The organism is Kitasatospora sp. NPDC001119 (genome assembly GCF_053598475.1).
The window spans coordinates 1-55124 of the sequence record NZ_JBSFKI010000037.1; the positions used below are offsets into that span (position 1 = coordinate 1).

A 55124-nucleotide genomic window follows, 5' to 3' on the forward strand; every position below is an offset into this window, starting at 1 on the left:
GTGCGGAGGGCGGCAGTTCCTTGGTGTCCCGGTAGCGCAGTCGGCCGGTGGCGGTGGCCTCGAAGTGCTGGCCCCACAGCTCGCGCAGGATTTTGCCCGGGACCGGTGACGGTCCCGGGCGCGCCTGTCGCCGGAGGCTCGGGAACCCCGGGCGTCGAGGGGCCTGGGGTTGGTTCCTAGGGTTTCGGCGGAGCCGGGGCACCCGCGCCCCGGCCGGCCTTGACGCCGTTCACCATCGCCTGGTGGATCGCCCGAGCGGTGGTCTCGTCCTGCGCCGGCACCGGGCTGCCGGTGACCGTGTACCAGTCCAGCGCGCCGGTGTACTGGACGGTCAGCCTCGCCTCGCCGTCCACCCAGGTGGTGTGCACGGTGAGGTCGCCGGAGATCGGGCCGATCTCGGTGGTGGTCACCCCGCCGGGGCCGCTGATGATCGATTGGGTGGTCCAGGTCGCCCACGACGTGCGCGGGTCCGCGGGCGGCTGGGCCTGGCGGTTTCCTTGGTCGTGTTCGGTCATGCGCCTATCCTCCCCCGCGGGTGGCCCGCCGCCGGAGCAGCGACACCTGCGGTCGCGGCGACCGCCCGGCGGCACCGGGCGGTCGAGTCGGTACGGCGGACGGTCAGCCGGGCTGGCCGGGCTCGTCCAGCATGGGGGCGCCCTCCGCCCGGGAGGTGTCCTGTGCGTGCAGGTTCTGCATCGAGGGGACGCCCTCCTCGGGGTCCGCGGCGCGGATGTCCTCGTCGTCCTCGGTACTCACCTTGGACCGGTCACTCATGTCGGTCATCGCGGGCTCCGTCTCCTCGGCCGGTCCTGGCGCGCCGGGCCGGAGGCGCGGCGGGACCGGTGGTGGCTCTTCGCCCCTCCAGCCTGCCTCCGCCCCGGCGCGAGGGCCAGCCGGGTGACCCGGGAAGCGCCACGCGGACCCCACCCGGGCGTCAGGAGACCCCCGGGCGTCACCAGGCGACGGGCAGCGACCGCATGCCGTAGATGAACGCGTCGGTGCGGAACGCCAGCTCGTCGCGCGGGACGGTCAGCCGCAGCCCGGGCAGCCGCCGGAACAGCGTGGCCAGCGCGATCTGGAGCTCGGCACGGGCCAGCGGCTGGCCGAGGCACTGGTGCACGCCGAAGCCGAAGGCCATGTGCCGCCGGGCGTCCCGGTCCAGGTCCAGTTCGTCGGCCGGCAGCCGGTCGGCGCCGCCGAACACCGCCTCGTCCCGGTTGGCGGTGGAGAGCATCGCGACCACGCCCTCCCCGGCCCGGACGGTCGTACCGCCCAGCTCCACGTCCTCCAACGCCACCCGGAGCACCCCGGTGTGGATGATGGTGAGGAGGCGCAGCAGCTCCTCCACCGCGCCGGGCACCGCGGCCGGGTCGGCCAGCCTGGCGATCTGCTCGGGCCGGTCCAGCAGCAGGGCGGTGGAGAGCGAGATCATGTTCGCGGTCGTCTCGTGCCCGGCGACCAGCAGCAGGAAGCCGGTGCTGGCGACCTCGCGCGGGGTGAGGTCGTCCCGGACGGCGAGCCGGCTGAGGATGTCGTCCCGCGGCTCCTCCCGCTTGCGGGCCGTCAGCGCCTCCAGGTACTCCAGCATCTCGTCCCGGGCCGCCAGGAGCTCCTCGAACGGCCTGGTGTTGCTGAGCAGCGTCCGGCTGATGCCCTGGAAGAACTCGTGCTCCTCGTACGGGACGCCGAGCAGCAGGCAGATCACCAGCGAGGGGACGGGCAGCGCGAAGTCGGCGACCAGGTCGGCCTCGGCGCGGCCCGCGGTCATCCCGTCCAGCGCCTCGTCCACGATCCGCTGGATGTCCGGGCGCATCGCCTCGACCCGTTTGACCAGGAAGTCCCCGGTGACCATCCGGCGCAGCCGGGCGTGCTCGGGGTCGTCGAGGTTCAGGAAGTTCGGGTTCTCGCCGATCCGGTCCCGGCTGCCGGCTATCAGCAGCGGGAAGGTCGGGTGGCGCAGGTCCGCGCTGAACCGGCGGTCGGACAGGATGGCGCGGACCTCGGCGTAGCCGGTGGCCAGCCAGCAGGACTCGCCCCCGGGCAGCTCGGCGCGGCTCAGGTTCGCGGTGGCGGCGGCCTCGGTGTAGGCGGGCGGCGGGCCGAACGGGCAGCCGGCGGAGTGCCGGGCCGGCAGCGGGACGGCGGGCACGGTGGGTGTGCTCGTCAAGGCGGGGTCTCCTTGCGTCGCGATGGTTCTCCGGTGGGGTGGGGTTGCCGGACGTTCGCCGGTCCCGGGTGCGGTTCCGGTCCGCGGCCGGCCCGGACCGGCGTACGGTCAGCCGTCGACCGAGGCGGCCCCGGCCTCCGCCGGCCCGTCCTCGACCACGGTGATGGCGCCGCCCGGGCAGAGCTGGGCGGCCAGTCTGAGATCCTCGAACTGGTCGGGCCTGAAGGCGGCCTGACGAAGCCTCACCAGACTGTCGTCGTCGTCCTGGTCGAAGACCTCGGGAACGTTCGTGACGCACATCCCGGAGCTGCAGCAGCGGTCCCGGTCGACACTCACCCGCATGGTCGGGCACCTCTCGCCAGTGCGCCGCCGGCTGCCCGGCGGCCGCCTCTCGTTGTCATTGCCAACCTAACCGCCGCTACTCCGTCCACGGAGGGCGCGGTGGCGGGATCGCCGAGAATGGCCGATTCGGCTCCCGTCGGAGCCGCCGGTGCGGCGCGCGAGGTTTGAACGGACGTCACCCCAACAAGCCTGTACCGTAAGGTGGTTCATGGGCTCCGGGCGCTGCCCGTAGCCGCCCGCTCCCGGCTCAGAGCCCCTCGGCGGCGGCGATCTCCCGTACGGTCGCGACGGTGTCCGCCTCGGCGGCGTCCTTGTCCGGCCGGTAGCGCACCACCCGGGCGAAGCGCAGGGCGAGCCCGGCCGGATAGCGGGAGCTGCGCTGCACCCCGTCGAAGGCGATCTCGACGACCAGTTCCGGCCGGACCCGCACCGTCCAGGCGTCCCGTCCGGTCTCCCGGGCCAGCAGTTCGACCGTCTGCCGGGCGAGCGTCTCGTCGGTCAGGCCCTTGAAGGTCTTGCCGAGCATCACCCACGGGCCCAGCCCCGGCTCGCCCGCCGCCCGGGCGCCCAGGTGCAGGTTGCGGAGGAACCCGCGCCGCCGCCCGCCGCCCCACTCGGCGGCCAGCACCACCAGGTCCAGGGTGTGCCGGGGCTTCACCTTGATCCAGCCCGCGCCGCGCCGCCCGGCCGCGTACGGGGCCGACGGGTCCTTCACCAGCACGCCCTCGTGGCCGAGCGCCAGTGTGTCGCGGAAGAAGGCCAGCGCCCGGTCGCGGTCCCCGGTCTCGGTGCGGGCCACCCACAGGCCGTCCGGCACCGCCCCGGCCAGCGCCGCCCAGCGCTCCCGGCCGGGACGGTCCACCAGGTCCTCGCCGTCCCGGTGCAGCAGGTCGAAGAAGTAGGCGTCGAGCGGGACCTCGGCGCGCAGCCGGTCCGGGTCCCGCCGGGAGGCGGTGCGCGCGGCGGTCTCCTGGAACGGGCGCGGCCGGCCGTCCGGACCGAGCGCGATCGCCTCGCCGTCCAGCACCGCCGAACGCAGCGGCAGCGCCAGCGCGTCCCCGACCACCGCGTCCAGCGGCCCCTGCCGCAGGTCCCCGACCAGCACCGCCCGCAGGAACCCCTGCTCCTCCGCCGTCGCCCGCGCGAACAGCCCGTGCAGCAGCCGCCGCCGCTCCGCCTGCGCCCCGGCCCCGTGCACCCCCGCGATCCGCTCCAGCTCCCGCTCCACCTCCCGCACCCCGAGCGAGGCCTCCGCCGCGGGCCCGGGCAGACCCCGCAACGCCGCCGGCCCGATCCCGGTCCGCAACCGCTGCGACTCCCCGGACAGCAACGCCACCGCCGCCGCCCCCTCCACCGGCCCCAGCCCCCGCAGACACCCGGGCAGCCGACGCCCGGCCACCCGCCGCCGCCTGACCCGCACCGGCCAGGACGGCCGGAGATCCGTACCGCGCGCATGAGGGGGCACATATCGGTCACAAGGTGAGGCACGAGAGGCGCCGGTGCGCCGCCCCGGTGGACGACTGGAGGAACCGACGAGCGACCTGTCGAACAAGGCGCGGGAACTGGCCGGCGAGGCGAAGGAGCGCGCCGGCGAACTCACCGGTGACGAGGCGCCGCCGGTCGGCCACTCGGCCTGCTGCGGCGATCAGGAATCGGAGTAGCTGAGGTCCCCGACCGTCCAGCTGCTGACGTCCTCGATGGCGATGCGGTACATGCCGCCGGTGTGGGGCAGCCCGAAGTCGCCCTGCAGGATCCTCGCCCGGTGCAGATGCAGATGGGTGGGCGGTGCGGGCGGGGCGTCGGCGGGCGGGGCGAAGAGGGCGGCGAACGGCTTCAAGTGCTCCGAGGCCTGGAGGACCTCCGCCACCCGCTCCAACCACAGGCTCACCGGCGCGAGTCTGCCGGTGATCACCGCGCCCGGGACCACCACGGTCAGCGACATCTGATTGCTGTGCTCGGACTCGACCATCGCCGCGATGTCGACGAGCAGCCCGTCAGGGTTCGGCATGCCTGCCAGGATAGGACACGGTCTCCGCGAGCCGAAGGGCCTGGGCGGCAACCATGGCAGTCGCGAGCCTTGCGCCTGCTGTACGGCGGCGGTGAGGGCCGGGCCGTCGCCGGGATCGCGCGGGCCGCCGGTGACGGGCAGGGTCGGCCGCGAGGACGGTGGTGAAGTCCGCGGAGCCGCCCACCTCCGACAGGGCCGGCGTCAGCGCGCCGCGGATGCCGCGGAATCCGTGCGCCCGGCGACGACGGCGGGAATGCGGCGGGCTGCCGCAGATTTCGTCCTTCCTTGCGGTACGCGTCGAAAGTCGCGGGAGCGCGCCCTCTTCGCGTACTCGATTTCGGAGCGCCTCGGGATGGTGCCGGTGGGCGTGGCACTGAATTTCGCGAGTCCGCCGCGCCGAGGGCAGAGGCTCGGCGCCTGCGCTTCTCGCCCTCCCGGGAGGAGCGGCCGGTCGGAGTGCAAGGGGTGGCCGACATGCTCAACTCGGCTGCTGTGCAGTCACTTTGGCAGTCACCGTGGCATCGCGGCCGGTACCCCTCGGCAAGGGGCGCCGCAGAACCGGGGACGGAATATCCACCCGCGGCGGGTCTGGGCCTGCTAGAGTCGTTTTAGTTGCAGTAGTGGTTCCCATGAACTTTGTGTGCGCCTGCTGATGTTTCGCAGGCGCATTTCTGTTTCCCGGCTCTTCCCCGGGTGGGTGCTTATCGCGGTGACTCGAAGCGCGCGCTGTGCACGCTTCGGACAGTCCCTTGAAGGAGATTTTTTATGGCTAATGGCACTGTGAAGTGGTTCAACGCGGAAAAGGGCTTCGGCTTCATCGAGCAGGACGGTGGCGGCGCCGACGTCTTCGCCCACTACTCGAACATCAACGCCAACGGCTTCCGTGAGCTGCTCGAGGGCCAGAAGGTCGAGTTCGACGTCACGCAGGGCCAGAAGGGCCCGCAGGCCGAGAACATTCGTCCGCTGTAGTTTCCGCCACGGCACCCGCCTGGTAGCGAGGGGCCCGCACCGCGTACATGATGCCCGGTGCGGGCCCCTTCGGTATTGCTCCACCCCGCACATCCCGGCCGATTCCGGCCCCCTGGCTCCGCCACCGGCGGCCATCCCCACGCGAGACGCGCAGCGCCGCGTCCGGATCGCCGCCCCTGCCGTGACATCCCACGGTTCGTGGATCTCCGTTCCCGCCCCGGCGGTGAGCGCAGACCTGAGGTGACGTGCCGCACGGTTTCACCGTCCACGCCCCGCGCTCCACACTTTCGGCCCGTTCCCTCGCGACCTCCTGCCGGCGTCCCGCGCCGCCGAGCCGCCTCGTGACGTGCCGCCCCAGGAAGGTTTCACATGAACCGCTCCCGCCGCTCCCCGTACCAGAACGCCAACTCCCGTTCCTCGGTCTCCTCCCGATCCGCCGGCGCCGCCTACGGCTCCCGCCCGGGCAGCGGCTCCTTCTACGGCGACCGGCCCGCCGGCGGCCGTGGCGCCCGTCAAAGTCGTTCCTCACAGGGTGAGTTCGCGATGCCGGTGAGCACCACCCCGGCGCTGCCCGCCGTCGAATCGTTCGACGAGCTGGACATGCCCAAGGCGCTGCTGTCGGTGCTGACCCGCCAGGGCGTCACCACGCCGTTCCCGATCCAGGGCGCGACACTGCCGAACTCGCTGGCCGGACGTGACGTCCTCGGACGGGGACGGACGGGCTCCGGCAAGACCATCGCGTTCGGTCTCGCGCTGCTGGCCCGCATCGCCGGCCGGCGCGCGGAGCCGCGCCGGCCGCTGGCCCTGGTGCTGGTCCCCACCCGCGAGCTCGCCCAGCAGGTCACCGACGCACTCACCCCGTTCGCGCACGCGGTGCGGCTGCGGATGGCGGCCGTGGTGGGCGGGATGTCGATCGGCCGCCAGGCACAGGTGCTGAACCGTGGGGCGGAGGTCGTCGTGGCCACCCCCGGCCGACTCAAGGACCTGATCCAGCGCGGCGACTGCCAACTCGACGGGGTCGGCGTCACCGTCCTCGACGAGGCCGACCAGATGGCCGACATGGGCTTCCTGCCGCAGGTCACCGAACTCCTGGAACAGGTCGCCGAAGGCGGCCAGACCATGCTGTTCTCCGCCACCCTGGACCGCAACGTCGACCGCCTCGTCCGGAACTTCCTGAAGGACCCGGTCACCCACTCGGTGGACCCGTCCGCGGCAGCGGTCAGCACCATGGAGCACCACGTGCTGCACGTGCAGAACGTCGACAAGGACGCCACGATCGCCCACATCGCCTCCCGTGACGGCGGGGTGATCATGTTCACCGAGACCCGGGAGCGTGCCGACGCGCTGGTGGAGGACCTGCTCGCCAACGGGGTCAAGGCCGCGGCCCTGCACGGCGGCAAGTCCCAGCCCCAGCGCACCCGCACCCTGGAGCAGTTCCGCACCGGCCAGGTCACGGCGCTGATCGCGACCAACGTCGCGGCCCGGGGCATCCACGTCGACGGCCTCGACCTCGTCGTCAACCTGGACCCGCCGAGCGACCACAAGGACTACCTGCACCGCGGCGGGCGCACGGCCCGGGCCGGCGAGTCCGGGACCGTCGTCACCCTGGTCCTGCCCAACCAGCGCCGCGCGACGGCCCGCATGCTGAGCACCGCCGGTATCACCCCTGTCACCACCAGGGTCAGCGCCGGCGACGAGGACCTGGCCCGCATCACCGGCGCCCGAGTCCCCAACGGCGTGCCCGTCGTCATCGCCGACCCCGTCGTCGAACGCCCCCGCGGCAGCGCGGCCACGAGGCGCGGCCGCCGCAGCCGCCCGGCTTCCACCGGCGGCGACGCCCGCGTCACCGTGGCGAGCCGCGACACCAAGGGCTCCTCCGGCCGCCGCCGGGCACCCAGGCGTATCGCCCTCGCGGCCTAGAAGGCAGGTCCGGCCCGGACCGCCCCCGCGTTCCGGGCCCCGGCGGACCCCGGCGGCTGTCCCACCGCCGCTACCCCGACCACCGCCGGCCCCGGCGGAAACGACACCACGGAGCCCCATGGCCCTCACCCTCGAACGCCCGGCGACCACCACCACGGTCCGCGACCTCATGACCCGCCCCGAGCTACAGATCAGCGACGACGTCATGCTCGACGTGGCGATCCACATCCTGCACGGCTCCGGCGCCGATCACCTCCTGGTCCGCGACGACGACGGCCGCTGCGCCGGGCTGCTGACCCGCCCGCACCTCGCCCCGTTCGAGACCCGCACCCGGTCCACTGAGCGCACCCCGGTCCGCGACATCGCCTTCGACCGCGCCCCGTTCGCCACCGCCGACATGCTCGCCGCCACCGCGGCCTCCGCCATGTGCGCCCGAGGCCTGGCCGTGTGGCCGGTGGTCGACCCCGACGGCCACGCCATCGGCCTGCTCGGCCTCTAGACCGGCCTGTCGGCCGGGGGCGCACCGGGACGACAGGGCGGCACAGGACCCTGGAATCCTCCGCGCGCGGCTCGCGCGCCGGAGGAGACACCGGAGGGCTCCACCCACTGCGCGGTCGACTTCCGGGACTTCCTGGACGAGATCGACCGCCAGGCCGGGCCGGGCCTGGCGGTCGACGTGATCTACGACAACCTGTCCGCCCACGAGTCACCCGTGGTGCACCGCGGGCTGGTCGCGTATCCCCGTGTCCAGTTGCACTTCACACCGACGTACTCGTCCTGGATCAACCAGGTCGAGCGGTGGTACGCGGAGCTGGAACGGCGCTGCCTCGGACGCGGCGTGCTCTGCTCACTCGACGACCTGGCGACCACCGCCCACCGGTCCCGTCGGCCCGGCGGGCGGTCAGGTGCCGGCGGTGGGTTCCTGGCGGTGTTGGGAGCGGCGGAGTTGTTCGTTGAGGCGCAGGGCTTCCTCGAGTTGGTCTTCGAGGATGACGATGCGGCAGGCGGCTTCGATGGGGGTGCCCTGGTCGACGAGGTCGCGGGCGCGCATGGCGATGCGTAGTTGGTAGCGGGAGTAGCGGCGGTGGCCGCCGTCGGAGCGCAGGGGGGTGATGAGGCGGTGGTCGCCGAGGGCCCGCAGGAAGCCGGGGGTGGTGCCGGTCATCTCGGCGGCGCGGCCCATGGTGTAGGCGGGGTAGTCGTCGTCGTCGAGCTTGTCGGGTGTGTCGGGGCTGGCCGTTGTAGTCACTGCACCTCTCTGGTTCTCGGGGAGAACGCGTCGAGGGGCCCCGGGGCCGTGTCGGCTCCGGGGCCCCGAAGGGAACAACACCATCTACCGGCCTGGGCCGGCCCTTCCACTTCCGCACTGCCCCGGGGAAGGGGTGTGCGGGGATCGCGTATGCGTGACCGGAAACCACCGTCCTTGCGTTGGGGTCTGCGGTGTCCGCCCGGGTGAGTGTTCACGGGCCGGGCGATCCTGATGGCGCTTGCGCCCTCCGTTCCTCCTCTGTACTGAACTGTCACTTTCGTACTGCCGGTACCGCGCTCACTGAACTGCGTACTGCTCGATACCACTGGCGGCGGCCCCTGATGCCTGCGGGCCGCCCGGTCCGGCAGTCAGTCCCGTCGCCGTCCTGCACCTGCCGGGCTTCGGAACTCCACTGCCGGACCGAACTGCGAACTTCTGTCCAACAACCCCGGCCAGTTCGTGTCTGGCCGGTATCGCCGACTGCTGTCTACGAGAGAAACGTTAGACCCACCCAAGGGCAATGTCTACTCCGGCGCGCATAGATTTTGCGGCGCCCGTGAGTGAGGTAGCCTCCCGCTGCGCGGCGGCGGCAACCCCCCGAGCCACCGCCGCGCGCCCGAGTCACAGGGTGTGGGTGAGGCGATCGGTCAGGAGGCGGGTGAAGCGGGCCGGGTCGGGCAGGTCACCGCCTTCCGCGAGCAGGGCGCTGCCGTGGACCAGTTCGGCGATGTCGGTGAGCGCCAGGTCGTCGGCGTTCGCCTCGTGGGCCCGACGCAGGGCGGTGACGAGGGGGTGGGTGGGATTGAGTTCGAGGATCCGCTTGACCTGGGGGAGGTCCTGGCCCATGGCCCGGTACATCTTCTCCAGGGTGGGGGTCAGGTCCTGGGCGTCGCCGACCAGGCACGCCGCGGAGGTGGTCAGGCGGGTGGAGAGGCGGACCTGCTTGACGTGCTCGGCCAGGGTGGACTGGAGCCAGCCGAGGAGCGCGGCGAAGTCCTGTTCGCGCTGGGCCTTCTCGGTCTTCGCCTCGTCACCGCCGTCGCCGTCGGAGTCGTCGTCGAGGTCGACCTGTCCCTTGGCGATCGACTGGAAACGGTGGCCGTCGAAGGAGGGGACCTCGTCGGTCCAGATCTCGTCGACGGGGTCGGTGAGGATCAGGACCTCGTAGCCCTTGGCGGTGAAGGCCTCCATGTGCGGGGAGTTCTCCACCATCGCCCGGTTCTCGCCGGTCAGGTAGTAGACGGTGTCCTGGCCGTCCTTCATCCGCGCGACGTACTCGCGCAGCGTCGTCGCCTTCTCCGGGTCGTGAGTGGACGCCGTGGAGACCAGTTCCAACAGGGTGTCGGTGTTGTCGCGGTCCTCGATCAGGCCTTCCTTGAGGACCCGGCCGAACTGCTCCCACACCTTCGCGTAGGTCTCGCTGTCCTTGGTCCGCATGTCCTTGAGGGCGGCGAGGACCTTCTTGACGAGGCGCCGCCGCACGGCGGTGATCTGGCGGTCGTGCTGCAGGATCTCGCGGGAGACGTTCAGCGACAGGTCGTGGGCGTCGACGACGCCCTTGACGAAGCGCAGGTAGTTCGGCATGAGCGCGTCGCAGTCGTCCATGATGAACACGCGCTTGACGTACAGCTGCACGCCCCGCTTGGCGTCCCGGGAGAACAGGTCGAACGGGGCGTGGGCGGGGACGAACAGCAGAGCCTCGTACTCGAAGGTGCCCTCGGCGCGCATGTGGACGGTCTCGGCCGGAGGCTGCCAGTCATGGCTGATCTGCTGGTAGAACTCGTTGTACTCGGCCTCGGTCACCTCACTGCGGGGGCGGGCCCACAGGGCCTTCATCGAGTTCAGCGTCTCCGGCTCGCCCCGGCGCTCGCTCTCGTCCTGGTCCTCGGCGGCCATGCGGATGGGCCAGCGGATGAAGTCCGAGTACTGCTTGACGATCTGGCGGATCTTCCACGTGGCCAGGTAGTCGCCGAGCCCGTCCTCGCCGTCCGCCGGCTTGAGGTGCAGCGTGACCGAGGTGCCCACCGGCAGGCCTTCGGCCTCCGCGATGGTGTAGCTGCCCTCGCCGTCGGACTCCCACACGGTGCCCTGCTCGGTGCCGGCGCGGCGGGTGTGCAGGGTGACCTTGTCGGCGACCATGAACGCAGAGTAGAAGCCGACCCCGAACTGGCCGATCAGGCTCTGCGCCGCGTCCGCGTCCTTGGCCTCCTTGATCTTGGCCAGCAGGCTCGCGGTGCCGGACTTGGCGATGGTGCCGATCAGGTCGACGACGTCGTCGCGGGTCATGCCGATGCCGTTGTCCCGCACCGTCAGGGTGCGGGCCGCCTGGTCGACTTCCAGGGTGATGTGCAGGTCGGAGGTGTCGGCCGCGAGGTCGGTGTCGGTGAGGGATTCCAGGCGGAGCTTGTCGAGGGCGTCGGAGGCGTTGGAGATCAGCTCGCGCAGGAAGATGTCCTTGTTCGAGTAGATCGAGTGGATCACCAGCTGCAGCAGTTGGCGGGTCTCCGCCTGGAACTCCAGCGTCTCGGTCGGGCTGGCCACGGGAGGGGTCTCCTTCGGTGGAAAGGGTTCGGTTCGGGCTGCCGGGGCCGGACGGGCGTGCCGCGCGGCCGGCCGCGGGTGTTCGGATACGGCTGAGGGGCCGGTACGGGTGCCCGGGGCGGTCGGCCCTGGGCCGGGCGGTTCCGTAGCACGGCAGGAAGGGCTTCCAGCCGTCACGGCATTCCGGCGTGGCACCGCGGCGGCGACCAGGGCCTGCTCGACCGAGGCCACCGCGACAGGCCGGCCTGTCAGGTCCGGTACCTGCGTCTCCTCGCCGGCGGCGTCGGCGTCGACCCGCGCTCCGCCTGCCGGGGGCCTGCGGCTGCGACCGGGGCCGAGGTGCGCGGGCTGGGGCCCGGCTGGGGCGGTCACGGGCCGGTGGGAGGCGTGCGGCGCTGCCGTCCGCTGTCGGCGCGCAGCCGGCCGGTCCGGGTGGCGAGCTCGTCGAGATGGTCGGCGATCGTCGGGTGGGCTGCTTCCAGGAAGGGCCGGGTTTCGGCGAGCGGAGCGAGCAGGCGGGCGGGGTCGTTGTTGCCGAGCGCGTCCAGCAGGCGTTTCACGGCGGGGGCCGCCGAGGCGGTGAGGCCGTCGAGGGCGCCGATCTGTCCGGCGAGGCGGCGTAGGTCCGCGGCGTTGTCGCGGGCCCAGGCGGTCACCGCGCGGTCGGCGGCGCGCCGGTCGCGTACGGCCTGGACGCGTTGCTCGCCGGTGCTGCCCGCCTCGGTGCCGGCGTCGGCGTTCGGGCGCATGCGCAGGTAGCGGCGTTCGGCGGCCTGGCGGCTCTGGACGCCCATCGGTTCGGCGAGGTCGGCCCAGGTGGCGCCGGCGCCGCGGGCGGTCTCGATCAGGCCGGTCTCCCAGCCGGCGAGTTCCTCGCGAAGGTGGCGCAGCAGCATGAGCGCGGACAGGGGCCGGGCCGGGTCTATCTGTCCCGCGTCGTCCGGGGGTGCGTGGCGGGCGGTGCGGGCGGCGTCGTCCATCATGCCCAGCGCGGCGGCGGCGGCCAGGAACGAGGCCGGGCCGACCCCGGCCGTGCCGGTGTCCTGCGTATCCATGTCGTCACTCTTTCGCTGACTGGGTATTTGTCGTCGCCTGGATGACATGCTACAGCGGTTCGTGTCACGCCGCACAGGTGCGAACGGATCTCCCGGTCCGATCCTGGCCCTCGGGTCTGGAGCCCCAGGAAAGAGCCGGCTTCCGTGCGGAACCACGGGCTTTCTCCCGGGGCCCGCCGCGCGGCACCCCGGTCGGCCGTGAGGCGCGCGACATGACCGCGCGGACCGGCGAAGCCGGGGACGAGAGGTCCACGCTCCTCGCCCGGTGTCCTGGTACCCGTCTTCGTCCGGCAGGGCGAGCAGGCTGCGTTCGCGCGGCCCCCAGCCCCGCCCCGGGCGGGTCGGGCCGATCGGGGCGGTGCTGCGTCCGGGGTCCTGGCCGGGGAGGCAAGGCGCCGGAGTGGCGTAGCGGGTACGTGCTCTTGGCCGGGGCGGTGATCCGCGGCGGGGCGACGGGGCGTCATGCTGGGTGGCTCGTACCGCCCCCTGAGTGATGGAGACCGAGATGAACGACACCTCCACGGCCCGTTGGAGCGTCGGCGTGCCCGAGGCCGGTGACTACCCGGCCTGGCGTGAACTCTTCCGTGGGTACTGCGAGTTCTACCGGGTGCCGATTCCGGAGGAGAAGGCCGAGCTGGTGTGGTCCTGGCTGATGGATCCGGGGCACGAGGTGGCGGGGCTGCTGGTGCGGGACGCGGACGGACGGCCGGTCGGGCTGGCGCACTACCGGCCGTTCTCGCGGCCGTTGCACGGGGCGGTCGGGTGCTTCCTGGACGATCTGTTCGTGGCGCCGGAGGTCCGCGGCGGCGGGGCGGTGGACGCGTTGTTGGGCCGGCTGCGGGAAATCGCGGCGGAACGCGGGTGGAACACCGTCCGCTGGATCACCTCTGAAGACAATTACCGGGCCCGTGGAAAATATGACAAGGTCGCCAATCAGACCAGGTTCATCACCTACGACATGGCTCCGGAGGCACCGGCCGGCTGAGACCGCGGCCTGGCCCCCGGACATTCGTTCGGAATTTCTGTTATCGGCGCCCCGCCGGGAGGTCTCCCATGTGTCGACACCCGACCAGTCGACCCGGAACAGAAAGCGTGGCCACGTGAACAGCGACGACAGGACGACCATCCTCCCGGCGAGCGGGGGCGGCGCCGGCAGCGACAGCGGGCACGGGGCCCGCGGCCGCTCCGGTGGCCGGGCGGCGCGGCGGGCTGCCGAGCGGCACGCCGGCCGGGGCCGCCGGGCGCGGCGGGGCGGCGGGATCGTGCCGGTGACCGCGGTCGTCGTCGCCGTGGCCGGGACGGGGCTGTTCGCCGCGCTGGCCGGCGCGGGCTACGCGGCGTACGGCGGCAAGCAGACCGACCGCGACATGGCGGGCCAGTCGCTGGCCGCCGACATGCTGATCTCGGCGGAGCTGGGCACGCACGACGGCATCCAGGTACCCGGCACCGGGGGCACGAACCCGGACGTTCCGCTGCCGGCCACCCCCACCGCCGCCGACCCGGCGGCCACCCAGGGCGCCTCCGCCACGCCGACCGCTCCGGCCTCCCCGACGGCTTCGGCCGCCGCCTCCCCGACGGCCGTCCCCACTCCCACGGCCTCCGCCGTCAAGGCGACCCCGACCGCCGCCGGTGCCTCCACCGCCGGCCAGGGCACCGCCAAGCGGGGCATCCCGGGGATGCCGGGGGGCGGCAGCTTCCCGGGGAGCGGGGGCATGCCGGGGGGAGGGGGCATCCCGGCCGGCGGCGGCGCGGCCCCGTCGTACGCCCAGCAGGTCGTCGACCTGGTCAACGTCGAGCGCGGCAAGGCCGGCTGCGGGCCGGTCAGCGCCGAGCCCCGGCTGACGAGTGCGGCCCAGTCGCACAGTGACGACATGGCCGACCGCAACTACTTCGACCACGCCAGCCCCGAGGGCAAGCACGCCGACTACCGGATCGAGGCCGCCGGGTACAGCTGGAGCACCTGGGGCGAGAACATCGCCCGCGGCCAGAAGGACCCGGCCGCGGTGATGGACTCCTGGATGAACAGCCCCGGCCACCGGGCCAATATCCTGAACTGCGCGTTCAAGCAGCTCGGCGTGGGCGTGCGGACCGGCAACAACGGCCCGTGGTGGACCCAGGTGTTCGCCTCCCCGGCGTGAACCGGCCCTGAACCGACCCTGGTCCGGCCTCCGTTCGGCCCCGCTCCGACCGTGGCTCACGCCTGATCGTCCCGGCTTCCGCTCCTGCCCAGGCCCGGTCTGACCCTCAGACCGGGCCCGCCGATCCGGGCCGATTTTCCGATTCCGTGCACATTGTTGTTATCTGATCACTCCCCACGGGTCTCCGAGGAGGCAGCGGCGGACGGATACACGGCAACACGGAGTGCGGACCATGAACGCTGAGGTGCAGAACAGGACCGGGACCACCCTGGTGCTCGCGGCGCAGGCAGGTGACCGGCAGGCTCGGGAGGCGCTGGTCGCCGCCTGGCTGCCGCTCGTCTACAACGTGGCCGGCCGTGCCCTCGGCGGCCACGCCGACGTGGACGACGTCGCGCAGGAGACCATGATCCGGGCCCTGGACGGCCTGGACGGGCTCCGCGACCCGGAGTCCTTCCGGTCCTGGCTGGTCGCCATCACCATGAACCAGGTGCGCCGTCGGCACGCCGCCGGTCAGCAGCAGCCGACCGTCGGCGGCCTGGACGAGACCTGGGAGGTCGCCGACCCCCGGGCCGACTTCACCGACCTCACCATCCTGCGCCTCGGCCTGTCCGGCCAGCGCCGCGAGGTGGCCGAGGCCACCCGCTGGCTGGACCCCGACGACCGCGAGCTGCTCGCCCTCTGGTGGCTGGAGGCCGCCGGTGATCTGACCCGCGCCGAACTCGCCGAGGCCCTCGACCTGAGCCCGCAGCACACCGCCGTGCGCGTGCAGCGGATGAAGAAGCAGCTCGAAGCGGGCCGCATCGTCGTCCGCGCGCTCTGCGCCTACCCCCGCTGCCCCGGACTGACCGAGCTCACCGCGGGCTTCGACGGCACCCCGAACTCGGTCTGGCGCAAGCGCATCGCCCGTCACATCCGGGACTGCGCGGACTGCGGCGGCCTCGGCCGGGACCTGTTCCCGGCCGAAGGGCTGCTGGCGGGCCTCGCCCTGGTGCCGATCCCGCTCGGCTCGCCCGTGCTGCTCCACTTCCAGCACACGGCGGCCGCCGTCGCCTCCTCGGCCGCCACCGGAGCGGGCTCGGGCGCGGGAGCCGGGGCCTCTACCGGTACCGGCGCGCACGCGGCGGCGGGAGGGCACGGCGGCTGGGCCGGCACCGCGGCCCGCAAGGCCGTCCTGGTGAGCGGCGCGGCCGCGGCGGTCGCCGTGACCACCCTCGCCCTGGTCTGGCCGCAGGCCGGCGAGCCGCCGCAGCCGACGGCACCCGAATCCACCGCCCCGGCCGCGGCCCAGGACGTCCCGACGGCCGCCGCCGCACCCGCCGCCACCGCCCCGACACCGGTGCCGACCCCGCTGCCCGCGGAGAGCCCGACGCCCACGGCGACGGCCACACCGACCGCGACCCGCACCGCCACCGCGACACCGCAGCCCAACCCGGAGCGCCAGCTGGTGGACCTGGTCAACGCCGAACGCGCCAGGGCCGGCTGCGCCCCGCTGCGGATCGACCCCCGGCTGCACGGCTCGGCCCAGAAGCACGCGGACGACATGGCCACCCGCGGCTTCTTCGACCACGTCAACCCGGACGGCGTCCGGACCGAGGCCCGGATCACCGCCGCCGGCTACCGCTGGTCCCAGTGGGGCGAGAACCTCGACCGGGGCCCGACCACCCCGGCCGCCGTCTTCGCCCGCTGGATGGACGGCGGAATCCACCAGTCCAACATGCTCGACTGCGGGTTCAAGGACATCGGCGTCGGCTTCGCCACCAACGCGGCCGGCACCCCCTACTGGACCCAGGACCTCGGAGCACCGATGTCCTGAGCCATGGGCGGGGACTACGCCGGAGTGGCCGCCACCAGGCCGTTCGCCGACCCGGTCACATAGCCCGTGGCATCCCCGAGGACGCCGCCCGCGTCACCGACCTGCCCGGGCACCAGGTCCGGAGCGCTGCTCAGCGGCCCGGGCAGTCCCTCCTGCCCGCCCACGGCACTGGCGTGCGCGCTCGGCGCGGTGAGGGAGGCCACGACACCGACGGCGAGCGAGGCAACGGCAAGCATGCTGCGCTTCTTCATGGCCGGTCCAACGACACTGCGCCGGAAGGGTTACGGCCCACCGCGTCGGCGCACGGACCGGGGCGCACGGAAGCCACGGAAACGTTTTGGACGGCCCGCGAGCCGACCGGGACTCTGCCGGGCGGCGGGCGGGCCGTGGGAACCACCATGGCCCCACCCGCCCCTGCCGGTCAGGGGCGTGCGAGCCGCGACCGGACGCACGGCGGCGCGCCGGGCGTGCACCAGCAGTCCCAGCCGCGCCGTCAGAGCGTTCCGGAGCCCCGCGCCACCGCGGGCCCGCCCGCCTCCGCGGCCCCACCCTCCCAGAGCGACGCCCCGGGAACCGGCGCCCCGGGAGCCCCCGGAGCCGCCCCTGCCAGGCCCACCGGGCCCACCACCCAGTCCGGGTGACCGGGCATCGGCGGCGTCCGCAGCCCGTACAGCCAGTCGTCGAGGAAGCCCCGCAGGTCCTGCTCGGACACCGCCGAGGCCGTCCGCACGTAGTCCTCGGTGGTCGCGTTCCCGGACCGGTAGGTGCGCAGGAACGCCCGCTCGATCCGGTCGAAGGCCGCCGCCCCGACCTTCTCCCGGAGCGCGAACAGCACCAGCGCGCCGCCCGTGTACCGCTGGCTGTCGAAGAGGTCGGCGGCGGTGGGGGAGGCGACCGGCCCGGAGTCGTGCCGCCACTGGTCGCCCAGCCCGTAGAGGTAGCGCATCCGGTCGGTCAGCGTGGTGTGGCCCCAGGCGTCCGGCCATCCGCGCTCGTAGCGGTACACCAGTCCGTAGAAGTCGGCGTGGCCCTCGTTGAGCCAGAGGTCGGACCACCTGGCGGGGGAGACGCTGTTGCCGAACCAGGAGTGGACCAGCTCGTGCATCATGTGCGAGCCGATCGCCGGCTCCGCCTGCCGCAGGAAGTTCGGCTTGTAGAGGGTGAGCGTCTGGGTCTCCAGGCCGGTGAAGGCGAACGCGGCCGGATCGTCCGTGTTGGCCGGCAGGAGCCCGTACGTCTCGAACGGGAAGGGCCCCAGGTGCGCTTCGGCCCAGGCGAGCTGGCCGGGGGTGAGGGCGAGCGCGGGTTCCAGTTCGGCGGCGCGCGCGGTCGGTACGACGTCGCGCAGCGGCAGGCCGTGCGGGCCGGTGCGCTCGCGCACGGTGTAGTCGCCGACCGAGACCTGGACCAGCTCGGTGGCCATCGGCTCGCGGGACACGTACCGGCGGGTGGTGCGGCCGTCGCCGCGCCGTTCGGTGGCCGTCAGCTCGCCGTTGGCGACGCCGCGGAGAGCGTCCGGGGCGGTCACGGAGATGGTGAACCGGGCCTTGTCGCTGGGGTGGTCGTCGCACGGGAAGACGGTGTGCGCGCTGTTCGGCTGGCCGGCCACCGCGAAGCCGTCCGGGGTGGGGACCCAGCCGGTGTGCGGCAGCGCGGTGCGCGGGTCGGCGGTGTACTCGACGGTCAGCCGGGCGACGGCGCCCGGGCGGAACGGCCTGGCCGGGGTGACCGTCAGCTTCTCGTCGTGGGCGGCGAAGCCCGCCGGCCGCCCGTCGACCCGGACGGCGCGCACGGCCAGGCCGAGCGCGTCCAGGTCCAGCCGGGCGAGCGTGCGGTCGGGCCGGACGGTGAGCACGGCCGTGCCGTCCACCGTCCGGGGCCCGTCCCGGTAGTCGAAGGCCAGGTCGTACCCGAGCACCCGGTACCCGGTGTTCCCGAGCGAGGGGAAGACCGGATCGCCCAGCCCGTCGGCGGCGCCGGCCGTCGGCACGCTCGCGGACAGCAGCACCGCGCTGAGCGCGAGTGACGGGACGAGCCGGGCGCGGGGCCTGAGAAGCCTGAAGGGCCTGAGGAGGCCGAGGGGCCTGGACAAGGGTGATCACCGCACTTCACGAGCGGGAGCGGAGGCGGAGCCCCCGGGGCGGGGAGAGCCTGGCCCACGGATGCTAGTGGACCGTCGGGCCGGCGCGGGCGCGATAGGTGCGGTCCGCCGGCGCGGCGTGGTGCGACGGCGGAGCTCGGTCCGGCGACACACCGTGTCCCCCGGACGGCCCACGGTGATGGCGCGGCGCCCGTACGCGGTCTAACGTCAGGAGTGCATCGTCCCCTGACGGACGAGCCACGGCCGTCGGAAAACCTGGCCAGGTCCGGCGGCCGTACTTTCCTGCCCGGGCGCCGTGCGCCCGGAGGCACCCCGTAGGCTTGGCGGTCGAGACGACGCCCGCGTACCGGATGCCAGGAGCCGCCGTGACCAGCCCAGCCTCGCCCGTTCTGGTGATCGGCGAGTGCGTCGCCGACATCGTCCGAACGAGTGACGTCCCGGACCGGGTGCACCCCGGCGGCAGCCCCGCGAACGTCGCGTACGGCCTCGCCCGGCTGGGCCGACCGGCCACCCTGCTCACCGAACTGGGGCCGGACGCCAACGGCCGGCTGATCCGGCGGCACCTGGAGTCGGCGGGGGTGCGGGTCCGGGCCGCCGAGGTCGCCCGGACGCCCTCGGCGGTGGTGGAGCTGGACGGGCAGGGGCGGGCCCGCTACACCTTCGACATCCACTGGACGCTCCCGCCCACCGAACTCGCCGAGCAGCCCGCCGCGATCCACCTCGGTTCGATCGCGGCGGTGACCGAGCCCGGCGCGGGTTCGGTGCTGGCACTGGTGGAGCGCTGGCGCGGGCACGCGCGGATCAGCTACGACCCGAACGTGCGCCCGGCGCTGATGGGCGACCGGGCCGGGGCCGTCCGCCGGGTCGAGCGCTGGGTGGCGCTGAGCGACCTGGTCAAGGTCAGCGACGAGGACCTGGACTGGCTCTACCCGGGTGAGCGGCCCGAGGCGGTCGCCGAGCGCTGGCTGGCCCTCGGCCCGGCCGTGGTCGCGGTCACCCTCGGCGCCGAGGGCGCGTTCGCCCGCACCGCCGGGGGCGGACGCGCCGAGGCCGCGGCCCTTCCGGTGCCGGTCGCGGACACGGTCGGCGCCGGCGACGCCTTCATGGCCGCCTTCCTGCACGCCCACGCGGCGGGCGCCGACCTCGCGGCCTGCCTCACCCAGGCGGTGACGGCGGCGGCGCTGACCGTCGCGCGCCCGGGCGCCAACCCGCCCTCGGCGGCCGAACTCGCGGCCGCCCTGACGGACTGACCGGAGCCCTCCCGGTACGTCGGCGCGGTGTGAACCCGGTCCGTTCCCTCCGGGCCGCCGCCGCTACTCGACGGGGGCGAGGTCCTTGCCGTACCAGACCTGGGCGTACGGCCCGCTGCTGTAGGCGGGGATCTCCCGGTACCCGTTGCGCAGGTAGAGCGCGCGGGCCTCGACCAGGTCGAGGCGGGTGTCGAGGACGATCCGCTCGGCGCCCAGGGAACGGGCGGCCCGGTCGACGGCGGCCAGCAGCACGGCGCCGCCGCCGGTGCCGCGCAGGCCGGGGCGGACGAAGACCCGGGTGAGTTCGACGGTGGCGGCGTCGAGTCGCCGCAGGCCGGCGCAGGAGTGGGCGGCGCCGTCGTGGCGGCCGATCAGGAAGTGGCCGTCCGGGGCGGCGAGGTCGTCGCTGGGGGAGTCGGCCAGGCCGGACTCCAGCTCCTCGGGGGTGCCCTCCCGGTCGAAGTGCAGGCGGTAGTAGCGGTTGGCCACGTCGTAGTAGTACTCGCGCAGCAGGTCCAGGGCCTCGGGGGCGGTCACGTCGGCCGTGGTGACGGTCCAGAGGTCGGAGCGGCGGGGCGCGGTGTTCGTCATGCGCGCATGATCCAATTCGGGGGCCGTCGCCGCAATCGGTTTTCCCGGCGGCCCCGCCCGGCCCGCTCCGCCCCGGCCGTCGGACCGGCGGTCACCCGGTCGCCCCGCCACCCGGGCAAAGGAACGGCAAGGACCCGGTGCGTCGTTGCCCCGCACGGGTGACGCGGGGGTTGGCGGTGGTGCACGGCAGGGGAGCAGTGCACCCATGAACAGACCATCAGTTTGTCGTAATAATGGGGGTTTGAGGGGAAGCCAGCACCACCGGGGCGGTGTACGGACCGGCCTGCTGGCCGCCGTCTGCCTCTCCGCCGTCTTCGCCGGCTGCGCCGCTCCGGCCGCTCCCGCCGGGCCGAAGGCCGTCCCGGCCCCCGAGGCGAACGCGGCCCCCGAGGCGAACGCGGCGCCCGCCGCCCCGGACGCCGACCACACCGGCGCCCCGCCCCTGGCGGAGGAGGCGAACAGCGCCGAGGTGGTGGCCCGTCAGGAGGCGGCCGCCCAGCACTGGGGCCTGGAGCGCCCGCCGCTGAAGGCCCCGCCGCGTCCGGCGACCAAGCCCGAGCTCACCCCGGTGCAGGGCGTCAAGCTCGCCGACGGCCGCCCGTCCGTCGTCTTCCGGGTGCCGACCGACGACAAGGTGGTCTTCCTGACCGTCGACGACGGTGACGAGAAGGACCCCGAGTTCTCCCGGATGGCCGCGGACCTGGGCATCCCGCTCAGCACCTACGTCTCCGACTACCTCGCCCGCGAGAACTACGGCTACTTCCGCGACCTGCACGCCCAGGGCGTGGAGATCAACAACCACACGATCAACCACCGCAACCTGAAGGTGCTGGACTACGACACCCAGCGCGAGGAGATCTGCACCCAGCAGGACCAGCTGGAGAAGCAGATCGGCGTCCGCCCCCGGCTGTTCCGGCCGCCGTACGGCGAGTACAACGACGACACCCTGCGCGCGGCGGCCTCCTGCGGGGTGCAGGCGGTGCCGATGTGGAACGAGGAGGCCTTCCCGGACCACATGGAGTGGCGCTACGACGACCGGAAGCTGCACCCGGGCGACATCATCCTGACCCACTTCCGGGGCACCGACATCTGGAAGGCCTCGATGCCGGACCTGCTGCGCAAGGTCGTCAACGACGTCACCGCGCAGGGTTTCGCGCTGGCCCGGCTGGACGACTACCTGTAGCGGCGGCCCGGAGCGGCCACCCGAGCGCGGCCGCCGCGGGTCGGGCGGCTCAGCCGAGCGAGAGGGCGTCCAGGTACACCCAGGCGCCCTCGTGCCGCACGAAGCGGCTGTTCTCGCTGAGCACGCCCTCCTCGCCGCCCTCGGTCCAGTGCGCCCGGAAGGCGACGGTGCCCTGCGCGTGGAAGGCGCCGCCCTCGGTGGTGTCGACCACCTCCAGCCCGGTCCAGCGCAGCCCCGGGTCGAAGTCGACCTCGGCCGGCCGGGTGTCCGGGTGCCAGGTGCGCAGCAGGTACGCCTCGTCCTGCGCGGCGAAGGCGCTGAACCGGGAGCGCATCAGGGACTCGGCCGTGGTGGCCGCCGCCTGGCCCCGGTGCAGCCGGCCGCAGCAGTCGCCGTAGGCGGCGGGCAGGCCGCACGGGCAGGGGGAGGAGGGCAGCAGCCGGGGCGCGGCGGCGCGGGGCGCGGAACGACGTCGGGACATGCCGCCATTCTCCCCCACCTGTCCGGCGCCTCCCCGGCGGCCCCGCGGACGGCGGGTACGGGCCCGTCCGCGTCGTCGTGGATCCCGTCGCCGGGGAGCCCGTCCGCGGGTGCCCGTCCTCAGGAGGAGGCGGCGCCGAACCAGGTGCGCAGCGCCCGGGCCAGCCCCTCCCGGTCCGCCCGGTCGGGCCCGGTCGCCCAGGCGACGTAGCCGTCCGGGCGCAGCAGCAGGGCGCCGGCCGGCGGCTGCGGGCAGTCGGCCGTGAGGAGGTCGACCCGGTCCTTCCAGCCCGCCGCCGGGTCCGCGAGGCCGAGCCGGCCGCTGGTGAGGTCGACGAGCAACGGGCGTCCGGTGCAGGCGAGTTCGGCGATCCGGGCGGGGCCGTTCGGGGTGGTCGCCGCGAGTTCCGGCACGAACCGCCCGGCCAGCGGGTGCGGGCAGCCGACGTCGTGGTGGACGTCGCTGCCGGCCATCAGCGCGGCGATCCGGCCGAGGTTGTCCGGGTGCGCCAGCAGCTCGTCGAACAGGGCGCGCACCGCGGTGGTCCCGGGGCCGGGGGCCATCAGGGCGGTCTGGGCCTGGGAGTGCATGAACACCCGCTCGCCGACCGGGCGGCGCTCGTTCTGGTAGCTGTCCAGCAGGCCGGGCGGGGCCCAGCCGTGCAGGTCGGCGGCGAGCTTCCAGCCGAGGTTGGCGGCGTCCTGGAGGCCGAGGTTGAGGCCCGGGCCGCCGGTCGCGGCGTGCACGTGGGCGGCGTCGCCGACGAGCAGGACGCGGCCGTCGCGGTAGCGCTCGGCGAGCCGGGTGTTGTGGCCGACGGTGCGGCGCGGGGTGAACGGTCCGGCGGTACGGGCCGGGGCGAGCGGCAGGTCGGCGCCGGTCACCCGGCGGACGCTGGCGCGCAGCTCGTCCAGGGTGAGCGGGGTCCGCTGGTCCACCGGCGGGCCGCCCCACTCCATGGTGGCGATCATGACGGCGTCCGGGCCGAACGGGGAGATGACGAACACGCCGTGGTCGGTGCGGGTGTGGGTGAAGACGCGGAACGGGGTCGGGCAGCCGGGCAGCAGGACGTCGCCGTTGTCGGTGGTGCGCACCCCCTCGGGCGGCAGCACGTGTGCGATGCGGGAGACGGGGTCGGGCGAGGTGACGCCGGGGAAGCCGATCCCGGCGAGCTTGCGGACGGTGCTGCGGCCGCCGTCCGCGCCGACCAGGTAGCGGGCGCGCAACTGTCCGGCGCCGTCGGGTCCTTGGACGTCGACGGTCACCCCGGTCGGGTCCTGGCGCAGGCCGGTGACCTCGCGGTCGCGGCGCACGGTGACGCCCAGGTCGAGGAGGCGCTCCTCCAGTACCTCCTCGATCCGGTGCTGGGGTACGGGCACGGCGTGCAGCGGGTTCCGGTCGAGCCGGTGCAGTTCCAGCGGGAAGGCGCCGAACACGAAGCGCGGTACGGGCCGCGGCGCGCCCGGGACGCCGCTGAGCGGCTGGTACAGGCCGCGGTGGTCGAGCAACCGGAGCACCTGGCCGACCAGCCCGTTGGCCTTCTGCTCGCCCGAGCGCGCGGGCAGCCGGTCCAGGACCACCGGCCGGATTCCGGCCAGCGCCAGTTCACCGGCCAGGAACAGCCCGACCGGGCCGGCGCCGACGATGACGACATCGCTGTTCATCTCAAGTCCCCGTTCATGTCGAATGCCCCTCGGATGCGGTGGGGTCACCGTGACGAAGGATCGGGCAGCCCGGCCGCCAGCTGGCGCAGCGCCTCGGTGAGCAGCGGCTGGAACGGCACCACCGGGTCGGCGGCCAGGTAGTGCTCGTTGGCGGCTTGCAGCGCGGAGAGCGCGGCCGAGGCGACCAGGTTCGGGTAGAGGTCCCGGTCGGCGTCGGTCCCAGTCCGGGCGGCCACCGCCGCCGCCAGCTCCCTCCGGACCCCGGCGCTGTCGCGGAGCAGTTCGGCCTGGAGCGCCGGTTCGCGCAGCAGCAGCCGCACGGCGGCGGTCCAGCGCGGGTCGGGTTCCTCGGGCGCGCCGACGTACGGTGCGACGAGGGAGCGGGTCAGCGCCTCCCACAGCGGCTCCTCGGCGGGGCGGGCCCGCAGTGCCCCGGCGGCCTGGAGGACCCGGTCGCGGTGCCGGGAGACGATCGCCTCGGCCTTGCTGGAGAAGTAGTTGTTGTAGGTGCGCGGGGACACCCCGGCCGCGGCCGCGATGTCCTCCACCCGGACGTTCTCCAGCCCCCGCTCCACCGCGAGCCGCAGTGCGGCCCAGCCCAGTGCCTCCCGCGTCGCGGCCTTCTTCCGTTCCCGCAGGCCGGGCTGGTCCTTCGTCATGGCCACCACTGTCCCGCGAAAGGTGCGTGACGCGCAATAGTGCGTGGCACGCAAGTTTTTCCCGGCCGCGCGGGCTATGGCGAGCCGCCCGCCACCTGCGGTTTGTCGCTGGTAGTAGTTGCCTGGTCGCGGAGCGATCCCCGTCGGGAGCCCGACCCCGCAGGCTTTCCGGCGGGACGACTCGACAGGACTGGAGGAGCGGTCATGGGTGGCAGACAGCGTCCGCCGAGAGCGCGGACGCCCCGGCAGGGCAGGCCCGCCGGCGTCGGTGCCCGGGTGAACTCCCGGGCGGAGTTCGCCCGCATCGAGGGGTTCCTGGCCTGGGAGGCGGAGGTCGCGGCGGCCGAACGGGACGCCCGCGCGTTCGTCGCGCAGTTCCCGTGGCTGCCGGCGGCGGAGCGGGAGAGCCTCGAACAGGCCTACGCCGCCGACCGGTTGCGCTACGCCGAGGAGGTCGTCGACCGCGCGGTCGAGCGCTGCCGCCGGCTGGCCGCCCGGTACCGCGTCGAGTGCCGCCGGATCTGCGCCCGCTGGGCGGCGCTCTGCCTCTCCGTCACCGTGACGGCGGCGCTGTTCGCCGTGGTCCCGGCCGTCCTGCGCGGCTGAGCGGCCCGGGCCCGCCGTCGACGGGCCCCGGCACGACGAGGGCCCGCCGCACCGTTCCCGGTGCGGCGGGCCCTTTCCAGGTGCGGGAGGGGATCAGTGGTGGCCGTGGCCGCTGCCGATCTCCTCGTGCTCCTCGACGGTGGGCTTGGCGATCTGGCTGTACTCGCCGTAGAAGCCGCGGGAGAGCTTGACCCGCGCGCGGGTCCACAGCCCGGCCTTGCGGGCCACGCCGTTCTCGTCCACCTCGGGCGGCAGCTCGGAGGGCTGCGGCTGGTCGTGCGAGGTGAGGGTGTAGAGCCGGCCCTGCGGCAGCGGGGCGTGCACCTCGACGAACTCGCCGTGCTGGAGGCGGTTGATGACGCCGGTCTCCCGGCCGTGCAGCACCTTCTCCTTGTCCCGCCGCTGGAGGCCCAGGCACCAGCGCTTGGTGATCACGAACACGACGACCGGCACGGTGAAGAAGCCGATCCGCACCGCGTAGGTGATCGCGTTGATCGAGAGGTGGAAGTGGGTGGCCAGCAGGTCGTTGCCGCCGCCGGCCAGCAGGATCAGGTAGAGGCTGATCCAGGCCGCGCCGAAGGCGGTGCGGACCGGGGCGTTGCGCGGCCGGTCGGCGATGTGGTGCTCGCCCCGGTCCCCGGTGATCCAGGCCTCCAGGAACGGGTAGCACCAGATGGCCAGCAGGACGGTCGGGAAGACCATCAGCGGGACGAACACCCCGAGGTTGAGGGTGTGGCCGCCCCAGACGCTGATCTCCCAGCCGGGCATCACGCGGATCAGGCCCTCGGAGAAGCCCATGTACCAGTCGGGCTGGGCGTTGGTGGTCACCTGGTCCGGTCGGTACGGGCCGTACATCCAGATCGGGTTGACGGTGGCGATCGCCGCCATCACCGAGACCACGCCGAAGACCAGGAAGAAGAAGCCGCCCGCCTTGGCGGTGTAGACCGGCAGCAGCGGCATGCCGACCACGTTGCTGTTGGTCCGGCCGGGCCCGGCGAACTGGGTGTGCTTGTGGTAGAAGACCAGGATCAGGTGCGCCGCCAGCAGGCCCACCATGATCCCGGGGATCAGCAGGACGTGGACGGTGAACAGCCGGGGGATGATGTCGTGCCCCGGGAACTCGCCGCCGTAGAGGAAGAACTGCAGGTACGTCCCGACGATCGGGACGGCGAGGACCGCGCCCTCCATGAAGCGGATGCCGGTGCCGGAGAGCAGGTCGTCGGGCAGCGAGTAGCCCATGAAGCCGTCGAACATGCCGAGGATCAGCAGGAGCGCCCCGAAGACCCAGTTGATCTCGCGCGGCTTGCGGAACGCGCCGGTGAAGAAGACGCGCATCATGTGGGTCAGCATCGAGGCGACGAACACGATCGCGGCCCAGTGGTGGATCTGGCGCATCAGCAGGCCGCCGCGCACGTCGAAGCTGATCTTGACGGTCGAGGAGAAGGCCTCGGACATCGGGATGCCCCTGAGCGGGACGTACGACCCGTCGTAGACGACCTCGCCCATGCTCGGCACGAAGAACAGGGTGAGCCAGACGCCGGTGAGGATGATGATGACGAAGGTGTAGAGCGCGATCTCGCCCAGCATGAAGGACCAGTGGTCGGGAAAGATCTTGCGCAGGTTGGCCTTGGCCAGGGAGTAGATGCCGAGTCGGCCGTCCGCCCAGTCGGCGAGCGCCTCGGCCTTGTTGGCGGGGTCGGCGCGCGTGGTGGTCACCGGTCCCGGCTGCGACTGCTGGTCGGCTCTCACGACGGGCTCCCCGGCGTCCGCGGCGTACCGTGCCGGAGGCCCGCCGGCGGGAACGGCGGCCGGCGAAGTGTTGTGATCATGGGACCTCTCGATACGGGCCCGCCGGCGGGACCGGCGCGCGGACCAGCTGTTCCGCTGGGCCCGTTGCTCAGGGTGATGGAGCGCTTACTCTGTCATGCTGTCGGCAGGGGGCCGACTGTGCACGTCCATCGGCCCGTCCGGCCGTGCGTGTCGGGCCGGACGGGGGTTCCTGACGCCCGATCGGCTGGCCGCCGCTCGGCCCAACGGGTGCCGATGCTGCGGTCGGGTGCCGCTGAAGCGTTTCGGCGCGCGCCGCGTCCGGGGGTCGCGAGGTCCGGGGCCTACGCTGCGCCAATGGTGGATCACCGTGAACTCTTCGAGGACGTCACCGAGGCCCTGGCCCGCGCCGGGTTCGACACCGGACCGGGCCCCTCACCGCTGTGGATCGACCGCCACCCCGAGGGCGTGGTGGTCGGCTGGACGCCGGGCGCGGAGCCGGGCGGGCCGCCCTCCCGGGAGGCGCTCGCGGCGCTGAGCGGCGCGGCCGCGGTCGTGCTGCGCGAGTGCGGCTACCTCGTCGCCGGAACGGAGGAGGGTGATCTCCTGGTGCGTTGCGCCGAACCGGTGACGGTGCCGGAGTCGCCCGAACCGGAGGCGGTGCCGGAGCAGTGGTGGGGGTGACCCGGGGCTCCTGACGATCCCTCCGGCCTGCGGGTTTGGTCAACACGAGGGCGAGCTCATACCGAACCCTTACCCGAACCGGGGGTGCGGTTGACCTGCGCGGCTCTAAGGTTTGCCTAAGCTAAGCCGTGGCGCCCTGGACCGCAGTGTCCGGGGCGTTCGGCTGTGCCGCCCCGCCGCCACCGCGGCGGGGTCGAGGACAGGTGAACGACCCGGGCCGGCCCGGGGGAGGAGCCCGCCGTATGTGGGATGAGGCGTTTCCCAGCTTCCTGATCGGTCTGCGCGAGGGCCTGGAAGCCGGACTGATCGTGTCGATCCTGGTCGCCACGCTGGTGCGGGCGGACCAGAAGGCCCGGCTGCCCCAGGTGTGGTCGGGCGTCGCGGCGGCCGTCGCGCTCAGCCTGAGCTTCGGCGCGGTGCTCACCTTCACCGCCGCCAACCTCTCCGGCCACGCCCAGGAGGCGTTCGGCGGGGTGCTCAGCCTGATCGCGGTCTGCTTCGTCACTGCGATGGTGTTCTGGATGCGGCGCTCGGCGCGCACCCTCTCCGCCGAGATCAAGGAGAAGGTCCAGGCCTCGCTGGCGATGGGCGCCGGCGCGCTGGTGCTCACCAGCTTCCTCGCGGTCGCCCGCGAGGGCCTGGAGACCTCGCTCTTCCTGTGGACCAACGTGCGCACCGCCGGGGAGTCCACCGGGCCGCTGATCGGCGCGGCCGTCGGCCTGGTGCTCTCGGCCGGGCTCTGCTGGGGCCTGTACCGGCGGGCCCTGAAGATGAACCTCACCCGGTTCTTCACCATCACCGGCGTCGGACTGATCGTTGTCGCGGCGGGCGTCCTCGGCTACGGCCTGCGGGACCTCCAGGAGTCCGGCCTGGTCGGCGGCGGCACCTCGTACGCCTTCGACCTGAGCGGGCACCTGGACGCCTCGTCCTGGTACGCGACGCTGGTCCAGGGCACCCTCAACCTGACCGTCACCATGACGGTGCTCCAGGTCGTCGGCTACGTCGCGTACCTGGGCGTCGTGATGACGCTGTTCGTCGAGGGGGTCCGCAGTGGCGGGCGCGCCCAGGCGGCCCAGGCAGCCCCGGCCGCCGCTCCCGCCGCTCCCGCCGAGGCGAAGCCCGCCGCGGGCGGGGCCGAGGGCGAGGGCGGGGGTACGGCCGGACCGGTGCGGGCGGGCCGGCCGCGCTGGGTGCTGCCGACCGCGGCGATCGCCGTGCCGGTCGTGGTGGCCGGCGTGGTGATCGCGGTCAGCGAGGGCAAGCAGGGCGGCTCCGCCACCGTCGCCGTCTCCGAGCAGGAGTGCGGCAAGGGCTTCGCCGACCCGCGGCCCGGCCAGCAGGTGTTCCAGATGCGCAACACCGGTGACAAGGTCGCCGAGGTCTACCTCGTCGACCCGGGCAGCGGCGCGGTCTACGGGGAGATCGAGGGCCTGGCCCCCGGCACCACCCGCGCCCTGACCGCCACCATCGGCTCCGGCGACTACGCCTGGCGCTGCGTGCCCACCGGTGGCAAGTCCGTCACCTCGGCCGCCGTGCACGTCAGCGGCGCCGCCGTGGTCAAGGCCGTCAAGCCGGTCGCCGAGGAGGACCTCAAGGCCCCGCTGGACAGCTACAAGGAGTACGTCGACCAGGGCCTCGCGACGCTCGTGACGGAGAGCCGGAAGCTCCAGGCCGACGTGCGCTCCGGGGACCTCGCCACGGCGAAGGCCGACTGGCTCACCGCCCACCTCCGGTACGCCTCGCTCGGCGCCGCGTACGGCACCTTCGCCGACCTCGACGGCAAGATCGACGGCCGCCCGGACGGACTCGCCGAGAAGGAGCGGGACCCGGGCTTCACCGGTTTCCTGCGGCTGGAGTACGGCCTCTGGCACGACCAGTCCGCCGCCGAGCTGACGCCCGTCGCCGACGACCTTGCGCAGAACGTGGAGAAGCTGGCGCACGACTTCCCCGGGCAGGACTTCGCCCCCGGCGACCTGCCGCTGCGCGCCCACGAGATCCTGGAGAACACCCTCCAGTTCGAGCTGACCGGCGACACCGACATGGGCAGCGGCACCAACCTGGCCACTGCCCAGGCCAACCTGACCGGCACCCAGGAACTGCTGACCCTGCTCCAGCCGCTGCTCGACGAGCGGGACCCGCAGGTGCTCGTCAAGGTGAACGCCGGGATGAAGCGGGTCGGCGACCTGGTCGCCGCCGCCCACCGGCCCGAGGGCTGGACCCCGGTCGACCGGCTGCCCGCCGACGCCCGCCGACAGCTCAACGGCGCCACTGGTGAACTGCTCGAAGACCTCGCCCCCGTCCCCGCCCTGCTCGAGATCCGGAAGGCCGCCTGATGACCGACCACACCGCAGCCACCGGGTCCTGCCCGTTCCCGCACGCCGCTGCCGCCGCCACCGAGGCCGCTGCCGCCGCGCCGGGCGGCTGCCCGGCCGGACCGGCCCGGCGCAGCTTCGTCCGGGCCGCGCTCGGCGCGGGCGCCGGAGCGGCCGTGCTGGCCGGTGGCGGCCTCGCCCTCGCCGCCGGACCGGCCGCCGCCGGGGACGGCACGCAGGAGAAGGCCGGGGCGGTGCCCTTCCACGGGGCCCACCAGGCCGGCGTCACCACGGCGGCCCCCGGCTTCGCGGCCTTCGTCTCCTGCCAGGTGATCGCCCAGGACCGCCAGGGCCTCGAAACGCTGTTCCGGACCCTGACCGAGCGGATCCGCTTCCTCACCGCCGGCGGCACCCCGCCGGACCTCGGCGTCGGCGCGCCGCCCTCGGACAGCGGCATCCTCGGCCCGACCGTCCCCGCCGACCACCTGACCGTCACGGTCGGCGTCGGCGCCTCGCTCTTCGACGACCGCTACGGGCTGGCCAAGGCCAAGCCCGTCAGGCTCGCGTCGATGAAGACCTTCCCGAACGACAACCTCCAGGCCGCCGAACTGCACGGCGACCTCTCGCTGCAGATCTGCGCCGACCGCCAGGACACCGTGCTGCACGCGCTGCGCGACATCACCCGGCACACCCGGGGCGCGCTGCAGATCCTCTGGCGGATCGACGGCTTCCAGAACCAGTCCCGCCCGGACGGCGCCCAGCGCAACCTGCTCGGCTTCAAGGACGGCATCGTCAACCCGGACACCGGCTCCGCGCGCGAGATGGACCGGCTGGTCTGGGTCACCGACGGGACGGGCGAGCCGGCCTGGGCGACCGGCGGCAGCTACCAGGTGATCCGGATCATCCGGATGCTGATCGAGTTCTGGGACCGCGTCACCCTCACCGAGCAGGAGAAGATGTTCGGCCGCCGCCGGGACACCGGCGCGCCGCTGGACGGCGCCCGGGAGACCGACGCACCGGACTACGCCAAGGACCCGGACGGCAAGGCGATCCCGCTCGACGCCCACATCCGGCTCGCCAACCCGCGCACCGCCGACACCGACAACTCGCGCATCCTGCGCCGGGGCTTCAACTACGACCGGGGCGTCGACCGGGCCGGGAACCTGGACATGGGCCTGGTGTTCTGCTGCTACCAGCAGGACGTGGTGCGGCAGTTCGAGGCCACCCAGACCCGGCTGATCGGCGAGCCGCTGGTGGACTACATCTCGCCGACCGGCGGCGGCTACTTCTTCGTCCTGCCGGGGGTGAAGGACGAGGCCGACTGGCTCGGGCGGGGGCTGCTGGCCGCCGTCTGACGGTCGGTTCCACCGCGGGCCCGGCGCTGCTGTGCGCCGGGCCCGTCCGCGTGCTCAGCCGTCGGGCCCGTCCGCTCCGTCGGCGCCGAGGGTGAAGCCGATCACCGCGCCGCCGCCCTCGCGGTTGGCGGCGAAGGCCGTACCGCCGTGCGAGCGGGCCACCTCGTGCACGATGGCCAGGCCCAGGCCGGAGCCGGGCAGGCCGCGGGCGGCGGTGGCCCGGTAGAAGCGGTCGAAGACCCGGTCGAGGTCGGCCGCGTCGATGCCCGGGCCGCGGTCGCGCACCTCCACCCGCGGGCCGCGCACCACCACCTCGATCGGGCCCGTCCCGGCGGGGTCGAACTTGGCGGCGTTGTCCAGCAGGTTGCCCACCGCGCGGGCCAGTGCGTCCGGCCGGGCGGTGACCACGGTCGCGTCCGCGTCCACCACGACCTCCCGGTCGCCGCGCCGCCGGGCCTGGGCGGCGGCCTGCCGGACCACGTCGGCGAGCAGCACCTCGGTCGGCTGCTCGTCCGCCCTTCGGTCCGCCGCGAGCGCCACCAGCTCCTCCACCAGCTGGGTCAACTCCCGGGTCTCCTCGACCAGATCGGCCATCAGCGCGGCGCGTTCGGCGGGCGGCAGCCGGTCCAGGCTGGGGAGCACCGAGAGGTTGGTGCGCAGGCTGGTCAGCGGGGTGCGCAGCTCGTGCCCGGCGTCCTGGACCAGTCGGCGCTGGTTCTCCTTGGCGGTGGCGAGCCGGCCCAGCATCCGGTCGAAGGCCCGGCCGAGCCGGCCCACCTCGTCCGTGCCGGCGGCGGGCACCGGGACGTCCAACCGCCCACTGGCGGCGACCAGTTCGGCCGCGTGGGTGAGCCGGACCAGGCGTCGGGTGATCCGTCGGGCGAGCAGCCGGCCGGCCCCGCCGGCGAGCACCGCGACGATCGCCACCAGGGCGACCGTACGGGTGCGCAGGGTGGTCAGCAGCTTCTCGGTGGGCCCGACCTGCTGGATGATCTGGACCGCCCCGCGTCGGCCGCCGAGCGAGACCACGCCGACCCGGTAGGCCTCGCGGTGCTCGTGGCGCAGCCCGATCGAGGTGCGGCCCGGCTGGTCGGCGTGGGCGAGCTCGTGGTCGGACGGGCTCGGCGGCAGGTCGAGCCGGGCGGTGCCGGGCAGCACCGCGCCGTCGGGGTCGAGCGACTGGGTGGTGACCCGGATCGGGCGGACCAGGTCGGCGCTCAGGCCGCTCGGGCCGGCGAAGTCGCCCGGGAAGAGGACCTCCCGCTGGACCTGGCGGCCGACCGAGTCGACGGCGGCCCCGAAGTCGGCGGTCTCGTCGTCCCGGATCAGCCGCGCGGCGGCGTCGTAGCCGAGTGCGCCGATCAGCACCGCGACCAGCGCGGCGATCGCGGCGAAGGCCAGCGCGAAGGTGGTTGGCAGGCCGGGGCGCGGCAGCCCGGGGAGACGGGGGAGCCGGCCGGTCGGGCGCGGCGGCCGGGGCGCGCGGCGGGCCGGGCGCGGGAACCGGGGGAGGCGGCGGGCCGGGCCGGTCACGGCTCGCGCAGCGTGTAGCCGACGCCGCGGACGGTGTGGATCAGCGGCGCCAGGCCGGGGCGGTCGAGCTTGCGGCGCAGGTAGCCGATGAACACCGCGAGGTTCTTCGAGCCGGGGCCGAAGTCGTAGCCCCAGATCCGCTCGTACAGGGTGGCCTGGTCGAGGACGGCGCCGGCGTGCCGGGCGAGCAGCTCCAGCAGGTCGAACTCGGTGCGGGACAGTTCGAGCTCCTGGGCGGCGCGCCAGGCCCGGCGGGCGGGCGGCTCGATCCGCAGGTCGGCGACGGTCAGCACCTCGGTGGCGGACTCCGGTGGACGGCGGCGAAGCATGGCGCGCAGGCGGGCGAACAGCTCGTCCACGTCGAAGGGCTTGACCAGGTAGTCGTCCGCGCCCGCGTCCAGGCCGGCGATCCGGTCCGGCACCTCGACCCGGGCGGTGAGCATCAGCACCGGGGTGCGGTCGCCGGCCGCGCGCAGCCGGCGGCAGACCTCCAGGCCGTCCGGCTCGGGCATCATCACGTCGAGCACCAGGACGTCCGGGCGCTGCTCCGCGAGGACGGCCAGGGTCTGGGTGCCGTCGGCGGCGACCCGCACCCGGTAGCCCTGCAGCATCAGCGCGCGGGCGAGCGAGTCGCGGATGGCCCGGTCGTCCTCGGCGATCAGCACGGTGTGGGTCATGGCGGAGATTCTCCCTGGCGTGCTCACGGCGGTGCCGGGCGGGGGCGGGGTGTCCGGGCCCGCTCCGCGGCCGCTCCGGGGCGGTCCGTGACGGCCGGGGCTGTCGCGCGGTGCTTCGCGGGCGTACGGTGGCCGTACGGTGGCGCGCCGCCGGGTGGGCCGCCTGATCCGAGTCGGCACGCCCTGCCGGAGGCCGCGATGGCAGACCGGATGGCCTTCTTCACCACCCCGCGCGAGGAGCGGGTGCGGCGTGATGCGCGGGAGCGGCTGGGGGACTGGCGGGAGGTGTACCGGCCCGGCCCGCTGCTGCCGGTGGTGGGCGGGCAGGCGGGGCGGTGCATGGACTGCGGGCTGCCGTTCTGCCACAGCGCCTGTCCGCTCGGGAACCTGGTGCCGGAGTGGAACCGGCTGGTGGCGGAGTCGGGGACGGGGTCCGGGGAGGGGGCCGGAGCGGGCGCGGAGGTCGGCGCGGAGGCCGGCGCGGACTGGCGGGCGGCCGCGGCACGGCTGCTGGCGACCAACAACTTCCCGGAGTTCACCGGGCGGCTCTGCCCGGCGCCCTGCGAGAGCGCCTGCGTGCTGGCCATCGACGGCGCGGCGGTGACGATCAAGAACGTGGAACTGGCGATCGCCGACCGGGCCCTGGACGCGGGCTGGGACGGGCCCCGGCCGCCCGACCGCGCCGAGCGCTCCGGTGGGCGGCGGGTCGCGGTGATCGGCTCGGGCCCGGCCGGGCTGGCCGCCGCCCAGCAGCTGACCAGGGCCGGGCACGCCACCACCGTGTACGAGCGGGCCGACCGCGCGGGCGGGCTGCTGCGGTACGGCATCCCGCCGTTCCGGCTGGAGAAGCACCGGCTGGAGCGCCGGCTGGACCAGCTGCGGGCCGAGGGCACCGACTTCCGCACCGGGGTGTGGGTCGGCCGGGACGTCCCGGGCGAGGAACTGCGGGCCGGGTACGACGCGGTGGTGGTCGCGGTGGGCGCGACCGCCTGCCGGGAGCTGCCGGTGCCGGGGCGGGAGCTGACCGGGGTGCACCAGGCGATCGAGTACCTGACCTGGGCGAACCGGGTGGACGAGGGCGACTGCCCGGTCTCGCCGCTGTCCGCCGAGGGGCGGCACGTGGTGATCGTCGGCGGCGGCGACACGGCGGCGGACTGCCTGGGGACGGCGCTGCGCCAGCGCGCCGCCTCCGTCACCCAGCTGGACATCAACCCGCGGCCGCCGCGGGACCGGGCCGACGGGCAGCCCTGGCCGGTGTACCCCAAGGTGTACCGGGAGACCACCTCGCACGAGGAGTCCGGTGCGGCGGAGGCCGGGCCCCGGGTGTTCGCGGCCACCACCGTCGGATTCGAGCCCGGCCCGGACGGCCGGCTGGCCGCCGTCCGCTTCGCCGAGGCCGAGCCCGCCGACCGCAGCCCGCGGGCGGGCACCGAGCGGAGGCTGCCGGCGCAGCTGGTGCTGCTCGCGCTGGGCTTCACCGGGCCGGACCCGGACCGGCCGCTGTTCGCCCAACTCGGCCTCGCCACCGGGCCGGAGGGCACCCTGGCCCGGGACGACGGCTTCGCCACGGCGGCGGAGGGCGTGTTCGTCGCGGGGGACGCCGGGCGCGGGCAGTCGCTGATCGTCTGGGCGATCGCCGAGGGGCGGGCGGTGGCCGCGGCGGTCGACCGGTACCTGCGGGGGTGGACGGAACTGCCGGCGCCGATCCGGGCCTCGGCGCGGGCGCTCACGGTGTGAGACCGGGAGCACCCGCGCCGGTCGGGGTGGTGAGGGTGGTCGGGGCGGGTGTCAGAACAGCGGGAGGCGGCGGAGGAACACGTCCTCGGCGTTGTTGGTGTCCCCCGGGACGAGGGTGCTGTCGGACGAGGTGAACACCACCGCGGTGCCGAAGGCGTCGGGGAACGGGGCGTACGAGGAGCCGGTGGTCTGGGAACCGTCGCCCGCCACGCTGACCCGCTCGGTGCGGCCGGTCCACAGGTCGCGCCGGAACACGTCCTCGGCGTTGTTGGTGTCGCCGGGGACGAGGTTCTCCGCCGCCGAGCTGAAGTAGACCCACCGGCCGTCCGCCGTCAGCCGGCCGCCGAAGGAGTCGAGGGTGGTCTTCGTCCCGGGCAGGCCGACGCTCACCAGTGTCTCGGTGCCCTGCCGGAGGTCGCGGACGTACAGCTCGAAGTGGCGGTCCCAGGAGGTGTCGCCGTGGACGACCCAGGAGGAGTAGACGGCGTAGCGGCCGTCCGGGCTGATCGACGGGTCGGCCGCGCCCTTGTAGCCGCCGTCGGGGGCCGAGGAGGCCAGGCTGGTCCGCCCGGCGCGCAGGTCGCGGGCGTACAGCGGGTACAGGCGCGGCTTGAGGAGCTCTGCGCGGGCGTCTGAGCGGGTGTCCGGGCGGGCGTTCGGGCGGGAGTCTGAGCGGGCTTCCGGGCGGAGGGAGTCGGCGGCGAACTCCTCGTCGGAGCCGGCCCTGAGCTCGGCGACGGCGGCCGGGGAGAGGGTGTCGGGCCGGCCCGGGCCGATGAGGTTGGTCGCCTTGGAGATGAAGACGACCGTGCTGCCGTCGCCGCTGATCTCCGGCGAGGCGGAGGAGGCGTCGGCCTCCTTGCCGTCCGCGCCGACGCTGACCAGGCGGGTGTCGCCGGTCCAGAGGTCGGTGACGTAGATGTTGCCGCCGAACCAGGTGACCGTGCCGGGGGCGAGGTCGCTGCGGTTGGACTGGTAGGCGACGTAGCGGCCGTCCCAGCTGATCGAGGGGACGTCGGACACCCGGTCGGTCTGCGGGGCTCCCGGCGCCTTGCCGACGCTGACCAGCCGGGTCTCGCCGGTCCAGCGGTCGTGGACGTAGACGTCCTGGTAGCCGCGGTTGGCGCCGGGGGCGAGGTTCGTGGCGCTGGAACCGAACGCCACGTAACGGCCGTCGCCGCTGATCGCGGCGTGGTGGGCGGCGCCGTCGGCCTGGACGCCGCCCGGACCGGTGTCGACCCGTTCGGTGCGGCCGGTCCACAGGTCGCGGACGAAGACGTCGACGGCGCCGTTGGTGTCGCCGGGCACCAGGTCGGCCGCCTCCGAGGTGAAGACGGCGTAGCGCCCGTCGGCGCTCAGGCCGTGGGCCTGCGAGGCGCCGGTGGCCTGCGCCTGGCCGGGGCCGACGGAGACGCGTTCGGTGCCCGTGCCGCCCGGCCAGGTGGACGGTCGTGTGGCGGACGGTTGTGTGGTGGACGGGGCCGCCTGGGCGGGGGCGGCGACGGCGATGGTGACGGCGGCGGCCAGTGCGGCGGCCGCGAGGGTGCGGGCCGCGCGCAGTGGGCGGCGGATGCGGGTCATCGGGTTCCCTCCCCTGGGATCGGGCCGTGCCGCGTCGGCGGTGGACGCCGAACTCCCCGGCGGCCGGCTCGGGGTGAGCCAACCGCCGGGCGGGGTGGTCGGTCAACGGGTGGGTGCCGGGAGCGGCGCATTCACGCCGGAGGGCCGGGAGGCCGTGGACGCGGTCGCATCGGGTACGTACGGTCTTTGCTACGATCCGGCGAAGCTGGTGTCAGGAGTTGTGCGTACATGGGTCGGAGGGTGTGGGACGTGGGTTCCGACGAGCGGGCGGTGACGTCGGTCGAGGTCCGCTACACCCCGACGGCCGAGGACTTCCGGGAGGCCTTCGCGGCGTGGGAGCGGTGCACGGCGGCCGGACGCCGGTCGCGGCGGGCCGTGTGCACGGTGGCCGTCGGCGGGACGGCGGTCGTCGGGCTGCTCGCCGTCCTCGGCGGGACGGTGTTGCGGTTGGTCGCCCTGCTGGTGGCGGTCGTGCTGCTCGTGGTTCTCGCGGGGCCCGCGACGCGGGTGCGGCGGGTGACGAGGGCGGCGACGGAGAAGGGCGAGTTCAGGGTCCTGCTGGACGACCACGGGGTGGTCGTGAGCACCGAGGCCGCGGTCACCGAGTTCGCCTGGTCGGAGCAGCGGTACTACCTGGAGACGCCCCGGCTGTTCCTGCTGCTGAGCGGTGACGAGGAGACCGGTGTGCTGACCATGCTGCCCAAGCGCGGGGTCGACGACCTCCGGGGGCTGGCTGAGCTGATCGACCGGCACGCGACGGCGCTCGTCCGGGACTGAGCAGTCGTGGGGTGGGTGCGGCGGGCGCGTCACGGGGTGGGCTCCGGCGCGGCCGTCCCGGTGCGGTGCGTCCGCTGGTCGTAGCGCCAGAGCGCGGGGAGCGCGGCGGACACTGCGGCCGAGCTGCCGAGGCAGAGCAGGCCCCCCGTGCGCAGCGCGGCCCGGATGCCCTGGCGGGCGGCGAGCCCGCCCGCCCGCAGGTCGCCCAGGGCCGGCCCGGCGGAGCCGATCAGCATCTCCAACCCGGCTGCTCGGCCCCGGAGTTCGTCCGGAATGGACTGGTTCCAGATGGCGCTGCGGAAGGTGTCGCCGACCCAGTGCGCGCCGCCCGCGACGGTCAGGCAGAGCAGGACGGCCCACAGGCCCGGGGCGAAGGCGGCCGCCGCCGTCGCCGCGCCGACCAGGGCGGCGGAGAGCAGGACCAGCCGGCCGTGCCGGTGCACCCGCTCCGCCCACCCGCCGGTCGCGGCGGCGATCAGGCTGCCGGCCGCACCGGCCGAGTAGAGCAGGCCGAGCGCCCAGGTGGCGTCCAACTCCGCGGCCAGGAACGGGAAGAGCGCGGTGGGCAGGGCGAAGACGGTGGCCGCGAGGTCGGCCAGGTAGGTGCCGACCAGATCGGGCCGCCGGGCCGCGTACCGGGCGCCGTCGAGGAACTCGGTGAGCTGCGGCGCCTCGGCGTCCCGTTCCGAGGGGATCGGCCGGACCCGGGCGAGCAGGGCGATCGAGAGCAGGAAGGTGCCGAGGTCGACCAGGTAGGCCGCCGGGACGCCGGCGGTCGCGATCAGCAGGCCGGCCGCCGCCGGGGCGGCCACGCCGCCGATGCTCCAGCGCAGGGACAGCAGGGCACCCGCCGCCACCAGCTGGTCCTGGGGCACCAGGCGGGGGACCATCGCCTCGACCGAGGGCTGCTGGATGCCCTGGATCGCCGCCGCCACCCCGGCGGCGACGTAGAGCGGCCAGACGGCGGGGGCGCCGAGCAGCGCGTTGGCCAGCAGTAAGGCGCTGAGCGCGGCCAGGGCGACCTCGGTGGCCAGGGCGACGGTGCGGCGGTCGGCGCGGTCGGCGAGGACGCCGCCGTAGAGGCCGAACAGGATGACGGGCACGAGCTCGACCGCGCCGACCGCGCCCACGGCCAGCGGCGAGCCGGTGAGGTCGGCGATCTGGAGCGGGATCGCGGTCATGGTGAAGATCGAGCCGAGCAGGGTGACGGTGCCGGAGGTCCAGGTCAGCCGGAAGTCCCGGGAGGAGCGCCAGGGGGCGGTGTTCGGCAGCAGGCGGGACCAGGGGCGGTCGGGGCTGGAGGTGGGGTTCGGGTTGGAGGTCACGAGGGGTGGGATCCCTTCGGGGTCGTCGGCGTCGCGACGGCCGTCCTTATCGCTGATAAATTCCAGCTCGGGAACTTATCGGCGATAAGGTGGGTCTGGCAAGCGGATAACCCAGGAGGGCGATCGGATGGCGCTGCAACGCGACGAGGTGGTGCGCACGGCGCTGCGCCTGCTCGACGAGGAGGGCATCGACGGGCTGACCACCCGCCGGCTCGCCCGTGAACTCGGCGTCCAGTCACCGGCGTTGTACTGGCACTTCAAGAACAAGCGGGAACTGCTCGACCTGATGGCCGAGGCGATGCTCGCCGAGGCCCTCCCGCCCGACCGCGAGCCGGACCCGGCGCACTGGCCCGAGTGGATCGCCGCCGACGCCCGCGCCAAGCGCGGCGCCCTGCTCGCCTACCGCGACGGCGCCCGGGTGCACGCCGGCACCCTGCCCAGCGAGGATGAACTCCCGGCGGTCGAGGCCCAGTTGGCCGCCCTGTGCGGGGCCGGGCTGCGCCCGCGTACGGCGCTGCGGCTGCTGCTGACCGTCGACCGGTACATCATGGGCTGGGTCACCGAGGAGCAGGCCTGGCGGCAGGACACCGCGGACCGCGACCGGCCGCCGTTCCCGGACGAGGCGCTGCGCGAACTGCCGCTGCTGCGCGAGGCGGTGGACGTGCTGCGGATGACCGACCACGACGCGGACTTCGAGTACGGGCTGCGGGTGCTGATCGAGGGGTTCCGGGCGGAGATCGCGCGGGAGGCGGGGGCGGAGGGCGCTCCGGTGACGGCGGAGGGCGCTCCGGCGTCGGAGGTCCGGGCCTCGGAGGGTCGGGCCCAGGAGGGGCGGTCGTAGGATGGGCCGGTTGTCGGACGGGCCGGCGTGACTGGACTAGCGTGACGTCCATGACCACCCTTGATCCCCGCAGTACGGCCCTGGTCCTGATCGACCTGATGGACCGGATCGTCGCCAACCCGCTCGCGCCGCGCACCGGTTCGGAGGTAGTGGAGGCCGCGCTGGAGCCGGCCCGGGAGTTCCGGGCGGCGGGCGCGCCCGTGGTCGCGGTGCGGGTCGAGCGGCCGAACGTCGCCGAGCAGCCGCCCGGGAGCGGGCTGGTCGCGGAGGTCGCGGCGGTGGCCGACGAGGTCGTGGTGAAGCGCACCATCGGCGCCTTCCAGGGCACCGGCCTGGACGGGCTGCTGCGGGCGCGGGGCGTGGAGACCCTGGTGTTCACCGGGATCGCCACCAACCTCGGCGTGGAGTCCAGCGCCCGGGCTGCCGGCGACCACGGGTACCGGCTGCTGTTCGTCGAGGACGCGATGGCCGCGCTCACGGCGGAGGAGCACCGGGCGTCGGTGGACCTGGACTTCCCGCGCCTCGGCGAGGTCGTCGTGGCGGCGGACGTGCGGTTGGGGTGAGTCGGCGGGGGCGGGGCTACGGCCGGGCGGGGTTTTGGCCGGGCGCGGTGCAGGGCTGCTACGGCCGGGCGAGGCGGAGGGCTTCGCGCAGCCGTCCCTCCGAGGCCGTGAGCAGGCGCGCTGCGGTGGGGGCGTCCACGTCCGCGAGCAGGGAGAGGATGGCGTCCTTGACCCGGCCGCCGGTCGCGCTCAGGGCGCGGTCGACCGCGGTCCCGTCGGCGCCGGTCGCCTCGGCGACGATCCGTCGGGCGCGGTCGCGCAGCTTGTCGTTGGTGGCGCGGAGGTCGACCATCAGATTTCCGTACGTCCGGCCGAGCCGGACCATCACCGCCGTGGACAGCAGGTTGAGCACCAGCTTCTGCGCCGTGCCCGCCTTGAGCCGGGTCGATCCGGCCAGCACTTCCGGGCCGACCTCCACCTCGATGCCCAGCTCGGCCGTGGCCGCGAGCGCCGAGCCGCGGTTGCACGCCAGTCCGACGGTCAGCGCCCCGGCCGCGCGCGCGGCGTGGACGGCGGCCAGCGGGTAGGGCGTACGGCCGGAGGCGGAGACGCCCACCAGGGTGTCGGCGGAGGTGAGGGCGAGTGCGGCCACATCGGCCTCGGCGAGGTCGGTGCGGTCCTCGGCGCCCTCGGCCGCCGCCGTGACGGCCGGGCGCCCGCCCGCGATCAGGCCGACGACCAGCGCCGGATCGGTGCCGAAGGTCGGCGGGCACTCGACGGCGTCCAGCACGCCGAGCCGCCCGGCCGTCCCGGCGCCCGCGTAGACCAGTCGGCCACCACGCGCCATCCGGGCGGCCACGGCGTCGACCACGGCGGCGATCCGCTCCAACTCCCCGGCGACGGCCTCGGGCACCGTGCGGTCCTCGGCGTTCATCAGCCGGAGCAGCTCGACCGTGGGCAACTCGTCGATCGCGGCCCACTCGGGGCGGATGGTCTCGGTCGCGGGAACGGTGTCACGACTCATGCGCCCGCCTCGCTTCGTGCGGCCGTGGCATTCGCCTGGGCATGTCGTCCGATGATTCGCTCGTTCATGCGGCCAGCCTCCCCGGGCGCGGGGCGCCCGAATCCGGGCAAGCGTGGACGGAGGGCATGGGGGAGGCCGGAGGGAGGCGATGGCGGTCTGGCCCTCGCTGCGGCCGTACTTCGACGAGCGGGTGCTGGCGGAGGCCCGGACGCTCGGGCTGCCGGGTGAACCGGCCGCACTGGCGGCGCTGGTCGGGCCGGCGGACCAGGCCCGGTTGGCGGCGGCGCTGACCAGGGCGAGTCTGGCGCACGTGGGCGTCGGCTGAGGGGTGGGTCGTCCGGAGAGTGGGTGGGGGTCAGGCCATCCAGAAGAAGACCGCCGTCATCCGCCGCTCGGCCAGGTCGGTGCCGTAGTAGCCGGTGGCGCTGTGGATCAGGTTGGCGTGGTAGAGGAGCAGCTGGTTGTAGCGGTTGGGGACGCGGACGTCCTCGGTGAAGTGGTCGCCGGGAACGTGGCGGGTGCCGAGTGCCTCGACCAGGTTGTTGTGCGGGGCGTTGACCAGGTTGCCGCCGAGGCGGCCGCCGGGGAACTGCTGGCGGTAGAAGCTGGTGCCGGCGTCCTTCGGGGCGCCGGGGCTGAGGTAGAGGACGGCGGCGTAGCGGCAGAGCGCGCGGGAGTCGGTGTGGGGGCGGGACTCGGACTCCCCGGCACCGACGACCTGGACGCAGTTGTGGTTGAGCGTGCCGCCGCCCGGGGTGCTCTGCACCCAGAGCCGGGAGGCGCCGGTGGCCTTGCGGACCAGCGACTCGACCCGGGCCAGTTCCCCGGGTTCCAGGCCCGGCATGGTGCGCAGCCCTGGCCAGGTCTCGGGGCGGTGCGGGTAGCCCTCGGTCCAGTCCCCGCGGGCCAGACAGCGCTCCCGGACGGCGTCCGGGTCGGGCAGCACGTTGTCCAGGACCCAGTAGTCCCGGCCCCGGGTGGGCTTGCGGTAGGGCAGGACCGGCAGGGTGGTGGGCCTGATGGGCTGTGAGGGCATGGGCCGACGATAGAGGCGGCCATCGCCAACCTTCTGCCGTGAGCAGGTCAACCTTTCGTCAAGGGTGCTCCGGCCCGGACACGTGGTTCAGCCCCTGGTCGGAGGCCGGGCCCGCGGCCTAGGCCCCCCGTACGGCGAAGCTCCCGAGGGCGCCCTCCAGACGGTCGTAGGCCCGGACCGCCGAGGGGCGGACGGCGGTGGCGATCGCCGCCTGCTCCTCGCCCGCCAGGGTGCGGCGGAACACCTCGGCGAACACCGCGCGGTCGACGGCGGCGAGCAGCGCGGCGGCGACGCGGCACTCGAAGCCGACGGGTCTCTCGTGCACCGCCTCGGCCAGCGCCTCGGCGAGCGCCGTCTCGCCCTGCTCGTGCAGCTCGCGCAGCCGGGCGCCCAGGGCGGGGCTGTCGAAGACGGTGCGGGCGAACTCCGGGCCGGAGAAGCCGAGCCGGGCGTCGTGCCGGTCGAGCCCGGCGAGGCAGTCGCGGCGCAGCGCGGCGAGCGCGGACTCGCCCGGCGCGCGCCCCGCGACGGTCGCGGCGAGCCGGACGACGAGCTCCTCGTGCAGGTCGAAGAAGAGGTCCTCCTTGCGCGGGAAGTGGTTGGTGACGGTCATCTTGGCGACGCCCGCGGCGGCCGCGACCTCGGCGATGGTCGTGCGGTCGAAGCCCTGCTCGATGAAGAGCCTGGTCGCGGCGTGCGAGATCGCCTCGCGGGTGCGGCGCTTGTTGAGCTCGCGCAGGCTCGGCGTGGTCGCGTTCTCGGTCATGCCGGGAGCGTAGCGCAGATTGCTGGGTCGGGTACAGGAATTAGGCTTGACCTAATCAGTGGGTCCGGCCTAAGTTCTTCTCGGGCGGCCGGAGCGGCTGCCCGGGTGAGCGTCCGAGAGTGTGCCGAGCGAGCGTCGGGGTGCCGTACGCGGGTTCGGGGGGCGCTGGCCCGACTGCGACTAGGGGAGGGGCGCATGACGACATCCGTCGCCGCGAAGGACCAGCCGGGAGGAGTTCGGGAGGGGGCGCCGGAGCCGATTCCGGCGGGCCTGTGGAAGATGGCCTCGGTGCTCGCGCTGGGGCCGGTGCTCGCGCTGTTGGACAGCACGATCGTCAACGTCGGCATCGACTCCGTCGGCCGCGATCTGCACGGCTCGATCGCGGAGATGCAGTGGGTGGCCACGGGGTACCTGCTGGCGATCTCGCTGACCATGCCGCTCTCGGGTTGGGCCGCCGGCCGCTTCGGGGGGCGGCGGGCGTGGCTCGCCTCGGTCGTCCTGTTCGTGCTCGGATCGGCACTGTGCGGCCTGGCCTGGTCGACGGGCAGTCTGATCGCCTTCCGGGTGCTGCAGGGGATCGGCGGCGGGATGATTCAACCGCTCGGCCAGGCGATCATCATACAAGCGGCCGGGCCGTCCAGGGTCGGGCGGGTGATGGGCACGCTGATGCTCCCGATCAGCCTGGCCCCGGTCCTGGGGCCGATCCTCGGCGGGCTGGTGCTGGAGCACTTCGACTGGCGTTGGATGTTCCTGCTGAACGTGCCGGTCGGGCTGGTGATCCTGCTGCTCGCCGCCCGCTGGCTGCCGACTGACGAGGCGTCGGACATACCGAAGCCCCGGCTGGACGTGACGGGGCTGGTGCTGCTCTCGCCCGGTCTGACCGGGCTGGTCTACGGGCTCTCGACGATCGGTGACGGCGCGACGGCCGGTTGGGTCGCGCTGGTGGTGGGCACGGTGCTGGTGGCGGTCTACGGCTGGCACGCGCTGCGGGTGGGCCGCAAGGCCGGCCGGGCGCCGCTGATCGACCTGCGGCTGTTCGCCCGGCGCGGGTTCTCCGTGGCGACGGCGAACAGCTTCCTCCAGGGCGCCGCGCTCTACAGCTCGATGTTCCTGGTGCCGCTGTACTACCAGCAGGTGAAGCACGCCGGGGCGGTGGAGGCCGGTCTGCTGCTGGCGCCGCAGGCCCTCGGTACGGCGGTCACCGCCATGCTGGCCGCCCGGATCACCGACCGCTTCGCGCCGCGTCCGCTGATCATGATCGGCATCGCCTGCTCCCTGGTCGGCACGCTCGCGTTCACCCGGCTGGGCAGCGGCTCCGAACCGGCGGCCTGGCTGATCGCCGGCTCGCTGGCGCTGCGCGGCGCGGGCATGGGGCTGATCGCGATCCCCGGCCTGGCGGCGGTGTACGGGAGCGTCGAGAAGGCCCAGGTGCCGGCGGCGGCGGGCGCGGTCAACGTGCTCAACCGGCTCGGCGGGGCGCTCGGCACGGCGGTGCTGACGCTGGCGCTCCAGCAGGCGCAGGGCGGGCACCCCGACCAGCCGGGTGCGGCCTTCGGCGAGACCTTCTGGTGGGTGCTGGCCCTGTCGGCACTCGCCATCGCCCCGGCACTGCTCTACCCGAACACCCGTCCGTCCCGCTGACCGCCGAGCGGATCCCGACCACCCAAGCATGGAGGTACCCGTGTCCACCCGTCACCCCGGCGCTCTCCGCCTGCTCAGCGTGCACGCGCACCCCGACGACGAGTCCAGCAAGGGCGCGGCCACCCTCGCCCGGTACGCGGCCGAGGGCGTGGACGTCCTGGTCGCCACCTGCACCGGCGGCGAGCGCGGCTCGGTGCTCAACCCGGCCATGGACCGGCCCGAGGTCCGGGCCGACATCGCCCGCGTCCGCCGCGAGGAGATGGCGGCCGCCCGGGAGATCCTCGGTGTGCGCCAGCGGTTCCTCGGCTTCGTCGACTCCGGGATGCCCGGGCCGGGCGAACCGCTCCCGGAGGGCTGCTTCGCGGCCCGGCCGGTGGAGCTCGCGGCGGCGCCGCTGGCCGCGCTGATCCGGGAGTTCCGCCCCCAGGTGGTCGTCACCTACGACGAGACCGGCGGGTACCCGCACCCGGACCACGTGATGACCAACCGGGTCACCGTGGCGGCCGTAGAAGCCGCCGCCGACCCGCAGCGCCACCCCGGGCAGGGCGAGCCCTGGCAGGTGTCCAAGCTCTACTACCACCTGGCGCTCTCCCGGGCCTGGTTCCAGGCCCTGCACACGGCCATGACGGAACGCGGAGTCCCCTCGGAGATGGGCGAGCTGCTGGCCGGCTGGCCCGACACCCCGCCCGCCCTGGCCACCACGACCCGGATCGCGTGCGCCGAGCAGTTCGCCGTACGGGACGCGGCGATGCTGGCGCACGCCACCCAGGTGCAGCCGGGTGTGGCCTTCATGGCCCACCCGCGGGACATCGAGCGCGAGGTCTGGCCGACGGAGGACTACCACCTCGCCCGGAGTCTGCTGCCGGAGGCCGGTGCGGCGGCCGCGGCGGGCGGGATCGAGACCGACCTGTTCGCCGGGCTCCGGGCGGAGGTGGAGGTGGGGGCGGGATGAGCCTCACGGTCGGCGTGGCGGCGCGGGCCGTCGTGGTGCGGGCCGTCGCGCTGCGGGCCGTTGTGGGGCGGGTGGTCGTGGTGCTGCTCGGTGACGGGCGGGCTGCCGTCCGTTCAGCACTGGCCGTCGGCGAGCACGTAGAAGCCCGGGCCGGTCTGCTTCAGGGTGTGGGTGACGAAGGTGTTCCAGAGCCCCATGCTCTGGCCCGAGCCCAGCGCGAAGGTCAGGCCGCCGCTCTGGGTGGCACGGCCGGCCAGGACCTGGTCGTAGTTGCTGGCGGTGAAGCACTGGGGCGCGCCCCCGCCAGGGGTGGTCGCCGTCACCGCCGCCGAGCGGGCGCCGACCGTGCCCGAGCCGTCGACCGCCGCCACGGTGTAGCCGTACGTGGTGCCGGCCGCGAGTCCGGTGTCGGTGAAGGCCGTGCCGGTCGTGGTGCCGACCTGACCGCCGTTGCGGAAGACCTGGTAGGAGGCCGCGCCGCTGACGGCCTGCCAGCCGAGGGCGATCGAACCGGCGGTCGCGCTCGCCGTCAGGCCGGTCGGGGCCGGCAGCCCGGGGTCGGTGGGGCCGGAACCGCCGTCCAGCCCCCAGAACTGCGCGGTGTAGTAGCCGGAGCAGATCGTGTCGAGGAAGTAGGCGCCGGTCGCTCCGCACTGGTCGGCCCCGGAGCCCGGGTGGACGGCCAGGCCGTGGCCCATCCCGCTGATCGTGAACACTGCCACGGCGGGCTTTCCGCTCGCGTCGGCGTAGAGCTCCTGGGTGGTGCCGCCGGGGAGGCTCAGGGTGCCGGTCGGCTGGCGGCCGACGCCCTGGACGTTCGTCCACTGGTCCCGCAGCTCGGTCGCGTTCACCGGCCTGACCACGGTGTCGGCCGTGCCCTGCCAGATCGCCACCCTGGGCCACGGTCCGGTGTAACCCGGGTACGCGGCCCGGACCTTGTCGCCCCACTGGGCCGGGGTGAGCCCCTGGTCGGAGTTCTGGCAGCCGGAGGCGGCGGCCTGGGTGGCGGCGCAGTGGGCGGGCAGCCCGGAGTCGATCGCCCCGCCGGCGAACACGTCGGGGTAGTCGGCCAGCAGGTCGGCGGCCATCCCGCCGCCGGCCGAGAGCCCGGTGACGAACACCCGATGGGCGTCCGAGCCGTACAGGGACTCGGCCTTGGTGACCATCTCGACCACCGACCTGGCCTCGCCGACGCCCCGGGCGGCCTTGCCCGCGTCGAACCAACTGAAGCAGGAGAGGCTGTTGTTGACGCTGCTGGTCTGCGGGAACACCACCGCGAAGCCGTACTGGTCGGCGAACTTGGTCCAGCCCGAGCTGCGGTAGTAGTCGGTGGCGCTCTGGACGCAGCCGTGCAGCGCGACCACCAGAGGAGCGCCGCTGGGCAGCCCGGCGGGGGTGTAGGTGTACATCGCGAGATTGCCCGGATTGGTGCCGAACCCGGTGACCTGCTGGAAGCTGCCGCTCGCGGCTGCGGCTACGGCTGCGGCTGCGGACGGCAGGGTGGAAACCGTGTCGGAGGCCGCGGCCGCGCCGGGTGCGGCGGTACCGAGCGCGAGGACGGCGGCGGTGAACAGCGCCGCGGCGGTGGGGCGCAGTGGCATGGGGACTCCTGGGCGGGGGAGGAGTGGGGGCCGGTCCCGTGCAGCGTGGCGCGCCAGGAGCCCCGGTGCCATGTGGCGGTCATCCGGGGTCCGCCGCCCGGGCATGGCACGGGCCGCCATGGTCCGGCGGCCGCGGCCCCGTACCCACCGTGCGCCGTAAGGCACTTGAGGCAGGCGGCCGGACCAGGCAGGTTGATCCCATGACCACCGATAAGATTGCCGCCGAGGGCCCCCAGCCCACGAACGGCCCGGAGCAGCGCACCCGGACCCACACCTGGACGCCCGGCCCGCCGATCGCCGAGTTCACCCACCTGAGCGGAGAGGAGATCCTGCTGGAGTGGATCGCCGGGCGGATCCCGGAGCCCTCGATCTGTAGCACCATGGGCTTCCACCTGACCGAGGTGAAGCCGGGGACGGCGGTGTTCCGGGGCGAACCCGGAGAGCACCTGCACAACCCGATGAACACCGTGCACGGCGGCTACCTGGCGGCTCTGCTCGACTCGGCCCTCGGCTGCGCCGTGCTGAGCAGGCTGCCGACCGGGGTGGGCTACACCACCACCCAGCTCAACGTCCACATGCTGCGCCCGCTCTTCGCCGACTCCGGGACGCTGCGCTGTGAGGGCGTGGTGCTGCACCTGGGCCGGACGATGGCGACGGCGGAGGCCAGGGTGGTGGGCGCGGAGAACGGCAAGCTCTACGCGCACGCCACCACCACCTGCGCGATCCTGGCCCCCCGCCCGGCGGCCTGACCGCCCGGAGGCCTGACCGAGCGGGTGGCCCGGCCGGGCGGTCGCCGTACCCGCCCCGGAAAGGGCCGGGCCCCGGCCGCTGTGGCGACCGGGGCCCGAACCTGGCAGTCGGAGCAGCCGGAGAGGTCAGAGCGGCAGGAGCCGCTCAGAGTGCCCCGAGCAGGCCGCAGAGGGCGATGAGGCCGCAGATGCCGAAGTTGACCAGCTTGTGGGACAGGAAGATCGCGGCGAACTCGCGGATGGTCGCGCTCGGCCAGTAGTAGCGGGCGGTGGGGGAGCCGAAGACGTGGCCGTTGACGCCGGTCTCGCGGGCGAGCAGGGCGGCCCGGAAGGCGTGGAAGTTGTTGGTGACCACGACGCAGCGGTAGTCGGGCTTGGCCTGTTCCATGATGGCCTTGCTGAACCGCAGGTTCTCCTCGGTGGTGCGCGAGCGGTCCTCCCGCTCGATGTGCTCGGCGGGGAAGCCGTGTTCGACCAGGTAGTCGGCCATCGCGTGGGACTCCGGCAGCTTCTCGTCCGGCCCCTGGCCGCCGGAGGTGATGAGGACCGGCGGGTTGCCGCGGGCGGCCTGCTTCTCGTAGACCTCGCGGCCCCGGTTCAGCCGGCTGGCGAGCAGCGGCGGGACGCGCTCGCCGCCGATCAGTCCGGAGCCGAGCACGACCACGAAGTCCACGTCCTGGCGGGGCCGGTGGCGGCCGTAGAGGAAGGCGTAGCCGATGAAGCAGGTGAAGAGGAAGGAGACGTAGCCGATCACCAGGAGCAGGGTGCCGACCACGATGCCCAGTCGGGCCGAGCGGAGGGCGAGGGCCACGAACAGCATCAGGATGACGGCGACGATGCCCAGACCGGCGAGCAGCGAGAGCAGGTTGGCCGGCCGTCTGCCCTCCTTGCGGATCATGGTCAGGCCGTTGGCGATGAGGAACCAGATCAGGGCCACGGTCCCGACGGTCGGCAGGAGGAAGATCGCCACCATCGCGATCTCCACCACCAGGGTGGGGGCTCTGCGCAGTTCGGCGAGCACGGCGAGGGAGAGCAGTGAGACGGCGATGCCGAGCAGGATGGCGTTGCTGAACTGGCGACGGTCGCGTAGTACCCCGAGTCCGAACAGGACGAAGAACAGGGCGGCTGGGGCATAGGCGATCATGCGCCGTATTCTACGGTCGCCGTAGGGCCGGGCCGTTGGCCGGAACGGCCCGACCCCAGGGCTGCGGAGCGCTCAGGCGAAGCGTTCGATCGCGGCCAGGACTGCCTCCCGCATCCGCGGACTCCCCGTGTGCCCGGACTCGTCGATGACCGTGAGCCGCGCGTCCGGCCAGGCCTTGGCCAGCTGCCAGGCGGTGGCGAGCGGTCCGCCGAGGTCCAGTCGGCCGTGGATCAGCTCGCCGGGGATTCCGGCCAGCCGTCCGGCGTCGCGCAGCAGTTGGCCGTCCGGCAGGAAGGCCTGGTGCGAGAAGTAGTGGGCGGTGATCCGGGTGAAGCCCATCAGCGCCTCGGAGGGGCGGTCGGTGTACGCGTTCGGCTTGCCCAGCGACTCGTGGGAGATGACCGCGTCCTCCCAGGTGGCCCAGGCGTTGGCGGCGGCCCGGCGGACGGACTCGTCGGCGCTGTTGAGCAGCCGGCTGTAGGCGGCGAGCAGTTCGACGGTGTCCCCGTCCCGGTCGGCGGGCGGAAGGAAGTCCCGGAACTCCTCCCAGGGCCCGGGCAGGAAGCGGCCCACGCCCCGGTAGAGCCAGTCGGTCTCCTCGGGGCGGGTCATGGTGACCCCGCAGATCACGATCGCGGAGACCCGTTCCGGGTGCGCCTGCGCGTACGCGAGGATCAGCGTGGAGCCCCACGAGCCGCCGTACAGCAGCCACTTGTCGATGCCGAGGTGCTCGCGCAGCCGCTCCATGTCGGCGATCAGGTGCGCCGTGGTGTTGTGTTCCAGGCTGGTCGACGGGTCGGCGGCGTGCGGCCGGCTGAGCCCGCAGCCGCGCTGGTCGAACTGGACGAGGTGGTAGCGCTCCGGGTCGAAGTACCGTCGGGCGCCCGGGCTGTGGCCGGAGCCGGGCCCGCCGTGCACCACCACGGCCGGCCTGCCGGCCGGGTCGCCGGAGGCGTTCCAGTGGATCAGCTGACCGTCGCCGACGTCCAACAGGCCTTGTGCGTAGGGTTCGTAGAGGGGGTACGGCTCGGGCATCGGTGACTCCTCCGTGGTCGTACGGGCGGGGCCCGGTGAGCCTACCCGTTGCCGGAGGCCGGGGTCCGGCCCGAGGAGGCGGCGTGGATGGAGGCCCGGGACGGGGAGGACCGGCCCCGGGCCCTGGGCTCAGCGCCGCTCCGGCGGCAGCAGGGCCGCGAGGCCGTCGAGGATCCGCTGGACGCCGAACTCGAAGCGGGCGTCCATGTTCGGCTCGGTGAGGTCGTCGGCGAGGTCGACCAGGTTGGGGAAGGTCTCGGCGGGCAGGGCGCGGAACAGGTCTCCGGCGGCGTCGGCGATGTCCCGGCGGCTGGTGCCGAGGACCTCGGAGGCCGAGATCGGCGACTGCTCCTGGAGCACGAAGCCCTGGACGAAGGCGCCGAGCAGGTAGCTGGCCATGGCGGCGTCGGCGTCGGTGAAGCCGGCCGCGCGGAGCCGGTCCAGCTGGTCCTCCATGAGTCCGAGCAGGTTGGGTCCGGGGGCGAGCCGGCCGGCGACGACCTTGGCCGCGTCCCGGGTGCCGAGCAGCAGGCGGCGGTAGCGCCAGCAGTACGCGTGGAACTGTTCGCGCCAGTCGCCCTCGCGCGGCGGGGGCTCGGCGGAGCCCATCACCGCGTCGGTGAGCAGGTCGAGGAGTTCCTGTTTGTTGCGGACGTGCCAGTACAGCGAGGCCGCCTTGACGCCGACCTCGGCGGCGACCTTGCGCATGGACAGCCCGGCCAGGCCGTCCCGTTCCAGGACGCGCAGTGCGGCCTGGGCGAGGGCCTCCCTGGTCAGGGCGGGTGTCGCGTCGTCGGTTCCGGGTGTGTCGGTGTGGTTCTGCGGCATGGCTGTGCGGACGCCTCCGGTGGTGCGGTCGATTCCCGCTTGCAATCTAACACCGTTAGGTGCACTCTGTGGCTGTCACGCCGACCCCTAACACTGTTAGGGGCTCATGATCGGAAGGGAACCCATGGAGAAGTCGAGCGCCCGCCGCAAACGGCTCGCGCTGCTCACGCTCTGCATCGCCATGTTCATGGCCATGCTGGACAACGTCGTCGTCAATGTCGCCCTGCCCCGCATCGGGCAGGAGCTGGACGCCGGGATCAGCGGTCTCCAGTGGGTCGCGGAGGGCTACAGCCTGATCTACGCCGCACTCGTCCTGACCGGCGGCGCGCTGGGCGACCGCCACGGCCGTACCCGGATGTTCGTACTGGGGCTCGGCCTGTTCACGCTCGGCTCCGCCGTGGCCGCGCTCGCCGGAACGATCGGCGTGCTGGTCGCGGGCCGGATGGTCCAGGGGGTCGGGGCCGCGCTGCTCACCCCCGGCAGCCTGACCCTGCTGGGGCACGTGTTCACCGACGAGCGCGAGCGGGCCAAGGCGATCGGCGTGTGGTCCGGGGTGTCCGCGATCGGCCTCTCGATCGGCCCGGTGATCGGCGGCCCGCTGGTCGAACACTTCGGTTGGGCCAGCGTGTTCTGGATCAATGTGCCGATCGGCGTGGCCGGCGTCCTGCTCGCCGCCAAGGTCCTCCCGGAGATCCCGCCGCGCGCCCGGCGGATCGACTTCGGCGGGTTCGCGCTCTCGGCGGCGGGCCTCGGCCTGCTCGTCTACGCCTTGATCGAGGGCCCCACGCGAGGCTGGACCGACCCCCGGGTGACCGGCTGCGGCGCTGCCGCCGCCGTCCTGCTGGCCGCCTTCCTGCTGCTCGAACTGCGCCTGGCCGAGCCGATGCTGGAGCTGCGGCTGTTCCGGGACGGCGCGTTGAGCGGTGCGCTGCTCAGCGGGTTCATGGTGAGCTTCGGGATGTTCGGGGCGCTGTTCTTCCTGCCGCTGATGATGCAGGGCGTGCTCGGCTGGTCCCCGTCCGGCGCGGGGTACGCCGGGCTGGCGATGACCGCGATGCTGGTGGTCGCCGGGCCGCTGTCCGGCCGGTTCGCCGCCCGCTACGGCCCCCGGCCGCCGATGGTGCTGGGCCTCGCGCTGTGCGCGCTCGGTCTCGGCGGGCTGTCGCTGTACGGCGACCACGCCCGCTACCCGGAGTACCTGTGGACGCTGTTCACGATGGGCTTCGGCATGGGGCTGACCTTCACCCCGGTCTCGGTCGCGGTGCTCCAGCGGGTCGCCCCGGCGCAGACCGGGATGGCCTCGGCGACCGTCAACACCCTGCGCGAACTCGGCGGCGTGCTCGGGATCGCGGTGCTCGGCGCCGTCCTGACCAACCGGATGACCGACGGGCTGACCTCGGCCCTGCACCGGCTCGGCGTCCCGCCGGAGGCCGTCGGCCCGATCGCGGACGCGCCGACCAGCGCGGCCCACGGCGGTGGCGGCGCGGCCGGCGCACTGCCCGAGCCGGTGCGCCAGGCGGTGGACGGGGCCTTCGTCGACGGCATCCACCTCGCGCTGCGCTGCGGCTCGGCCGCGCTCGCCGTCACCGCGGTCCTGGTCGCCGTCCTGGTCGGCCGGGCCCGCCCGCTCGCCCCAGCGGCCTCCGAAGAGCCGCAGCCGGAGGACCTGGCCGGGGCGGGCGTCGCCTGAGCCGCCGGGACCGACCGGTGAGGTGCTGTCAGGAGGTCGCGGGAGGTTGCGCGAGGTCACAGGAGGTCGCGCGAGGTCACAGGAGGTCGCGCGAGGTCAGCGGATCCCTTCCACCGCCGCCTGCGCCGTGCGGGCCAGTTCGCGCCGGGCGCCCGCCCGCCCGGGCCGGGGCCCGGGCGGTGGTATCGGCGGCAGGAAGGTCACGTCGGCGACCAGCCCGCGGGCCGCGACCACCCGGGCGAGCGAGGTGAGCAGCCCGTCGTCCCCGATGAAGGCGGGCACGCTGGTCGGCCGTCCGTCCGCCAGCCGGTAGCGGATCGTCACCGGCTGGACGTCGGCACCCGCCTCCACCGCCGCCTGGAACAGCGCGGGCCGGAACCGGCCGCTCTCCCGCCCGCACCAGGTCGACCCCTCCGGGAAGACGATCACCGGGTGGCCGGAGCGCAGCACCTCGGCCACCGTCGCGACGGTGTCCGGCAGCGTCCGCAGCCGGTCGCGGTCCAGGAAGACGGTGCCGCCCAAGGCGATCAGCGGTCCGAGCACCGGCCACTTCCGGACCTCGGTCTTGGCCAGCGACCGGCCCGGCCGCCCGGCGGCGAGCAGCGGTATGTCCAGCCAGGACACGTGGTTGGCCACCACCAGCACCCCGCCGTCCGCGCCGGGCCCCCAGCCGTCGGGCCCGGCGAGGTGGACCGTCACCCCGAGGGTGCGCAGCACGACCCGGGCCCAGAGCCGGGCCAGCCGGTTCCGGGCGCGGTCCGGGAGCAGCCGGACCGGCGGGAGGAGCACGACCCCGGCCAGCACCGCCGCCAGACAGGCCGTCAGCCGCAGCGCCCGCCGGGGGTGGGAGACCCTCGGCGGGACGTCGGCCAGGCAGGTCTCGGGCCGGCAGGTCGCGGTGGGCAGCCAGACGCTCACGACGAGGCGCCCGAGGCGGGTCCGCCGGACAGGAAGTGCCGCAGGTAGCGCGGGTCGGTGCGCTCCAGCGACAGCAGCACGTACAGGTCGGCGCAGTCGAAGTCCGGGTCGTACGCGGGCGCGCCGCAGACCCAGGCGCCGAGCCGCAGGTAGCCGCGGAGCAGGGCCGGCAGCGCGCCCCGCTCGGCGCGCGCCACCCCGGTGGCGTCCCAGGGACGGTGCGGGGTGACCCGGTACTCTTCGGGCGCCAGGTGCTTGGCGCTGACGGTGTCCCAGACCCGGGCCGCGGTGGCGCCGCCGTCCGCCAGCTCGATCGAGCAGCAGCCGCCGACCCAGGTGTTGCCGGTGTCGGCCAGGTAGCGCGCGATGCCGCCCCACATCAGGTTGATGACGGCGCCGTTGCCCCGGTGGTCCGGGTGGATGCAGGAGCGCCCGAGCTCGACCAGGCCGGGGCGGACCGGCGCGAGCGCGGAGAGGTCGAACTCGCCGTCGGAGTACAGCCGTCCGGCCCGGCGCGCGGCCTCGGGGCGCAGCAGCCGGTAGGTGCCGACGACGGCGCCCTGCTCGCCCTCGCGGACCAGCAGGTGGTCGCAGAACTCGTCGAAGGGGTCGACGTCCAGGCCCGCGACCGGGCTGTGCAGTTCGGCGCCCAGCTCGGTGCCGAAGACCTGGTGGCGCAGCCGCTGGGCGGCGCGCACGTCGTCCTCGTCGCGGGCGAGGGAGACGGTGTACGAGGCCGGGGCGGCGGGCCGGTGGGGGCGGGGCGCGGGGACCGCCGGGGCGTCGTGGGTGGTGGTGACTGCGGACGGAGCGTACGTGGGGACGGTGGTCATGGCGGACCCTCCAGGGCAGCACGATCGGCGGTGCCGTGGATCACCAGGGCACCGTCCCGGTCCGCAGGCGGTTGGGCATGGACGCGAACCGGTCCCCGTGTTTCTCTCCGAATCGGTTGGCATTCATGTTGCGGCCCGGAGGACCGCAGATGTGCACCTGTTGAATGGCACCACCCGTGGCCCGGCGGTCATCTGCCCGGCACCGGGCGCTCGTTCGCGGGGGGTGGACAACACGCACCACGGGGGCGTACGGCCGCACCGCACGCCCCCGTTGTCGCGACCCCGCGGTCGTCACGCGGCTGCTGTCACGCCGCTGTCGTCACGATCGCGCCGTCACGCCGCTCGCGTCACGTCGTCGTCGTGACGATCCGACGTGCCGCTGTCGTGAGGAGAGCGGCGCGCCGCTCAGAACGCCCGCCAGCCCTCCGGGTCGACCCCGCCCGGGACGGCGCCGGCCGGGCCGTACGGCTCGCGGGTGTAGACGAAGGAGCCGACGTCGAGGTGGCTGACCGTGCCGTCGGGGTGGCGGACCACCCGCAGGGTCTCGCCCGCGTAGTAGTTCTCCACACCGGTCCAGGTGCCGTCCGCCTCGGGCCGGAAGCGCGAGCCCCGGCCGCGGCCGGTGAGCGGGGTGAGCTCCAGCACCCGCCCGGGCCGCAGCCGCAGGGCGGCCGGCGCGGCGCCCCAGTACCAGGGGCCGGTGAGCTCCAGCAGCTCCGCGTCCACCTCGGCGAGCGGGCGCCACGGTTCGGGCAGCCGGGGCTCCAGGTCGGCGGTGAGCGCGATCAACTCGGCGGCCAGCGACGCGGCGCTGGCGCCGCTGGTGGCATTGGAGAGGGCGTACGCGGCCAGGCCGTCAGCCTCGCTGATCCACAGGCCCGCGGTGAAGCCGGGCATCGAGCCGGTGTGCCCGTACAGCAGCCGGCCCTCGTCGCGGCGCAGTTGCAGGCCGAGGCCGTAGCCGCTGGTCCACTCGGCGTCGTCCGGGGCGACGGCCGGGCGGCGCATCTCGGCGACGGTGTCGGCGGACAGCACCTTGTCGTCGCCGGCCGTCAGGAAGGCCGCCCAGCGGGCCAGG

Annotated in this window: 52 protein-coding genes and 1 pseudogene (1 of these 53 running past the window's edge); 23 read left to right on the top strand and 30 right to left on the bottom strand. The window is 74.1% G+C overall.

Features of this window, described 5'->3' with window-relative positions; all coding sequences use genetic code 11:
• Positions 1-176: 176 nt before the first annotated feature.
• The 5 genes from ACWDD9_RS34080 to ACWDD9_RS34100 form a co-directional block, all read right to left on the bottom strand.
• A complete protein-coding gene (locus tag ACWDD9_RS34080) occupies positions 177-515 on the bottom strand; it encodes a hypothetical protein (RefSeq protein ID WP_117486557.1) in 339 nt (112 codons plus the stop codon).
• A 103-nt stretch (positions 516-618) separates the two neighbouring features.
• Positions 619-783, bottom strand: coding sequence for a hypothetical protein (locus tag ACWDD9_RS34085; RefSeq protein WP_449813754.1), 165 nt, complete (start codon positions 781-783; stop codon positions 619-621).
• Between the two features lie 169 nt (positions 784-952).
• Positions 953-2167, bottom strand: a complete 1215-nt coding sequence (locus tag ACWDD9_RS34090; RefSeq protein ID WP_449813755.1) for a cytochrome P450 — start codon at positions 2165-2167, stop codon at positions 953-955.
• 108 nt (positions 2168-2275) lie between these two features.
• On the bottom strand, positions 2276-2509 hold the full coding sequence (locus ACWDD9_RS34095; protein WP_449813756.1) for a ferredoxin: 234 nt from the start codon (positions 2507-2509) through the stop codon (positions 2276-2278).
• A gap of 247 nt (positions 2510-2756) precedes the next feature.
• Complete coding sequence (locus ACWDD9_RS34100) at positions 2757-3974, bottom strand: ATP-dependent DNA ligase (RefSeq protein WP_449813757.1); 1218 nt, start codon at positions 3972-3974, stop codon at positions 2757-2759.
• Positions 3975-4008: 34 nt separating this feature from the next.
• Between ACWDD9_RS34100 and ACWDD9_RS34105 the strand changes: the two genes are divergently transcribed.
• The gene (locus ACWDD9_RS34105) at positions 4009-4170 is read left to right on the top strand and encodes a hypothetical protein (RefSeq protein ID WP_449813758.1); all 162 of its coding nucleotides are present in this window, start codon (positions 4009-4011) and stop codon (positions 4168-4170) included.
• Here ACWDD9_RS34105 and ACWDD9_RS34110 read toward each other — a convergent pair.
• Positions 4155-4517: a hypothetical protein gene (locus ACWDD9_RS34110; RefSeq protein WP_375875000.1), complete on the bottom strand. Its 363-nt coding sequence runs from the start codon at positions 4515-4517 to the stop codon at positions 4155-4157. The genes ACWDD9_RS34105 and ACWDD9_RS34110 overlap by 16 nt on opposite strands.
• A 765-nt stretch (positions 4518-5282) precedes the next feature.
• Here ACWDD9_RS34110 and ACWDD9_RS34115 point away from each other — a divergent pair.
• The 4 genes and pseudogenes from ACWDD9_RS34115 to ACWDD9_RS34130 all read left to right on the top strand — a co-directional run.
• Positions 5283-5486 carry a cold-shock protein gene (locus ACWDD9_RS34115; RefSeq protein WP_099897249.1) on the top strand — a complete coding sequence of 68 codons (204 nt, stop codon included), beginning with the start codon at positions 5283-5285 and terminating at the stop codon, positions 5484-5486.
• 369 nt (positions 5487-5855) lie between these two features.
• Positions 5856-7406 (top strand): DEAD/DEAH box helicase, encoded by a 1551-nt coding sequence (locus ACWDD9_RS34120; protein WP_449813759.1) that lies wholly within the window; start codon positions 5856-5858, stop codon positions 7404-7406.
• A 118-nt stretch (positions 7407-7524) separates the two neighbouring features.
• Positions 7525-7905: a CBS domain-containing protein gene (locus tag ACWDD9_RS34125; protein ID WP_449813760.1), complete on the top strand. Its 381-nt coding sequence runs from the start codon at positions 7525-7527 to the stop codon at positions 7903-7905.
• A 6-nt stretch (positions 7906-7911) separates the two neighbouring features.
• A pseudogene (locus ACWDD9_RS34130) lies at positions 7912-8229 on the top strand (transposase); the annotation flags it as partial.
• A 78-nt stretch (positions 8230-8307) separates the two neighbouring features.
• Here ACWDD9_RS34130 and ACWDD9_RS34135 read toward each other — a convergent pair.
• The 3 genes from ACWDD9_RS34135 to ACWDD9_RS34145 form a co-directional block, all read right to left on the bottom strand.
• On the bottom strand, positions 8308-8589 hold the full coding sequence (locus tag ACWDD9_RS34135; RefSeq protein WP_449813803.1) for a helix-turn-helix domain-containing protein: 282 nt from the start codon (positions 8587-8589) through the stop codon (positions 8308-8310).
• A gap of 687 nt (positions 8590-9276) precedes the next feature.
• Positions 9277-11196 carry a molecular chaperone HtpG gene (htpG, locus tag ACWDD9_RS34140; RefSeq protein ID WP_117486550.1) on the bottom strand — a complete coding sequence of 640 codons (1920 nt, stop codon included), beginning with the start codon at positions 11194-11196 and terminating at the stop codon, positions 9277-9279.
• Positions 11197-11564: 368 nt separating this feature from the next.
• Positions 11565-12251 (bottom strand): hypothetical protein, encoded by a 687-nt coding sequence (locus ACWDD9_RS34145; protein WP_117486549.1) that lies wholly within the window; start codon positions 12249-12251, stop codon positions 11565-11567.
• 505 nt (positions 12252-12756) lie between these two features.
• Between ACWDD9_RS34145 and ACWDD9_RS34150 the strand changes: the two genes are divergently transcribed.
• The 3 genes from ACWDD9_RS34150 (at position 12757) to ACWDD9_RS34160 (ending at position 16202) form a co-directional block, all read left to right on the top strand.
• The gene (locus tag ACWDD9_RS34150) at positions 12757-13236 is read left to right on the top strand and encodes an N-acetyltransferase family protein (RefSeq protein WP_449813761.1); all 480 of its coding nucleotides are present in this window, start codon (positions 12757-12759) and stop codon (positions 13234-13236) included.
• 115 nt (positions 13237-13351) lie between these two features.
• A complete protein-coding gene (locus ACWDD9_RS34155) occupies positions 13352-14389 on the top strand; it encodes a CAP domain-containing protein (protein ID WP_449813762.1) in 1038 nt (345 codons plus the stop codon).
• A gap of 232 nt (positions 14390-14621) precedes the next feature.
• Complete coding sequence (locus ACWDD9_RS34160) at positions 14622-16202, top strand: sigma-70 family RNA polymerase sigma factor (RefSeq protein ID WP_375874998.1); 1581 nt, start codon at positions 14622-14624, stop codon at positions 16200-16202.
• A gap of 14 nt (positions 16203-16216) precedes the next feature.
• On the opposite strand, the gene ACWDD9_RS34165 is transcribed toward ACWDD9_RS34160, so the two are convergent.
• Both ACWDD9_RS34165 and ACWDD9_RS34170 read right to left on the bottom strand, forming a co-directional pair.
• Positions 16217-16438 (bottom strand): hypothetical protein, encoded by a 222-nt coding sequence (locus ACWDD9_RS34165; protein ID WP_449813763.1) that lies wholly within the window; start codon positions 16436-16438, stop codon positions 16217-16219.
• A 257-nt stretch (positions 16439-16695) separates the two neighbouring features.
• Entirely contained in the window at positions 16696-18294 is a 1599-nt protein-coding gene (locus ACWDD9_RS34170; RefSeq protein ID WP_449813764.1) for a M1 family metallopeptidase, read from the bottom strand.
• A gap of 374 nt (positions 18295-18668) precedes the next feature.
• On the opposite strand from ACWDD9_RS34170, the gene ACWDD9_RS34175 reads away from it, so the two are divergent.
• On the top strand, positions 18669-19553 hold the full coding sequence (locus ACWDD9_RS34175) for a carbohydrate kinase family protein (RefSeq protein ID WP_449813765.1): 885 nt from the start codon (positions 18669-18671) through the stop codon (positions 19551-19553).
• Positions 19554-19616: 63 nt separating this feature from the next.
• Here ACWDD9_RS34175 and ACWDD9_RS34180 read toward each other — a convergent pair whose 3' ends face one another.
• Entirely contained in the window at positions 19617-20144 is a 528-nt protein-coding gene (locus tag ACWDD9_RS34180) for a GNAT family N-acetyltransferase (RefSeq protein ID WP_117486546.1), read from the bottom strand.
• A gap of 241 nt (positions 20145-20385) precedes the next feature.
• Here ACWDD9_RS34180 and ACWDD9_RS34185 point away from each other — a divergent pair, with 241 nt between their 5' ends.
• Positions 20386-21327: a polysaccharide deacetylase family protein gene (locus ACWDD9_RS34185; protein ID WP_449813766.1), complete on the top strand. Its 942-nt coding sequence runs from the start codon at positions 20386-20388 to the stop codon at positions 21325-21327.
• A gap of 49 nt (positions 21328-21376) precedes the next feature.
• On the opposite strand, the gene ACWDD9_RS34190 is transcribed toward ACWDD9_RS34185, so the two are convergent.
• The 3 genes from ACWDD9_RS34190 to ACWDD9_RS34200 form a co-directional block, all read right to left on the bottom strand.
• On the bottom strand, positions 21377-21808 hold the full coding sequence (locus ACWDD9_RS34190; RefSeq protein WP_049657121.1) for a YchJ family protein: 432 nt from the start codon (positions 21806-21808) through the stop codon (positions 21377-21379).
• Positions 21809-21927: 119 nt separating this feature from the next.
• Complete coding sequence (locus tag ACWDD9_RS34195; RefSeq protein ID WP_449813767.1) at positions 21928-23472, bottom strand: FAD-dependent monooxygenase; 1545 nt, start codon at positions 23470-23472, stop codon at positions 21928-21930.
• Between the two features lie 44 nt (positions 23473-23516).
• Complete coding sequence (locus tag ACWDD9_RS34200; RefSeq protein WP_375874992.1) at positions 23517-24131, bottom strand: acyl-CoA-like ligand-binding transcription factor; 615 nt, start codon at positions 24129-24131, stop codon at positions 23517-23519.
• Between the two features lie 204 nt (positions 24132-24335).
• On the opposite strand from ACWDD9_RS34200, the gene ACWDD9_RS34205 reads away from it, so the two are divergent.
• On the top strand, positions 24336-24737 hold the full coding sequence (locus ACWDD9_RS34205) for a cytochrome C oxidase subunit I (protein WP_375874991.1): 402 nt from the start codon (positions 24336-24338) through the stop codon (positions 24735-24737).
• Between the two features lie 93 nt (positions 24738-24830).
• On the opposite strand, the gene qcrB is transcribed toward ACWDD9_RS34205, so the two are convergent.
• Positions 24831-26453 carry a cytochrome bc1 complex cytochrome b subunit gene (gene qcrB / locus ACWDD9_RS34210; RefSeq protein ID WP_449813804.1) on the bottom strand — a complete coding sequence of 541 codons (1623 nt, stop codon included), beginning with the start codon at positions 26451-26453 and terminating at the stop codon, positions 24831-24833.
• Between the two features lie 408 nt (positions 26454-26861).
• On the opposite strand from qcrB, the gene ACWDD9_RS34215 reads away from it, so the two are divergent.
• The 3 genes from ACWDD9_RS34215 (at position 26862) to efeB (ending at position 30855) form a co-directional block, all read left to right on the top strand.
• Positions 26862-27188: a hypothetical protein gene (locus tag ACWDD9_RS34215; RefSeq protein ID WP_049657126.1), complete on the top strand. Its 327-nt coding sequence runs from the start codon at positions 26862-26864 to the stop codon at positions 27186-27188.
• 242 nt (positions 27189-27430) lie between these two features.
• Positions 27431-29521 (top strand): iron uptake transporter permease EfeU, encoded by a 2091-nt coding sequence (gene efeU, locus ACWDD9_RS34220; protein ID WP_449813768.1) that lies wholly within the window; start codon positions 27431-27433, stop codon positions 29519-29521.
• Positions 29521-30855, top strand: a complete 1335-nt coding sequence (efeB, locus tag ACWDD9_RS34225; protein WP_449813769.1) for an iron uptake transporter deferrochelatase/peroxidase subunit — start codon at positions 29521-29523, stop codon at positions 30853-30855. Before efeU ends, efeB begins: the two co-directional genes overlap by 1 nt.
• A 54-nt stretch (positions 30856-30909) precedes the next feature.
• Here efeB and ACWDD9_RS34230 read toward each other — a convergent pair whose 3' ends face one another.
• Both ACWDD9_RS34230 and ACWDD9_RS34235 read right to left on the bottom strand, forming a co-directional pair.
• Positions 30910-32388 (bottom strand): sensor histidine kinase, encoded by a 1479-nt coding sequence (locus tag ACWDD9_RS34230; protein WP_449813770.1) that lies wholly within the window; start codon positions 32386-32388, stop codon positions 30910-30912.
• Positions 32385-33065, bottom strand: a complete 681-nt coding sequence (locus ACWDD9_RS34235; protein WP_049654967.1) for a response regulator transcription factor — start codon at positions 33063-33065, stop codon at positions 32385-32387. Before ACWDD9_RS34235 ends, ACWDD9_RS34230 begins: the two co-directional genes overlap by 4 nt.
• 198 nt (positions 33066-33263) lie before the next feature.
• Between ACWDD9_RS34235 and ACWDD9_RS34240 the strand changes: the two genes are divergently transcribed.
• Positions 33264-34802, top strand: a complete 1539-nt coding sequence (locus ACWDD9_RS34240) for a glutamate synthase subunit beta (RefSeq protein WP_375874987.1) — start codon at positions 33264-33266, stop codon at positions 34800-34802.
• A 51-nt stretch (positions 34803-34853) separates the two neighbouring features.
• On the opposite strand, the gene ACWDD9_RS34245 is transcribed toward ACWDD9_RS34240, so the two are convergent.
• Entirely contained in the window at positions 34854-36383 is a 1530-nt protein-coding gene (locus ACWDD9_RS34245; protein WP_449813771.1) for a hypothetical protein, read from the bottom strand.
• 249 nt (positions 36384-36632) lie between these two features.
• On the opposite strand from ACWDD9_RS34245, the gene ACWDD9_RS34250 reads away from it, so the two are divergent.
• Complete coding sequence (locus ACWDD9_RS34250) at positions 36633-37160, top strand: YcxB family protein (RefSeq protein WP_449813772.1); 528 nt, start codon at positions 36633-36635, stop codon at positions 37158-37160.
• A gap of 29 nt (positions 37161-37189) precedes the next feature.
• On the opposite strand, the gene ACWDD9_RS34255 is transcribed toward ACWDD9_RS34250, so the two are convergent.
• Complete coding sequence (locus ACWDD9_RS34255; RefSeq protein WP_449813773.1) at positions 37190-38485, bottom strand: MFS transporter; 1296 nt, start codon at positions 38483-38485, stop codon at positions 37190-37192.
• Between the two features lie 127 nt (positions 38486-38612).
• Between ACWDD9_RS34255 and ACWDD9_RS34260 the strand changes: the two genes are divergently transcribed.
• Both ACWDD9_RS34260 and ACWDD9_RS34265 read left to right on the top strand, forming a co-directional pair.
• Entirely contained in the window at positions 38613-39326 is a 714-nt protein-coding gene (locus tag ACWDD9_RS34260) for a TetR/AcrR family transcriptional regulator C-terminal domain-containing protein (RefSeq protein ID WP_375874984.1), read from the top strand.
• Positions 39327-39376: 50 nt separating this feature from the next.
• A complete protein-coding gene (locus ACWDD9_RS34265) occupies positions 39377-39889 on the top strand; it encodes an isochorismatase family protein (RefSeq protein WP_449813774.1) in 513 nt (170 codons plus the stop codon).
• A 58-nt stretch (positions 39890-39947) separates the two neighbouring features.
• Here the strand turns inward: ACWDD9_RS34265 and murQ are convergent, their stop codons facing one another.
• Complete coding sequence (gene murQ, locus ACWDD9_RS34270; protein WP_449813775.1) at positions 39948-40853, bottom strand: N-acetylmuramic acid 6-phosphate etherase; 906 nt, start codon at positions 40851-40853, stop codon at positions 39948-39950.
• 148 nt (positions 40854-41001) lie between these two features.
• Here murQ and ACWDD9_RS34275 point away from each other — a divergent pair, with 148 nt between their 5' ends.
• Positions 41002-41178 (top strand): hypothetical protein, encoded by a 177-nt coding sequence (locus tag ACWDD9_RS34275; protein WP_449813776.1) that lies wholly within the window; start codon positions 41002-41004, stop codon positions 41176-41178.
• Positions 41179-41208: 30 nt separating this feature from the next.
• Here ACWDD9_RS34275 and ACWDD9_RS34280 read toward each other — a convergent pair whose 3' ends face one another.
• Positions 41209-41889 carry a DUF6445 family protein gene (locus ACWDD9_RS34280; RefSeq protein ID WP_074003610.1) on the bottom strand — a complete coding sequence of 227 codons (681 nt, stop codon included), beginning with the start codon at positions 41887-41889 and terminating at the stop codon, positions 41209-41211.
• Between the two features lie 118 nt (positions 41890-42007).
• On the bottom strand, positions 42008-42655 hold the full coding sequence (locus ACWDD9_RS34285) for a TetR/AcrR family transcriptional regulator (protein ID WP_449813777.1): 648 nt from the start codon (positions 42653-42655) through the stop codon (positions 42008-42010).
• A 195-nt stretch (positions 42656-42850) separates the two neighbouring features.
• Here ACWDD9_RS34285 and ACWDD9_RS34290 point away from each other — a divergent pair, with 195 nt between their 5' ends.
• Complete coding sequence (locus ACWDD9_RS34290; protein ID WP_107086515.1) at positions 42851-44296, top strand: MDR family MFS transporter; 1446 nt, start codon at positions 42851-42853, stop codon at positions 44294-44296.
• A gap of 28 nt (positions 44297-44324) precedes the next feature.
• Entirely contained in the window at positions 44325-45248 is a 924-nt protein-coding gene (gene mca, locus ACWDD9_RS34295; RefSeq protein ID WP_449813778.1) for a mycothiol conjugate amidase Mca, read from the top strand.
• A 113-nt stretch (positions 45249-45361) separates the two neighbouring features.
• On the opposite strand, the gene ACWDD9_RS34300 is transcribed toward mca, so the two are convergent.
• A complete protein-coding gene (locus ACWDD9_RS34300; protein ID WP_449813779.1) occupies positions 45362-46849 on the bottom strand; it encodes an extracellular catalytic domain type 1 short-chain-length polyhydroxyalkanoate depolymerase in 1488 nt (495 codons plus the stop codon).
• Between the two features lie 200 nt (positions 46850-47049).
• Here ACWDD9_RS34300 and ACWDD9_RS34305 point away from each other — a divergent pair, with 200 nt between their 5' ends.
• Positions 47050-47598: a PaaI family thioesterase gene (locus ACWDD9_RS34305; RefSeq protein WP_449813780.1), complete on the top strand. Its 549-nt coding sequence runs from the start codon at positions 47050-47052 to the stop codon at positions 47596-47598.
• Between the two features lie 145 nt (positions 47599-47743).
• On the opposite strand, the gene ACWDD9_RS34310 is transcribed toward ACWDD9_RS34305, so the two are convergent.
• The 3 genes from ACWDD9_RS34310 to ACWDD9_RS34320 all read right to left on the bottom strand — a co-directional run bounded on the left by ACWDD9_RS34310 (position 47744) and on the right by ACWDD9_RS34320 (position 50605).
• On the bottom strand, positions 47744-48742 hold the full coding sequence (locus tag ACWDD9_RS34310) for a YdcF family protein (RefSeq protein ID WP_049654556.1): 999 nt from the start codon (positions 48740-48742) through the stop codon (positions 47744-47746).
• Positions 48743-48814: 72 nt separating this feature from the next.
• Entirely contained in the window at positions 48815-49777 is a 963-nt protein-coding gene (gene pip, locus ACWDD9_RS34315; protein ID WP_375874976.1) for a prolyl aminopeptidase, read from the bottom strand.
• A 129-nt stretch (positions 49778-49906) separates the two neighbouring features.
• Positions 49907-50605 carry a TetR/AcrR family transcriptional regulator gene (locus ACWDD9_RS34320; RefSeq protein WP_074003603.1) on the bottom strand — a complete coding sequence of 233 codons (699 nt, stop codon included), beginning with the start codon at positions 50603-50605 and terminating at the stop codon, positions 49907-49909.
• Positions 50606-50729: 124 nt separating this feature from the next.
• On the opposite strand from ACWDD9_RS34320, the gene ACWDD9_RS34325 reads away from it, so the two are divergent.
• Positions 50730-52295, top strand: a complete 1566-nt coding sequence (locus tag ACWDD9_RS34325; protein ID WP_449813781.1) for an MFS transporter — start codon at positions 50730-50732, stop codon at positions 52293-52295.
• A 96-nt stretch (positions 52296-52391) separates the two neighbouring features.
• Here ACWDD9_RS34325 and ACWDD9_RS34330 read toward each other — a convergent pair whose 3' ends face one another.
• From ACWDD9_RS34330 to ACWDD9_RS34340, 3 genes are all read right to left on the bottom strand, one after another.
• Complete coding sequence (locus ACWDD9_RS34330) at positions 52392-53213, bottom strand: lysophospholipid acyltransferase family protein (protein ID WP_107418798.1); 822 nt, start codon at positions 53211-53213, stop codon at positions 52392-52394.
• Complete coding sequence (locus tag ACWDD9_RS34335) at positions 53210-54046, bottom strand: GNAT family N-acetyltransferase (RefSeq protein ID WP_449813782.1); 837 nt, start codon at positions 54044-54046, stop codon at positions 53210-53212. Before ACWDD9_RS34335 ends, ACWDD9_RS34330 begins: the two co-directional genes overlap by 4 nt.
• Before the next feature lie 405 nt (positions 54047-54451).
• Positions 54452-55124 carry the 3' end of a serine hydrolase domain-containing protein gene (locus tag ACWDD9_RS34340; RefSeq protein ID WP_449813783.1) on the bottom strand. Its footprint extends 707 nt past the window's final position, so only the last 673 of its 1380 coding nucleotides appear in the window; its start codon lies off the right edge, out of view; it ends in the stop codon at positions 54452-54454.

Coding starts and splice junctions, on each gene's coding strand:
- ACWDD9_RS34080 (WP_117486557.1), bottom strand. CDS start 515: ATGACCGAACACGACCAAGGAAACCGCCAGGCCCAGCCGCCCGCGGAC.
- efeB (WP_449813769.1), top strand. CDS start 29,521: ATGACCGACCACACCGCAGCCACCGGGTCCTGCCCGTTCCCGCACGCC.
- ACWDD9_RS34300 (WP_449813779.1), bottom strand. CDS start 46,849: ATGCCACTGCGCCCCACCGCCGCGGCGCTGTTCACCGCCGCCGTCCTC.
- ACWDD9_RS34260 (WP_375874984.1), top strand. CDS start 38,613: ATGGCGCTGCAACGCGACGAGGTGGTGCGCACGGCGCTGCGCCTGCTC.
- ACWDD9_RS34115 (WP_099897249.1), top strand. CDS start 5,283: ATGGCTAATGGCACTGTGAAGTGGTTCAACGCGGAAAAGGGCTTCGGC.
- ACWDD9_RS34135 (WP_449813803.1), bottom strand. CDS start 8,589: ATGGGCCGCGCCGCCGAGATGACCGGCACCACCCCCGGCTTCCTGCGG.
- ACWDD9_RS34205 (WP_375874991.1), top strand. CDS start 24,336: ATGGGTGGCAGACAGCGTCCGCCGAGAGCGCGGACGCCCCGGCAGGGC.
- ACWDD9_RS34160 (WP_375874998.1), top strand. CDS start 14,622: ATGAACGCTGAGGTGCAGAACAGGACCGGGACCACCCTGGTGCTCGCG.
- ACWDD9_RS34125 (WP_449813760.1), top strand. CDS start 7,525: ATGGCCCTCACCCTCGAACGCCCGGCGACCACCACCACGGTCCGCGAC.
- ACWDD9_RS34235 (WP_049654967.1), bottom strand. CDS start 33,065: ATGACCCACACCGTGCTGATCGCCGAGGACGACCGGGCCATCCGCGAC.
- ACWDD9_RS34195 (WP_449813767.1), bottom strand. CDS start 23,472: ATGAACAGCGATGTCGTCATCGTCGGCGCCGGCCCGGTCGGGCTGTTC.
- ACWDD9_RS34215 (WP_049657126.1), top strand. CDS start 26,862: ATGGTGGATCACCGTGAACTCTTCGAGGACGTCACCGAGGCCCTGGCC.
- mca (WP_449813778.1), top strand. CDS start 44,325: ATGGAGGTACCCGTGTCCACCCGTCACCCCGGCGCTCTCCGCCTGCTC.
- ACWDD9_RS34095 (WP_449813756.1), bottom strand. CDS start 2,509: ATGCGGGTGAGTGTCGACCGGGACCGCTGCTGCAGCTCCGGGATGTGC.
- efeU (WP_449813768.1), top strand. CDS start 27,431: ATGTGGGATGAGGCGTTTCCCAGCTTCCTGATCGGTCTGCGCGAGGGC.
- ACWDD9_RS34120 (WP_449813759.1), top strand. CDS start 5,856: ATGAACCGCTCCCGCCGCTCCCCGTACCAGAACGCCAACTCCCGTTCC.
- ACWDD9_RS34145 (WP_117486549.1), bottom strand. CDS start 12,251: ATGGATACGCAGGACACCGGCACGGCCGGGGTCGGCCCGGCCTCGTTC.
- ACWDD9_RS34320 (WP_074003603.1), bottom strand. CDS start 50,605: ATGCCGCAGAACCACACCGACACACCCGGAACCGACGACGCGACACCC.
- ACWDD9_RS34285 (WP_449813777.1), bottom strand. CDS start 42,655: ATGACCGAGAACGCGACCACGCCGAGCCTGCGCGAGCTCAACAAGCGC.
- ACWDD9_RS34310 (WP_049654556.1), bottom strand. CDS start 48,742: ATGATCGCCTATGCCCCAGCCGCCCTGTTCTTCGTCCTGTTCGGACTC.
- ACWDD9_RS34275 (WP_449813776.1), top strand. CDS start 41,002: ATGGCGGTCTGGCCCTCGCTGCGGCCGTACTTCGACGAGCGGGTGCTG.
- murQ (WP_449813775.1), bottom strand. CDS start 40,853: ATGAGTCGTGACACCGTTCCCGCGACCGAGACCATCCGCCCCGAGTGG.
- ACWDD9_RS34190 (WP_049657121.1), bottom strand. CDS start 21,808: ATGTCCCGACGTCGTTCCGCGCCCCGCGCCGCCGCGCCCCGGCTGCTG.
- ACWDD9_RS34180 (WP_117486546.1), bottom strand. CDS start 20,144: ATGACGAACACCGCGCCCCGCCGCTCCGACCTCTGGACCGTCACCACG.
- ACWDD9_RS34110 (WP_375875000.1), bottom strand. CDS start 4,517: ATGCCGAACCCTGACGGGCTGCTCGTCGACATCGCGGCGATGGTCGAG.
- ACWDD9_RS34085 (WP_449813754.1), bottom strand. CDS start 783: ATGACCGACATGAGTGACCGGTCCAAGGTGAGTACCGAGGACGACGAG.
- ACWDD9_RS34200 (WP_375874992.1), bottom strand. CDS start 24,131: ATGACGAAGGACCAGCCCGGCCTGCGGGAACGGAAGAAGGCCGCGACG.
- ACWDD9_RS34265 (WP_449813774.1), top strand. CDS start 39,377: ATGACCACCCTTGATCCCCGCAGTACGGCCCTGGTCCTGATCGACCTG.
- ACWDD9_RS34290 (WP_107086515.1), top strand. CDS start 42,851: ATGACGACATCCGTCGCCGCGAAGGACCAGCCGGGAGGAGTTCGGGAG.
- ACWDD9_RS34240 (WP_375874987.1), top strand. CDS start 33,264: ATGGCAGACCGGATGGCCTTCTTCACCACCCCGCGCGAGGAGCGGGTG.
- ACWDD9_RS34335 (WP_449813782.1), bottom strand. CDS start 54,046: ATGACCACCGTCCCCACGTACGCTCCGTCCGCAGTCACCACCACCCAC.
- ACWDD9_RS34150 (WP_449813761.1), top strand. CDS start 12,757: ATGAACGACACCTCCACGGCCCGTTGGAGCGTCGGCGTGCCCGAGGCC.
- pip (WP_375874976.1), bottom strand. CDS start 49,777: ATGCCCGAGCCGTACCCCCTCTACGAACCCTACGCACAAGGCCTGTTG.
- ACWDD9_RS34165 (WP_449813763.1), bottom strand. CDS start 16,438: ATGCTTGCCGTTGCCTCGCTCGCCGTCGGTGTCGTGGCCTCCCTCACC.
- ACWDD9_RS34325 (WP_449813781.1), top strand. CDS start 50,730: ATGGAGAAGTCGAGCGCCCGCCGCAAACGGCTCGCGCTGCTCACGCTC.
- ACWDD9_RS34305 (WP_449813780.1), top strand. CDS start 47,050: ATGACCACCGATAAGATTGCCGCCGAGGGCCCCCAGCCCACGAACGGC.
- ACWDD9_RS34245 (WP_449813771.1), bottom strand. CDS start 36,383: ATGACCCGCATCCGCCGCCCACTGCGCGCGGCCCGCACCCTCGCGGCC.
- ACWDD9_RS34280 (WP_074003610.1), bottom strand. CDS start 41,889: ATGCCCTCACAGCCCATCAGGCCCACCACCCTGCCGGTCCTGCCCTAC.